Here is a 56525-nt window from a genome sequence, read left to right on the forward strand (position 1 = left end):
GACTTCGTGCACAGCGACCCGTGGCGGGTGCTGCGCATTCAGGCCGAGTTCGTCGAGGGCTTCGGCGCGCTCGCCGAGCTCGGCCCGACGGTCTGCGTGTTCGGCTCCGCGCGGATCCCCGTCGGCGACCCCTCGTACGTCGTGGGGGAGCAGGTCGGCCGCCGGCTGGTCGAGGAGGGCTTCGCGGTGATGACCGGGGGTGGGCCCGGTGCGATGGAGGCGGCCAACAAGGGCGCCTGCCAGGCCGGCGGCACGAGCGTCGGCCTCGGCATCGAGCTGCCCTTCGAGGCGGGCCTGAACGAGTGGGTCGACGTCGGCATCAACTTCCGCTACTTCTTCGTCCGCAAGACGATGTTCGTCAAGTACTCCCAGGGCTTCATCGTGCTGCCGGGCGGCCTCGGCACCCTCGACGAGATGTTCGAGGCGCTCACGTTGGCCCAGACCCAGAAGGTCACCGCGTTCCCCGTGGTCCTCATCGGGACCGAGTACTGGTCGGGGCTCCTGGCCTGGCTGCGCGGGACCGTGCTCGGCGGCGGCATGATCCTCGAGGCCGACCTGGACCGGCTCGTGCTCACCGACGACGTCGAGGAGGCGGTCGCCCTGATGAGCGCCGCGAGGTCGTCGCGATGATGTGGTTCTTCGCGATCCTGATCGTGCTCGCCATGGGCGGCGTCGCGATGCTGGCCGCCGGCAAGGGCACGCCGATGGCCGAGGCCGAGCACGACCGTCCCGGCGTGCTGCCTGCGGAGGGCCGCCCGGTCGGACCGCACGACCTGCGCACGGTGCGCTTCTCGCTGGCCTTCCGCGGCTACCGGATGTCCGAGGTCGACGCCCTGCTCGACCGCCTGGCCGCCGAGCAGGAGAGCCGCGCCGACCGCGAGGCTCGTGGCGGTGACCCGACGGAGTAGGGCACACTGCCCAGCGTGTCGACCGAGGTGAGCATCGTCTACGTCCTGACCGCCCTGGCGGCCCTGGTCGTGGTCCTGACGCGGCTGCGTCTCGGGCGCGACAAGGGCGCCGGACGCGTGTACGTCGGTCGCTCGCTGCTCAACGTCCATACCGGCTCCGGCGCACTGGCGCTCGTCGCGTGGCTGGTCTTCCTCCTCGCCGGCGACTCGCTCAGCGACAACACCGAGGGCCTCATCGGCATCGCCGCGCTCGCGCTCTGGTGGGTCGTCGTCGTCTCGGGACTGCTGATCCTGGTCCGCTGGCTGCCCAGCAGCGGCCGGCACGCCTCCGGGGGCAAGGAGGACACCTGGTCGGAGGGGCCGGGGCTCTCCGTCCTCGCCCACGTCGGCATGCTCGTCGGCGTCTGCGTCTTCACCTGGGCCTACGTCACCAGCGTCGTGTGACGTGAGCCGCCGTCTCGCCAGACTCCTTGCCAGCCTCGTCGCCGTCGTCGGCCTCACTGCCGGCCTCCTGACCGGGGTGTCGGCCACCTCGGCCACCTTCGCCGCGCCGGCCTCTTCGCCCGCTCCCGCCGCTGCCGTCGCGAAGGCGCGCCCGGCCGTGCTGGAGCGGCGGGTGATCGGCAGGTCGGTGCGCGGGCGCCCGATCGTCGCCTGGCACCTCGGCGAGCCCGACGCGCCCCGGGTGCAGACCGTCGTGCTGATCTCGACGATGCACGGCAACGAGCCGGCCACCCGTCGGATCCTGGAGTCCCTGCGTGACGGGGCTCCGGTGCACGGGGTCGACCTGTGGGTGCTGCCGACCTACAACCCCGACGGCCTGGCCCGGGGCACCCGCAAGAACGCCCGCGGGGTCGACCTCAACCGCAACTTCCCGCACGGCTGGGCCGACCTGGACGGCAACTACGAGTCCGGGCCGCGCCCACGCTCGGAGCCGGAGACCCGGGCGGTGATGCGCTTCCTGCGCGCCGTCCGGCCCGACCGGGTGCTCAGCTTCCACCAGCCGCTCAACGGCGTCGACACCGACACCAAGCTGCCCGGCTTCGCCCGCCGGGTCGCCCAGGCGCTGCACCTGCCGCGGCGCAGCCTCACCTGCGGCGGGGTCTGCCACGGCACGATGACCGGCTGGTTCAACCACGAGCTCCCCGGCGCCGCCCTCACGGTGGAGTACGGAGCCCGCCCGTCACGGCGCCGGATGACCACGATCGCCCCGGTGCAGGTGCTGTCGGTCTTCGAAGCGTTCCGCGGCCCTCGCAGCCTCGAGCCCGAGGGTCCCTAGCGCCCTTCGAAGAGCGGCTTCTGCTTCGCCACGAACGCCGCGACGGCGGCCTCGTGGTCGGCGGTGGCGCCGGTCTTCTGCATCATCGCGCTCTCGAACGCCACGGACTCCTCGAACGTGTGGCCAAAGGCGTAGGCGACCGAGCGCCGCATCGCCCCGAGCGCGACGGTCGGGCCGGCGGCGAGGCGCGTGGCGAGAGCGGTCACCTCGGCGGTGAGGTCGTCGGCCGGCACCACCCGGGTCGCGAGGCCCAGCTCGAGCGCCTCGTCGGCCTTGAGCGTGCGCGGGAAGTAGAGGAGCTCGATGGCCTTGGCCTGGCCGACCAGTCGCGGCAGGTGGTAGCTCGCGCCGGTGTCGCAGGACAGGGCGACGTTGGCGAACGCGAGGTTGAAGCCGGCCGTGTCCGCGACGATCCGCAGGTCGCAGGCCAGCGCCAGGCTGGCGCCGGCGCCGGCGGCGACCCCGTTGACCGCGGCGATGACGGGCTTGGCCATCCCGGCCAGCGCGGTGACGATCGGGTTGTAGTGGTCGTCGACGGTGCTGAACAGCTGCGTGCTGCCGCCGTTGTGGAGCAGCTGGATGTGCTCCTTGAGGTCCTGACCGGTGCAGAACGCGCGGCCGGTGCCGGTGAGGACGACGCAGCGGGCGGCCGGGTCCTCGGCGACGGTGCGCACGGTCTCGAGCAGCAGCACCTTGGTGGCGACGTCGAGGCTGTTCATCGCATCTGGTCGGTCGAGGCTGATGGTCGCGACGCCGTCGACCAGGTCGAGGCGCACCGGCGCGGACGTGGGAGTGGTCATGGGCGGCAGTCTGTCAGCCCAGGGCGAGGCAGCGGGCGGCGAACCGGTCGGCCGCCGGCCACAGCCGCTCGGCCTCGGCGGCGAAGACCTCGGCCGCCTCACGCCCCGGCCAGTCCGCCGGGAGCAGCTCGTCGGGCAGACCCGGGTCGGCGAAGAGGAACTTGCGCCACTCGTGGACCAGGTGGAAGCGCGCCGCGAACGCCGCCTCCTCCGCGTCCGCGTGGGACGCCAGGTGCCGGCGCACCAGCTCGGGTGTGACGGCCAGCCACTCGTCGTACGCCGCCCGGAGTGAGACCAGGTCCCAGGCGGAGGTAGGGGGCGGGTCCACGTCGAGCGCGCGGGCCGTGCGGGCGGTGGCCCCGCCGCGCTCGAGCACGGCCGACAGCTCGCGGCGGGCGTAGGGACTCATCCACACCTGCTCGCCGACCTCCGCGTAGCCGAGGAAGCTGAGGTCTGCCCGGAGCCGGGTGCGCGCTGGGCGCCCGGCCGGTGCCGCGACGACCACGAGATGCCAGGAGCCGTCCCACGGGTCCTGCCCTCGGCGGTAGACCCGGGCGGAGGCCTCGTCCAGGCGCCGGCTGGCCTGCTCCGTCGCGCGGTAGCCCCGACCGCCGTCGAGGATGATCGGCTCCAGCCAGCCCTGGGCGACCATGCGCGAGATGGCGGTGCGCACGGCTGGGGCGGCGATCCCCACCGGGTCGAGGAGGCGTACGAGGGCCGCGACGCGCGCCTGCCCGTCCCGGGTGCGCAGGTGGCTGCCGTAGAGGTCGAAGAGGGCCGACCGGGCATGCATGACGCGAGTCTGCCAGGGCTGTGGTCCCGATCACGCGCGGGATAGGGGATAATGGTCCCTGTGCAGCGAGCACGGGGGTCCCCTACTGCTCTTGGATCGGGAACAGGAACGAGGTGCCGCATGGCGGCAATGAAGCCGCGGACGGGTGACGGTCCGCTCGAGGTGACCAAGGAAGGACGCGGCATCGTCATGCGCGTCCCCCTCGAAGGCGGAGGCCGGCTCGTCGTCGAGCTCAACGCCGAGGAGGCCGGAGCCTTGGGCGAGGCCCTCAAGAACGTCGTCGGGTGACCGGCACGTCCCCAGCACTGTCTTTTCCCGCTCAGGTGTCGCCTCCGGAGTTCGCGCTCAGCGGGCTGCGGCCGCACGTGATCCTCGGGGTCGACGTCGTCGCCCTGCCGGTGCTCCCGGCCGACGACGAGGGGCCGCTCGCGACGGTGCTGCTCGGACCCGGCGCCGCCGAGTTGGGTGATGCGCTGGAGCTCGACCTGGTCGGGATCCTGGAGGCGAGCCGGGCCACCGGCGCGGCGGGCGAGGTCGTCACGGTCCCGGTGCCCCAGGGCGCCCCCGACAACAGCGGCCTGCGCCTCGTGCTCCTGGTCGGCGTGGGCCAGCAGCGCCCCGTCGACTTCCGGCGGGCCGGCGCGGCCCTGGCGCGCGCCGCCCACGACCGGGACGCCGTCGCGACCACCGTCGCGGCGCTCGACCCCGAGGCGGGGCTGGAGGCGTTCGTGGTCGGGCTGATGCTCGGCTCGTTCGCGTTCCACTGGCGCTCGACGCCGCCGGAGTCCCTCCCGGTGCCGCGCGTGGTCCTCGCGGACCTCGACGACAGCGCCGAGCAGCGCGCCACCCTGCGCCGGGCGCTCGCCGCCGGCGGCGCAGGATGGCGCTCGCGGACGCTCGCGTCGGTGCCCTCGAACCTGAAGAACCCCGAGTGGCTCGCCGACCAGGCGCGCGAGATCGCCGGCTCGGCCGGCCTGGACATCCGGGTCTGGGACGAGCGCGAGCTCGAGGCCGACGGCTTCGGGGGCATCGTGGGCGTGGGCAAGGCATCGGCCACCCCGCCGCGCCTGATCCGCCTGGACTACGCGCCCCGCAAGAGCAACCGCCGCACCCCGACCGTCGTCCTCGTGGGCAAGGGGATCACCTTCGACACCGGCGGGCTCTCGATCAAGCCGGGCGAGGCCATGGTCAACATGAAGCGCGACATGACCGGCGGCGCCGTCGTGCTGGCCACGCTGGCCGCGCTCGCCGACGTCGGCTGCCCCGTGCGGGTCGTCGGCCTGGTGGCGGCGGCGGAGAACGCCGTCTCCGGCAACGCCATGCGTCCCGGCGACGTCGTGCGCCACTACGGTGGCCGCACCAGCGAGGTCACCAACACCGACGCCGAGGGTCGCCTCGTGCTCGCCGATGCCCTTGCCTACGCCGTCGAGCAGGTGAAGCCCGACGCCATCGTCGACGTCGCGACCCTCACCGGAGCGATGAAGGTGGCGCTGGGACAGACGGTCGGCGGCTACTTCGCCAACGACGAGGCCCTCGCCGCCACGCTGGCCGAGGCCGGTGACCAGGCGGGGGAGCCGCTGTGGCGCTTCCCCCTGTACGCCGGCTACGAGGACAAGCTGTCCTCGACGGTGGCCGACGCCGACAACGCCCCCGGCGGGGCGGGCGCGATCACCGCCGCGCTGTTCCTGCAGCACTTCGTGGGCGACGTGCCGTGGGCCCACCTCGACATCGCCTCGGTCGGGGACGCCCCGGAGGACCGCCACGAGTGGACCAAGGGCCCCACCGGCTTCGGGGCGCGGGCCCTGTTGGCCTGGCTGGGCCGCGAGGAGCCGCTGGCGGGCGTGCGGTGAACGGGCTGACCGTCCGCTGGTCGCTGGCCGACGCCCCCGAGGGCACCGTCGCGAGCCTGCGCGACTACATCGCCGAGACCTCCCACGCCCGCTTCACCGGCATGTCCGGCCTGCGGTTCAAGACCTGGCGCCTGCGCGAGGGCGAGTGGTTCGAGGGTATCTATGTGTTCGCCTCCGACCAGGCGCGTGCGGACTTCCAGGAGAGCTTCGCCGCCACCGCCGAGCAGGCCCCCGGCTCGCAGATCATCGGCAGCGCGCCGGTGCTGGTCGAGGAGTGCGACATCGTCGCGATCGCCGAGGGCTGGGACGGCTTCTCGGCCACCGCGCGCGGCTGATCGCTTCGCTGCTCGACCGTCATCAGACCCAGTGACCTCGTGCCTCGGTCACTGGGTCTCGACACGCTCCGTCGCGGGTTCGTCCCTCACCCGCGGTCGCTGCTCGACCACCGTCAGAGGGAGTGACCTCGTTCCTCGGTCACTCCCTCTCGCCCAGCCACTCCTTCTTGGCGACGAGCAGGCCGTCGCCGACGGGGAGCAGGACCGAGACCAGGCCCTCGTGCTCGATGACGGCACGGCCGAGGTCGCGGATGGTGACGGTCTCCTCGTCGCGGTGCGCCGGGTCGGCCACGCGGTCGTGCCACAGGGCGTTGTCGAAGACCACGACGCCGCCGGGGCGGAGCAGACGCAGTGCCTCGGTGAGGTAGGCGGCGTACTCGGTCTTGTCGCCGTCGCAGAACACCAGGTCGTAGTGGCCGTCGGTGAGGCGGGGGAGCACGTCGAGCGCGGCGCCGGCGATGGTTCGCACGCGTTGGCTGGGGATCTTGGCCTCGGCGAAGGACTCGCGGGCCAGCCGCTGGTGCTCGGCCTCGATGTCGACGGTGGTGAGGATGCCGTCGGAGCGCATGCCGCGGATCAGCCACAGGCCGGAGACGCCGGTGCCGGTGCCGATCTCGACGACGGCGCGGGCGTCGATCGCAGAGGCCAGGAAGCGCAGCGCGGCCCCGCCGCCGGAGCCGATCGGCGTCACGCCGACCTCCTCGGCGCGCGACCGGGCGGCGGCGAGGACCTCGTCCTCAGGGACGAACGACTCGGCGTAGGTCCAGCTCGCGGGCTTGATCGGGGTGGGAATGACAGCCTCCTGGTGGGCGGGTCTCGGAGGGCCCCACCGTATCGCCACCACGCCGCGACATGGGGAACGCGCCAGGAGGTCGCTCCCGCGGGAACACGAGGCGGACGCGGATCGTTGCGGGAGGTGATGGCACTTCACAGGGAACGTTCAGGCAGGACGTCTAGCGTGCTGCCAGGAGCACGAGTGCCGACGCGAGGAGCGACCATGTCACAGGCGCCGCAGCAGACCGAGGGCGTCCCGACGTGGGACGAGATCGTCGAGCGTCACTCCGACCGCGTCTACCGCCTGGCCTACCGCCTCACCGGCAACCGCCACGATGCCGAGGACCTCACGCAGGAGGTCTTCGTGCGGGTCTTCCGATCGCTGTCGACCTACACGCCCGGGACCTTCGAGGGCTGGCTGCACCGGATCACCACCAACCTCTTCCTCGACGGCGCGCGCCGCAAGCAGCGGATCCGCTTCGACGCCCTGTCCGACGAGCGCGCGGACCGGCTGACCAGCGCCTCGCCCGCCCCGGACACGGCCTACGCCGACCAGACCTTCGACGACGACGTCGAGCGTGCGCTGGCGACCCTGCCTCCGGACTTCCGCGCCGCGGTGGTCCTGTGCGACGTCGAGGGCCTGGCCTACGAGGAGATCGCGGAGATCCTCGGCGCCAAGCTGGGCACGGTCCGTTCGCGTATCCACCGCGGCCGCGCGATGCTGCGTACAGCGCTCGCCCACCGCGCCCCGGGCGTGGGGCGGGAGCGCTACTCCGGCCCGGCCGCGGACCAGCCGGTCGCCTGGAGCGCTTCGTGATCGGTCACCTCGGCAACCGCGTCAGCGCCCTCCTCGACGGCCAGCTCTCCGCGGAGGAGACCGAGCGCGCCTGGGCACACGTCCACACCTGTCACACCTGCCGCGACCGGGTCGAGCACGAGGGCTGGGTCAAGACCCGGCTGGCCGGACTCTCGTTCGACTCCGGCTCCGCGCCGGACCACCTCAAGGGATCGTTGCTCGAGGCGGCGCCCGGGGGGCTGTGCTTCTCGTTCGGACATGGCGAGGACGTCCACCGCACGAGACGCAACCTCGGGATCGCCGCGATCGGCGGCGGAGCCGTCGGTGCGGCGGTGATGGGCGTGCTGGCCCTGGGGGCCGCCCCCGCCGACGCGCCGACCATCGACCGCCGTGCGCCGTCGATGCAGGTGACCACCCCGTCCCCGTCGCCGGTCGGCGGACAGCCGCGTCGCCCCCTGCCGTGACCCGGGTTTCGGGCGCCGGGGGATGATGAACACGTGAACGAGCCGGAGCAGCCCTCGAACTCGGTCGAGGGGTCCCAGGACGACGAGCTGACCCAGCCGCTGTCCCTCGGCCCCGCCGAGCCCTCCGCCCACGCCTCCTGGCAGCCTCCGCCGCCGCCTCCTGGCGGCACCGGGCGCGAGCCGTGGTTCCCGCCGCCCGGGACCCAGCCCCTGCCGGCGGAGCAGCCGGCACGGCACGCTGTCACCCAGGGGCGGGTCGGCGGCTGGGTCTGGCCGGTCGTGGCCGCCGTCGCGCTGGTCGTCGGCGTCATCGGCGGGGTGGCCGGAAGCGTCGGCTATGAGGCGCTCGACAACGACACCCCCGACATCCCTGGCGCCGTCGGCGGGGGCCTGGACGAGGTCGACACCGCCTCGCTGCCGCCGCTCTCGGCGGATCAGGAGGGCTCGATCGCCGCGGTGGCCGAGGCGGTGCTGCCGAGCACCGTCCAGATCATCGCCCAGCTCGACGAGGAGAAGGGCGGTGCCACCGGCTCGGGGTTCGTGCTGGACAAGCAGGGCCACATCATCACCAACAACCACGTCGTCGAGTCGGCCGCGGAGGAGGACGGCGAGATCGAGATCGTCGACCAGGACGGCAACCGCTATGACGCCACCGTGGTCGGGCGCAGCCCGGTCTACGACCTGGCAGTGCTGTACGCCGAGGACGCCAGCGGTCTGCCACCCGCCTCGCTGGGCCGCTCGAAGCGACTGCGCGTCGGCGAGGGTGTCGTCGCGATCGGCTCCCCCCTCGGTCTCAGCTCGACCGTCACCGCCGGCATCGTGAGCTCGCTCAACCGTCCGGTCACCACCGGCGAGTCCTCCGACGACTCCTCCTACATCAACGCGGTGCAGACCGACGCCGCGATCAACCCCGGAAACTCGGGTGGTCCGCTGGTCGACCTGCGCGGCCAGGTCGTGGGCGTCAACTCCGCCATCGCCACCAACGGCGGCGGGACGTTCAGCGGCCAGGCCGGCAACATCGGGGTCGGCTTCGCGATCCCGGTCGAGCAGGTGGCCATCACCGCCGACCAGATCCTCAAGACCGGCGAGTCCAGCTACCCCGTGATCGGCGCCAAGGTGCAGACCGGCCTCAGCGACGGCAGGGGCGCGACGATCGACGACGTCGTCGGTGACAGCCCCGCCGAGGACGCCGGCCTCGAGAAGGGCGACGTCATCACCTCGGTCGAGGGAGACCGGGTCACCGACGGGATCGCGCTGATCGTGGCCATCCGGACGCACCAGCCCGGCGAGACGATCCGGTTCACCTACCTGCGCGAGGGTGACGAGCGCACCGCCGAGGTCACGCTCGACGGCGAGACCGGCTGAGCCCTACTCCGGCGCCTCGGCCTCCAGGAACGGGTGCTTGGCCACGTAGTCCTCGGCCTGCTGGTACATCCGGGCGATGTAGTCCTCCAGCTTGCTGGACTCCACGCGCCACTGGCCACGCCCGCCGATCTTGATCGCGGGCAGGTCGCCGCGGCGGACCAGCGCGTAGACCTGGGCGCTGGAGGTGTTGAGCACCTCGGCCACATCGGCCAGCGTCAGGAAGCGGGGCGTGTCGGGCATGGGCCCATGGTCGCACCTCGTGCCCCAGCCGTGACACCTGACCGCCGTACCCCTGTGGAGGAGCGGGTGACCCGGGCCGCCGACGGAGGCATGATGTCCTCGTGTCCAGGAACCTCGGGAGCCCGGGCGCGGCGCCACCACCGCCCGCGGTGCGTGCGGCCACGCCCGGCTGGCGCGACCCGCGCCTGTGGATCGGCATCGCGATCGTCGCGGCCTCGGTCGTCGGGGGCGCGCGCCTGCTCGCAGCCGCCGACGACACCGTCTCCGTGTGGGGCGTCGCGGCCGACATGGGCGCCGGCGACCTGGTCACCGAGGACGACCTGGTCGCCCACCGGGTGCGCTTCGCCGACGACGCGCAGCTGGACCGCTACTTCACCAGCGACGACGCCCTGCCCGCCGACCTGGAGCTGCTGCGCGGCATCGGGGAGGGCGAGCTGCTGCCGCGGGCCGCGGTCGGCCCGGCCGAGCAGACCGACACTCTCCAGGTGCCGATCTCGGTCGCCGCGGAGCGGGTGCCGGCCTCGGTCGGCGCCGGCTCGGTCGTCGACGTCTTCATCGTCGCGCGCTCGACCGACCCGCAGGCGCCGGGCCCCGGCGGGCCGGGGGAGCCGGCCCTCCAGGCGGTGACGGTGGTCGCCGCACCCGGGCTCGACGACACCTTCGGCGCCAGTGGGGAGCGCCAGCTCGACCTCGCGGTGCCGGAGCGGGACGCGCAGGGATTCTTCGAGCTGCTCAACTCCTTCGACAGCCCGGTGCTCACCGTGGTGCGGCGCGGCTGATGATCGTCGTCCTGGTCGTCGCCTCCGGCGCCGCCTGGGAGTCTCCCGCGCTGACCCTGCTCGGCGGCCACCGCGACGTCGTCGTCCTCAAGCGCTGCGTGGACGTCGACGACCTGCTCGCGTCCGCCTCCGCCGGGCAGGCCGACGTGGCGGTGCTCGGACTGGACACCCCCGGCCTGGACGTGGCGGCGGTCGACCACCTGCGCCGCTACGACGTTCGCCCGGTCGCGGTGGTCCCTGCCGAGGCGTGGGAGGGCGGCCGGGTCCGGGCCTCGCGCATCGGCATCGCGACGCTGGTCCCCGACGACGGTCTCGACACGCTGCCCGACGCGGTCCTCGGCGCCGACGAGCCCACGCCACCGATGCTGCCCGAGCCGCACGACGCCGGCGCGCCTCCCGGCCCCGGCGGGCGGGTCCTGGCCGTCTGGGGGCCCGCCGGGGCCCCCGGCCGTACGACGGTCGCCGCCGGGCTGGCGGCGGAGCTGGCGCGCCGCAGGCGGCGCACGATCCTCGTGGACGCCGACCCCTACGGCGGCAGCGTCGCCCAGCAGCTCGGCATCCTCGACGAGGTGTCCGGCCTGCTCTCCGCGGCGCGCCTCGCCACCAGCGGGCTGCTCACCGAGCGTCTCGCCTCGGTGCAGCGCGCGGTCGGACCGCACCTGTCGGTGGTGACCGGTCTGCCCCGCGCGGACCGCTGGGTCGAGGTCCGCGCCGGCACCGTGGAGTCCCTGCTGGAGGTGGCCCGCGAGCGCGGCGACGTCGTGGTCGACACCGGCTTCAGCCTCGAGGACGAGCCCGGCCAGGACTACGGCACCCGGCCGGGTCGCAACCAGCTGACGCGCGGTGCGCTGGAGGCGGCCGACGAGGTGCTCGTCGTGGGGACCGCCGACCCGGTCGGGCTCTCGCGGCTGGCCCGGGCCCTGGTCGACGTACGCGAGCACACCGGCGGTGCGGCCGTGCGCGTCGTCGTCAACCGGATGCGTCCCAGCCTGGGCTGGTCGGAGAAGGACATCTCCGAGATGGTGGGCGGCTTCACCCGGCTCTCCGGGCTGCACTTCCTGCCGGACGACCGCAGCGCCGTCGACCGGGCGCTCGTCACCGGTCGCACGCTGGTCGAGTCGGGCGACTCGCCCCTGCTGCGGGCGGTCTCGTCGCTGGCCGATGCGATCGCCTAGGTCTCGACCCGCGGCCACGCCCTCGCAGGCTCGGGCGTGCGCTCGCTCGACCTTCGCGGGGTCTGACCCGACCTCGTTCCTCGGTCGGCTCAGCCCGCGAACAGCAGGTAGAGGCCGCCGACGGTGAAGGCGATCATGGCGAACAGCAGGGGCAGCTGGCCGGTGAGCTGGTGGCGGCGGGGGAGCAGCTTGATGGCGCGATCGTGCGCGGCGATGACGCCGAGGACGTGGCCGATGACGACGGCCAGCACCTTGATGTTGGCGAGCAGGGTGGGGTGGTAGGAGAGCCAGTAGTTCACCGACCAGTCGCCGGTGCCGAGAATGTCCGAGCCGTCGCCGAACGGGTCGCTGGCCTGGATGAGGGTGTTCTGCCCGGCGTGCACCAGGTAGCTCAGGTAGTGGGCCACGATGTAGCCGACGACGATCGGGACGACCGAGTGGGCGAACAGGGACGGCAGGGTACGGCGGTCGGTGCCGGGCGCGACGCCGGTGAGCATGCAGCCGGCGGCGAAGATCAGGCCGACGCCGACGCAGAAGGTCACGAGCGCCAGGTTGTTGAGCAGGTACGACGAGGTGTCGGTCGACTGGACGTAGCGCACCCAGACCGAGGACTCGCGGAAGGAGTCGAAGGCGGTGCTGCCGAACAGCACGGCCACGACGGCCACGAGACCGGGCTGCGCGCCGACCGTGGCCAGGTTGGCCAGCGGGCTGCGGACCAGGAGCCGACCGTCGCGGCTGCCCCAGACCGACATCTTGGAGACCAGCGTGGAGTAGACCTCGAACGGGTCGGCGCGCTCGTAGAAGGAGTTGCCGAACAGCGCACCGCCGATCAGCATGATCGCCACGTAGGCCGCGCACCACAGCCGCACCGGTCCCAGCTCGGTGCTGAACGGGTAGACCAGCTCCAGCCAGACGAACGCGAACAGGCCGAGGGCGGCGGGCCAGTAGCCCAGTCGCCGCGGGTACTCGAGCATGCCGACCTCGGGATCGCTGCCCGAGATCCTGGCGAAGGCGAGGTTGATGGTGCGGACCGGGCTGATCGCCCTCCACACCGGTCCGAACAGGAGCGAGAGCGGGACCAGCCCCACCCACCACCACACGTAGAAGATCCCGAAGAGCGGGTTGGTGAGCTGGTCCTCGCCGAGGACGGCGACCATGACCGCGTAGGCGAACACGACGAACCCGACCCCCCTGAGGCCGACCCGCCAGGGCAGTGAGTGCACCAGGCGGTCGAGCCACGGCCACGCCGGGCGTCCGCTGCTGCTCGACTCGTAGCGCGGGGTCCGCCAGGCGAGGGCCAGCACTGTGAAGGACACGACCAGGGCGGCGACGGCCCCGGCGATGGCCAGGGTGGGTGAGATCGGCAGGTCGGCGGATCCGCCGATGCCGTGGGCGAGCGGGTTGTCGGAGGCGGTCACGGCGTGGCGGTCAGCTGACCTCGAGCTGGACGATCACGACGTCGAGGTCGTGCGACTCGACCTCGACCACGCCCGGCCGGTCGATCGCGAGCTCGAAGGTGGTCTCGCCCGCGTCGTACGCGAACTCCTGCTCCGGGTCGGAGTGCACGTGGATCTCGCCGGGCTCGTCGGCGGTCACGACCAGGTCCACGGGCTGGTCCACGCCGACCTCCACGCGCTCGGCGTTGGGGGTCACGGTGTCGCCCTCGAAGGTGATCTCGATGGTCTCGGTCCCAGCCCCGTCGCCGTTCGAGGACTCGTCGTCGCCGCACGCGGTGACGGTGGCCAGGGTCGACACGAGCACGGCCATGCTCGCCAGGGTTCGGCGCATGGTGCGATTCCTTATCGTTGACGGAGGGGGTGGCGCGAGGGTGGCACACCTCTGCCAGAATCCCATGGGAGACAAGCGCGGATCAGCGGGGTCCACGTGGGATCCACCCACGGGGAGAGGAGCGCCACATGAGCGAGCGACTGCGGCCGCGAGACCTCGTGTTCCTGGCGGAGGAGACTCCTCAGACCCCGATGCACAACGCCACCATCGAGATCTTCGAGCCGGGTGACTCGGGCTTCGACCACGACCGGCTGCTCGAGCTGATCGAGGACCGCATCTCGTTCGTCCCCCGCTACCGGCAGCGGGTCCAGTCGGTCCCCGGGCGGCTGGCCAACCCGGTCTGGGTCGACGACGACCACTTCGACCTGGGCTACCACGTACGCCGCTCGGCCCTGCCGCGCCCGGGCACGATCGACCAGCTGCGCGACCTGGTGGCTCGCATCGTCTCGCGTCCCCTCGACCGCGCCCGACCGCTGTGGGAGGTCTACTTCGTCGAGGGGCTCGAGGAAGGGCGCATCGCCCTGCTGTCCAAGACCCACCAGGTCCTCGTCGACGGAGTGCACACCGTCGACCTGGGGCAGGTGCTGCTCGACGTCAGCGACACGCCCAAGCAGCTGGGCGGCGACGGCTGGACGCCGCGGCGGGGGCCGTCGCAGCTGGGGCTGATGACCGGTGCCGTCCGGGACTCGCTGGCCGAGCCCGACACCCTGGTCGACACCGTGCGAGGTCACTCCGGCGCGGCCATGCGCACGGCTTCGGCCACGGCTCAGCGCACCCGCGCGGTCGCCTACGCGCTCAGTGGGCGGCGCCCTCCCCGGGAGGCGCCCATCACCGGCCGGCTGTCCCAGCAGCGGCGCATCGTCACCCTGGACACTCCGCTGGAGGACTACCGCACCGTTCGCCAGGCCCACGGGGGCACGGTCAACGACGTCATCCTGGCCACCGTGGCCGGCGGGCTGCGCGCGTGGCTGATGACGCGGGCGGAGTCGCTCAAGGGGGTCCGCCAGATCCGCGCGGTGGTGCCGGTGTCGGTCATCGACTCCGAGCTCGAGGCCACCTCGCTCGGCAGCCAGATCGCGGCCCACTTCGTCGACCTGCCGGTCGGCGAGTCGAGCCCGCTCGTCCGGCTGCACCAGGTGAGCTACTCCTTCCAGGCGCACAAGGAGACCGGCCGCGGCGTGGCGGCCAACCGCCTGGCAGGGATCGCGGGCTTCGCGCCCACCACGTTCCACGCCATCGGCTCGCGCGTCGCGTCCGACGAGCGCCGCAGCTACCGGCTCAACGTCACCAACGTCCCGGGACCGCAGTCGCCCCTGTACGCCGCCGGCGCGCGCATGGTCAGCAGCTACCCCGTGCCGCCGCTGCTCACCGGGCACCCGCTGGCGATCGGCGTCACGTCGTACCACGGCCGGGTGTTCTACGGCCTCACCGCCGACCGGGTGCAGATTCCGGACGCCGACCTCCTCGGCACGTGCATCCAGGAGGCGCTCGACGAGCTGGTCGAGGTGTCGACCGGCTCCGGATCGCGGGCGCCGCGCGGGCGGCGGAAGAGTAGCCGCGCCGAGGCGAAGACGAAGAAGAAGGGCTGACGGTGCGCGTCTACGTGCCCGCCTCGCTGGAGCTGCTCGCGGAGTGGCTCTCGGCCGGCGAGGTCCCCTGGCCGGCCGAGCCGATCTCGCCCGCGGACGAGGACGAGGAGGCGGAGTACGCCGCCCTCATGACCGCCGCCGACGAGTCGGCCGAGCTGATCGGTGGTGCGGGGCGCCGGGTGGTCGTGGTCGCCGAGGTCGCCTCGGAGGGGCGGCCGATCCCCCTGCGACGGGTGGTGGCGGCGCACGCCGACGTCGAGGACTTCACCGACCCCGACGACGACCTGGCCTGGTTCGCCACCCAGGAGCTCCCGGAGCTGGTCGGCGGCGCCTGACGGCGGCTTCGACAACCCGACCGGCGGGTGACAACATCCGAAGCATGGACGCGATCTCCTTCCCGCCGACTCCGACCAACGAGCCCAACCTGACCTACGCCCCCGGCAGCACCGAGCGGGCCGAGTTGGTCGCGGAGCTGGAGCGGCAGGAGCGCCGTCAGGTCACGCTGCGCGCGCACGTCGGCGGCCGCAAGCGATCGGGCGGCGGTGCCGAGATCCAGGTCGTGCAGCCGCATGACCACCAACACGTCCTCGGGGTCATGAAGAACTCCACCCAGGCCGACGCCCAGGCGGCGGTGAAGGCGGCCGCGAAGGCCGCCCCCGACTGGGCCGCGATGAGCATGGACGATCGGTGCGCGGTGCTGCTGAAGGCCGCGGACCTGCTCGCCGGCCCGTGGCGCCAACGGATCAACGCCGCCACGATGCTGGGCCAGTCGAAGACGGCCTTCCAGGCCGAGATCGACTCGGCGTGCGAGCTGATCGACTTCTGGCGGTTCAACGTCCACTACGCCAAGCAGATCCTCACCGACCAGCCGATCGCCAACAGCCCGGGCATCTGGAACCGCACCGACCACCGCCCGCTCGAGGGGTTCGTCTATGCGATCACGCCGTTCAACTTCACCGCGATCGCGGGCAACCTGCCGACCGCGCCGGCGCTGATGGGCAACACGGTCATCTGGAAGCCCTCGCCGACCCAGCAGCTCGCCGCGTCCCTGACGATGGAGCTGCTCGAGGAGGCCGGCATGCCGCCGGGCGTGATCAACATGCTCCCCGGAGACGGCCTCGAGGTCTCGAAGGTCGCCCTCGCGCACCCCGACCTGGCCGGCATTCACTTCACCGGCTCGACCCCGACGTTCCAGGCGCTGTGGCGCACGGTGGGGGAGAACATCTCGGGCTACCGCGCCTACCCCCGCATCGTGGGCGAGACGGGCGGCAAGGACTTCATCGTCGCGCACCCCTCCGCCGACCCGGACGCGCTGCGGGTGGCGATGATCCGCGGTGCGTTCGAGTTCCAGGGGCAGAAGTGCTCCGCCGCCTCGCGTGCGTACGTCGCTCGGTCGGTGTGGAACAAGATGAAGGACGACCTCATCGCCGAGGTCGAGGCGATCTCGATGGGTGACGTCACCGATCTGTCGCACTTCATGGGCGCGGTCATCGACGACCGTGCGTTCGCCAAGCACAAGGCGGCGATCGCCCGGGCCACGCGCTCGCGGAGCCTGACTGTCCTCGCCGGCGGCCAGGTCGACGACTCGGTGGGCTACTTCGTCCGACCCACCGTCGTGGAGGGCGGCGACCCGACCGACGAGATGTTCTCGACCGAGTACTTCGGCCCGATCCTCGCGGTGCACGTCTACGAGGACGGCGACTTCGAGAAGGTCGTCGCCCAGATGGAGTCGTTCGCGCCGTACGCGCTCACCGGCGCGATCATCGCCCGCGACCGGGCCGCCGTCGCCTGGGCCACCGAGACCCTGCGCTTCGCCGCCGGCAACTTCTACGTCAACGACAAGCCCACCGGCGCCGTGGTCGGCCAGCAGCCCTTCGGCGGCGGCCGCGCCTCCGGCACCAACGACAAGGCCGGCGCCGCCCTCAACCTCCTGCGCTGGACCAGCCCGAGGTCGATCAAGGAGACCTTCGTGCCGCCCACGGACTACCGCTACCCGTACATGGGGTAGGGCACGCCGAGCCCGAGGAACGAGGGCGCGGCGTCGGCCTTCCCGGTCGAGCAAGCGTGGCGACCGAGGGACGGGGTCTCGAGGCTCAGGCGCTGGGCGCCTTCGCACCTCGACCACCGAGGGGGCTCGCCTGGGACCGGTAGGGGAGAATGGATCCGATGAACGTCGTCCCGCTGCACCTCGGCGCCCTCCACCCGGTGGAGCAGGCGCTGACGATCGCGCTGGCCTTCGGGCCGTTCGTGGTGCTGGGGATCGTGATCGCCGTACGGCGCCGCCACGAGGCCGCGGAGGACGCGGCCGCGGAGGACGGGACCGAGGCTCAGCGCGAGAGGTAGTCGCGCCCCAGGCGGTTCTCGGTCTTGAGGGCGTCCAGCAGCATGTCGCCGATCAGGGCCTCGATCTTGCCGCCCACCAGCGGGACCCCCACCGTGATCGTCAGCGCGACGGTCTCGGTGGTCACGCCGGCCTCCTCGGTGAGCACGGCCGTCCCGCTCATGTCGCCGGGCTTGCCCGGGATCGTGACCACGATGTCGCCCCGGGCGGCTCCTGCCCAGGACTCGGTCTGGACGATGTGGGTCTCCTCGCCGACGAGCTTCCTCGCGAACGCCGGCAGGCTGGCGGTGGGCTGCCACTGGTCGAGGACGATCTCGGCGGAGTCGCTGTCCTCCGGCACCGACACCGACACCTCGGCCCGGCTCATGCCGATGGCGGTGCAGACCTCACGCCGGAAGTCGGCGTCGCGCAGCATCGCGGCGACCCGCTCGGGCGGCGCGTCGTAGGTGAGCCGGTGGAGGACCTCGCGGCTCATCGCTCGCCCGCCAGCCAGGAAGTGCCGACCTGCTGCTCCTTGGCGTAGGCGGCCTGGAGGGTGTCGACGAGGAGCTGCTCGAGCTTGCCGCCGATGAGCGGCACCTTGACCTTGGCGTCCAGCTCGACGGTCTGCACCGTCCCGGTGCCGGCCTCGCGCAGCGTGACGCTGCCGGTGACCTTGGTCGGCTTGCCAGGAGCGCTGATGTCGACGGCGCCCCCGGAGCCGTCCTTCCAGGTCTCGGTCATGATCGCGGTCGTGGTCTCGCCCACGAACTTCTTCGCGATCGACGGCAGTCCCGAGGTGTTCTGCTCGGTCTCGACCCGGACCGTGAGGCCCGCGCCGGCGACGTCGACGCTCACGTCGTACGACGCCGCGTGCTGGGCCTCGCAGACCCGCTCCCGGAACGCCGGGTCGGAGAGCATCGCGAACACGTCGGCCGGGGGAGCGTCGTAGGAAAGCTCGGTGCGCATCAGCATGTGCGACATCATGCACCTTGTGAGCACCCAAGAGGAGCACCCCGGCGAGAGCTTCGTGTCCTTCGGCGAGCAGGGCGCGCAGCTGACCTACGGCAGCTACCTTCGGCTCTCGCAGCTGCTCGACTCCCAGCACCTGGAGTCCGATCCTCCCGCCCACGACGAGCTGCTGTTCATCACCATCCACCAGGTCTACGAGCTGTGGTTCAAGCAGCTCCTGCACGAGGTGACCGCGGCGCGCGACGCGATGACGTCCGGCGACCTCTGGTGGGCCCAGCACCTGCTCCAGCGGGTGCACGTGATCGAGCGGGTGCTCGTGCAGCAGGTCGACGTGCTCGAGACCATGACCCCGCAGGACTTCCTGCAGTTCCGCCAGCAGCTGGCGCCGGCCAGTGGGTTCCAGTCGGTGCAGTTCCGCGAGCTGGAGTTCGTCTCGGGCGCCAAGGACGCGGCGTACGTCGAGCGCTTCCGGGGTCTCACCGACGAGGAGCGGCAGCGGCTGGGGCGCCGCCTCGCGGAGCCGACGCTGTGGGACGCCTTCCTCGACGTCCTGCGCGCCCAGGGGCTCCCCGCCGCCTCCGAGGCGGAGGTGTCCGCGTCGATGCGGACGGTTGCGCACGACCGGTCCCGGTACGCCGCCGTGTGGGCGCTCGGCGAAGCGCTGCTGCAGCACGACGAGCTGGCCGCGAGCTGGCGGGCGCGCCACGTCGTGATGGTCGAGCGGATGATCGGGTCCAAGTCCGGGACGGGCGGCTCGAGCGGCTCGACGTACCTGCGCAGCCGGCTGCCCCTGCAGTACTTCCCGCTCCTGTGGGACCTGCGCAGCGAGCTGTAGGGACACCCCGGGGCCCCGTTGTGACACTGCGCACGCCACGACCTAGGGTCGGGAGGGTGTCAACGACGACGCAGGATGTGGACAAGGCGGAGCTCCTCGACCAGGCCATCGACCTGGCCCGGCAACGGAAGGGGAGCGGCGCACCGCCGCCCGACCGGGTGGACGCGCTGCTGCGGGCCTACTACCGCCACATCGCGGCGGAGGACCTGCTCGGGCGCTCCGCTGTCGACGTCTACGGCGCCCTGGCGTCGCACCACAAGCTGGCCGCCGAGCGCCCGCAGGGCACGGCCCGGGTCCGGGTCCTCACGCCGACGCTGAGCGAGTACGGCTGGTCGGCGGGCGGCCACTCGGTCGTCGAGGTCGTCGTCGACGACATGCCGTTCCTGGTCGACTCGCTGACGATGGAGCTCTCCCGCCAGCTGCGCGACGTGCACCTGGTCATCCACCCCAACTACGACGTCGTCCGCGACATCACCGGCGCGCTGCAGGAGGTCCGCCCGGTCGACGACGGCTCCAGCGCCCCGGACGGCGACGCCGTGCGCGAGTCGTGGATGCACGTCGAGATCGACCGGCTGCGCGAGGACGACGACCCGGCCGCGATCGTCGAGGACGTGCAGCGGGTGCTGCGCGACGTCCGTGAGTCGGTCGAGGACTGGGAGAAGATGCACGCTCAGATCCGCGCCATCGTCAGCGGCCTGGAGTCCGACCCGCCCCCGCTGGACCCCGAGGAGGTGCGCCAGGCCGCCGACCTGCTGGCCTGGCTCTCCGACGAGCACTTCACGTTCCTCGGCTACCGCGAGTACTCCCTGGAGCGTCAGGACGACGACGACTTCCTGCGGGCCGTGCCCGGCACCGGCCTCGGCATCCTGCGCGCCGACCAGGAGATGGCCGAGTCGTTCGGCCGGCTGCCCGAGAAGGTCAAGGCCAAGGCCCGCGAGAAGACGCTCCTGGTGCTGGCCAAGGCCAACTCCCGCGCGACGGTGCACCGTCCGGCGTACCTCGACTACGTGGGGGTCAAGACCTTCGACGCCAACGGCGAGGTGTCGGGCGAGCGTCGCTTCCTGGGGCTCTTCTCCAGCGCCGCCTACACCGAGTCGCTGCTGCGCATCCCGCTGCTGCGTGACAAGGCGGAGGCCGTCCTGCGCCGCAGCGGCTTCGACCCGCGCAGCCACGCCGGCAAGGCGCTGATGGACACCCTGGAGACCTACCCGCGCGACGAGCTGTTCCACACCCCCGTCGACGAGCTGGCGCCCATGGCGGAGGCCGCGATGGTGGCCCGCGAGCGCCGGGCCCTGCGGCTCTTCGTGCGCCGCGACACCTACGGGCGCTACGTTTCCGTGCTCGTGTACCTGCCGCGCGACCGCTACAACACCAGCGTCCGGGAGCGGTTCGCGCAGATCCTCAAGGACCGCTTCGGCGGCGACTCGGTGGAGTTCACGGTGCGCATCAACGAGTCGACCACCGCGCGCGTCCACTTCGTGGTCCGCCTGCCCAAGGGCGAGGAGATCCCCGAGGTCGACACCCAGGAGCTGGAGCGCCGCCTGGGCGACGCCTCCCGCTCGTGGCGCGACGACTTCATGGCCGCCGTGATGGCCGAGTACGGCGAGGAGGCCGGCGCGACCCTCGGCCGGCGCTACCTCGACTGCTTCCCGGAGGCCTACAAGGAGGACTTCCCGGCGCGCACGGCCGCGGTCGACCTGGGTCGGCTCGAGGAGATCCAGGGCGACGTCGGCATCGACCTGTCGCTCTACGAGGAGCTGGACGCAGGCCGCGGCGAGGCCCGGCTCAAGGTGTTCCGCATCGGCGAGCCCCTCTCGCTGTCGGAGATCCTGCCGATGCTGTCCTCGATGGGCGTCGAGGTCGTGGACGAGCGGCCCTACGCGCTGGCCGGACTGCCGCGCCCGTCGTACATCTACGAGTTCGGGCTGCGCTACGGCCGGTCCCTGCCCGCCGGCGCGCGCGAGCCGTTCCAGGACGCGCTGCGGGCGGTGTGGGAGGGGTTCAACGAGATCGACGGCTTCAACTCGCTGGTCCTCGGCGCCGGCCTCACCTGGCGCCAGGCCACCGTGCTGCGCGCCTACGCGAAGTACATGCGGCAGGGCGGCTCGCCGTTCGCCCTCGACTACATCGAGGACGCGCTGTCGGGCAACGTCGACATCACGCGGCTGCTGGTGCGCCTCTTCGAGGCGCGCTTCGATCCCGGCGAGGACGGCCTGACCGAGGACGCCGAGGCGCGCACCGTGCGGGTCGAGGAGCTGCGCCAGCGCATCCTGGGAGCGCTCGACGAGGTGGTCAGCCTCGACGATGACCGGATCCTGCGCTCCTATCTCACCCACGTCCTCGCGACCCTGCGCACCAACTACTTCCAGGGTGCCGAGGACGGCCGCCCGCACCCGTACATGTCGTTCAAGCTCGACCCGTCGGCGATCCCTGAGCTGCCGGAGCCCCGCCCGCGCTTCGAGATCTTCGTGTACTCGCCCCGCGTCGAGGGCGTCCACCTGCGCTTCGGCGCGGTGGCGCGCGGGGGCCTGCGCTGGTCGGATCGGCGCGACGACTTCCGCACCGAGGTCCTCGGTCTGGTGAAGGCCCAGATGGTGAAGAACGCCGTCATCGTGCCGGTGGGCGCGAAGGGCGGGTTCTTCTGCAAGCAGCTGCCCGACTCCTCCGACCGCGACGCCTGGATGGCCGAGGGGGTGGCCTGCTACCGGACCTTCATCTCGGGGCTGCTCGACGTCACCGACAACCTGGTCGACGGCGAGACGGTGCCCCCACGGCGGGTCGTGCGCCATGACGGCGACGACTCCTACCTGGTGGTCGCCGCGGACAAGGGCACCGCGACGTTCTCCGACATCGCCAACCAGGTGGCCAAGGACTACGGCTTCTGGCTCGGCGACGCCTTCGCCAGCGGCGGCTCGGTGGGCTACGACCACAAGGCCATGGGCATCACTGCCCGCGGCGCCTGGGTGTCCGTGCGTCGGCACTTCCGCGAGCTGGGCGTGGACTGCCAGAGCGAGGACCACACCTGCGTGGGCGTCGGCGACATGTCCGGCGACGTCTTCGGCAACGGGCTGCTGTGCTCGGAGCACACCCGCCTGGTGGCGGCCTTCGACCACCGCGACATCTTCCTCGACCCCGACCCCGACGCTGCCACGTCGTACGCCGAGCGGCGCCGGCTCTTCGAGGTCCCACGCTCGTCGTGGCAGGACTACGATGCCTCCCTGATCTCCGAGGGCGGCGGCGTGTTCTCCCGCTCGGCGAAGTCGATCAGGCTGAACGACCACATCCGGTCCGCCCTCGGCATCGACGGCGAGGTGGACTCCATGACGCCCACCGAGCTGATGCGCGCGATCCTGCTCGCGCCCGTGGACCTGCTGTGGAACGGCGGCATCGGCACCTACGTCAAGGGCGCGGAGGAGACCCACTCCGACGTCGGCGACAAGGCCAACGACGCCATCCGGGTCGACGGTGGGGACCTGCGCGCCCGCTGCGTCGGTGAGGGCGGCAACCTGGGCTTCACCCAGGCCGGCCGGATCGAGTACGCGATGGCCGGCGGCCGGATCAACACCGACTTCATCGACAACTCCGCGGGTGTCGACACCTCCGACCACGAGGTCAACCTCAAGATCCTGCTCGACCGGGTCGTGGCCGCCGGGGACCTGACCGAGAAGCAGCGCAACCGGCTCCTCGTCGAGATGACCGACGAGGTCGCCGACCTGGTGCTGCAGGACAACTACGAGCAGAACCTCGCCCTCGCCAACGCCGCGTTCAACGCCAGGCCGCTGCTGCACGTCCACGAGTTCTGGATGAAGCGGCTCGAGAGCGACGGGATTCTCAACCGCGAGATCGAGGGGCTGCCGTCGAGCCGCGAGGTACGCCGCCGGCTGGAGCGGCGTGAGGGCCTGACCGCGCCGGAGCTCTCGGTCCTGCTGGCCTGGACCAAGATCGTCCTCGCCGACGAGCTGCTGGAGTCCGCCCTGCCCGACGACCCCTATCTGGACCTGGACCTGCGCGCGTACTTCCCACGGCAGGTGCGCGAGGGCTTCGAGACGCCCGTCACCGAGCACCCGCTGCGCCGCGAGATCATCGTGACCCAGGTGGTCAACGACCTGGTCAACGGCGCCGGCATGACCTACTGGCCGCGCCTGGCAGGAGAGACCGGGGCCGACGCCGCCGACCTGGTGCGCGCCAACTTCGTGGCCCGCGAGATCTTCGCGTCGCTGCCGCTGCGCAACGACGTCAAGGCGCTCGACAACGAGCTGGACGCCGCCGTGCAGACCCGCATGCGGATCGAGATGCGCACGTTGGTCGAGCGCGCCTCGAGATGGCTGGTCACCAACCGCCGTCCGCCGCTGGACAGCCAGGCGACCGTGGACTTCTTCTCCGGGCCGGTGCAGGAGACGTTGGCTCACCTCCCGGACCTGATGACCGGCCGTGAGCTGACGGCGTACGAGGAGCGGCGCGACGCGCTCATGGCCAAGGACGTGCCCGAGGGGCTCGCGTCGCGCGTGGCGGTGCTGCCGCCGGCGTACATGCTGCTCAACATCATCGAGATCGCGCACCGCGAGTCCATCGACCCCGCCGACGTCGCGCGCGTGCACTTCGCCCTGGGCGAGCGGCTGGGGCTTCCCTCGCTGGTGCAGCGCATCCTCGGGCTGCCCCGCGACGACCGCTGGCAGACCATGGCCCGCGCGGCGCTGCGCGACGACCTGCACGCAGTCCACGCCTCGCTCACCCAGCAGGTGCTCACCACGACCTCGCCCGACGACCCCGCCCCCGCGCGCATCGCGCAGTGGGAGGAGTCCGACGCCGTCGTCGTCAACCGCGCCGCCGACACCCTCCAGGAGATCACCACCGACGACACCGCCGACCTGGCCCGCATGTCCGTCGGCCTCCGCGTCGTGCGGGGCCTCCTGTCCTAGCTCCCGGTGGTCGAGGTGCGACGAGCGCGCGGCGGCCATCTCGGTGGTCGAGGTGTGAGGAGCGCTAGCGACGAGCCTCGAGACCCGGTGAGCCGGCAGGCAGCCCAGGGGGTACGGCGGTCGGGTTGCGGGGGTCTTGAGGCTCAGGCGCGAGGGCGCCTTCGCACCTCGACCACCGAAGGGGGTCGAGAAAGTTCTCAGAGCCCTGTGGACAAAGGACATTCTCGGCCTTGGACTGTCGGTGGCGGGTGCTTGAGTAGTCCCATGACCAGCACCGGACCCGACCAGAGCAGACAGCTGCTCGACGGTGTCCGCGCGCACACCCAGGCCGCGATCGACGTCGAGCTCGGCCGCCTACACCTGACGCTTGACTGGTGCCAGATTCACGAGACCCACGACGAGGCCGACGCCGCGGTCTTCGCCGACCACGGCATCCCCCTCGCCGGGCCCGGCGCCCCCATGGTCAGCGAGTTCGCGGTCATGGAGCTAGGCGCCGCGCTGGGGATGTCCACCGACTCCGCCAAGCGCTACGTCGGCGCTGCGCTCGAGATCAAGTACCGGCTCCCCAGGATCTGGGCCCGCGTCGAGGCCGGGGAGCTGGGGTTCTGGAAGGCGCGGTGGATCGCGGAGCACACCATGTGTCTACCCGCGGCGGGTGCGGCGTTCGTGGACCAGCAGGTGGCCTACTGCGCGCACAAGGTCTCCTACGCCGAGGTCGAGCGCCAGATCGCCACCGCGATGGCCAGGTTCGACCCCGAGCAGGCCGAGAAGCTACGCCGCCAGGCCGCCGACGCCCGCAAGCTCGACATCCACACCGACCACATGTCCCTCGAAGGCACCATCGACGTGTCCGGGACCCTGGACGCCCAAGACGCCCTCGACCTCGACACCGCGATCAACCGCCTCGCCGCGCACCGGAAGGCGGCCGGGTCCACCGAGTCGTTGGACGTACGACGCGCCCAGGCCGCCGGTGACCTCGCCCGCGGCCAAGACACGCTGCCCTTCGACCAGGACACCCAGGACAGCGAGGGTGGTTTCGAGACCGGACTTCGTCCTTCCTCAACCACCGAGAGCATCAAGATCACCCGGGTCATCGACCTGCACGTCCACCAGGCCGGCGTGTTCGGGGACCCGAACGCCACCGTCGGACGAGCCGGGCGCAAACCGGTGCTCGTCGAGACCATCCGCGAGTGGTGCGGGGCACCCGACACCGTCATCAACCTCAAGCCCGTCAGAGACCTCGCCGAGCACCTCCACGTCGCCGGATACGAGCACCCAGCCCGGCTGGTCGAGCAGGACGACCTCATCGACCACCACTGCGTGTTCCCCTGGTGCACCAGAGCAGCCGAGAGGTGCGACCACGACCACGTCACCCCGTACGACAAGGGTGGACCGACCTGCTCGTGCAACTCCGCACCCCTGTGCCGAGGACACCATCGCTTGAAGACCCACGGCCGCTGGACCTACGACGTTCTCGACCGGGGCACCTATGTCTGGCACTCACCCCACGGTCACATCTACCGCCGCGATCACACCGGCACCGAGCCGGTCCTGCGCCAGAGACCCTGAGCGCCCCACACCCCGCCACCGGCGGGGCAAGCGGCACGTCCGGAGCAGGCTGTGCTGGTTGAGTGCCGGGCGGCGCTGACGGTGCTGCGGTACTTCCCGGACGACCGCCGAGCGTGGTGGCGTTCAACGACATGTCGCACCTGCCCCACGACCTGCGGCGGACGGGCTTCCCGCCCCACCAGCGGCTCTGACGCCCGGGGGCTCTCAGCGCTCCTCGACCTTGAGCCCCTTCTCGCGCGCCAGCAACGGCGCGAGGAGGTCGAGCTGAGCGGGGCTGATGGTGGCGCCGCGCAGGCCGTCCAGGCCGTCCACGGCCTCGAGCTCGCACCCGCGCAGGTCGACGTGCTCCAGCCGGGCCTGCTGGGCGTTGAGACGACCGAGCCGGGTGCCGCGGAAGGCGACCCGGCGGGCGGTGGTGCTCAGCAGGTCGAGCTCCTCGATGACGCAGTCGGTGAAGGCGACGTCGAGCAGCTCGGCGCCGCGCAGGTTGACGAAGCTCAGCTTGCAGCCGACGAAGTGCACCGAGTGCCAGTTGGTCTCGTAGGCCTCGACGGAGCCCAGCCGCGCGCCGGTGAAGAGGACGTCGCGCCACACCCCGCGCGGTGCGCGTACGACGGGCACGTCGAGCCGCTCGAAGGTCGTCTCGCGCAGCCGCGTGGAGCACCAGTCCGCCTCCCGGGCCTCGACGCCGGCGAACCGGCAGCCGTCGACCGACGCACCGCCGAGCGCGAGCTCGGGCACGGCGAGGTCGTCGAACGACAGGCCGTGCAGGTCGGCGTCGGCGACGAGCAGGTCGGAGGACCCCGCCGCGAGCGCGCGGTGGACCACCGGGTCGAGGTGGGGAGGGTGGGTGGAGGGACGAGCGGTCTTCGCCATGGGGAGCCGTCAGACCCCGATCGGGTGCCAGACGGTCTTGGTCTCCACGAAGGCGGTCATGGCGTCCAGCCCGGGATCGGCGCCGAAGTCGGGCTCGGCGGCCGGCGCGCGGCGTACCCGCTTGAGGTTGTCGGCCGCCGCGACCTCGAGCGAGGTCGCGAGCTCGGGATCGCCGGCGACGCCCAGCAGGTCGATGCCGTTGACGTCCATGTGCGCGGCCAGCCACGGCGCGACCGTCGCGGCCTCGCCGGTGAGGATGTTGACCACGCCTCCGGGGACGTCGGAGGTGGCCAGGCACTCGGCGAAGGTGACGGCCGGCAGCGGCCGCTCGTACGACGACACCACGACCGCGGTGTTGCCGGTGACGATGACCGGCGCGACGGCGCTGACCAGACCGAGGAGCGAGGACTCCTGGGGTGCGAGCACGGCGATGACCCCGCTCGGCTCGGGTGTGGACAGGTTGAAGAACGGTCCGGCGACCGGGTTGGCGTTGCCGATCACCTGGGTCAGCTTGTCGGCCCACCCGGCGTACCAGACCAGGCGGTCGATCGACTCGTCGAGCACCTTCTCGGCGCGCGAGCCGGTCAGGCCCTCGGACTGACGCACGGCCTGCACGAGCTGGGGCCGGCGGTCCTCCATGATCTCGGCGATCCGGTAGAGGATCTGCGCGCGGTTGTACGCAGTCTTGCTCGACCACCCGCCGAAGGCCTTGCGTGCGGCCACGACGGCGTCGCGGGCGTCCTTGCGCGAGGCGAGCGCGGCGTTGGCCACGAAGGCTCCCTTCGAGTCGTGCACGACGTAGGAGTAGCCCGACTCCGAGCGCGGGAACTGCCCGCCGATGAAGAGCTTGTAGGTCTTGCGGACGTCGACGCGCGACATGTCACTCGCCACCCTTCAGATAACCCGCGAGGCCGTGCCGGCCGCCCTCGCGGCCGTAGCCCGACTCCTTGTAGCCACCGAACGGGCTGGTCGGGTCGAACTTGTTGAACGTGTTGGCCCAGACCACCCCGGCGCGCAGCGCGCTCGCCATCTTCAGGATCAGAGACCCCTTGTCGGTCCACACCCCGGCCGAGAGGCCGTACGGCGTGTTGTTGGCCTTCTCGATGGCCTCCGACGGCGTGCGGAAGGTCAGCACCGACAACACCGGGCCGAAGATCTCCTCGCGAGCGATCCGGTGGGCCTGGGTGACGCCGGTGAAGATCGTCGGCGGGAACCAGAAGCCGTTGCTCGGCAGCTCGCACTCCGGCGACCAGCGCCCGGCGCCCTCGGACTCGCCGATGTCGGACAGCTCGCGGATGCGCGCCAGCTGCTCGGCGGAGTTGATGGCCCCGATGTCGGTGTTCTTGTCGAGCGGGTCGCCGAGCCGCAGCGTGCCCATGCGGCGCTTGAGGCGGGCGAGCAGGTCGTCGGCGACCGACTCCTGGACGAGCAGGCGGGAGCCGGCGCAGCAGACGTGGCCCTGGTTGAAGAAGATGCCGTTGACGATGCCCTCGACGGCCTGGTCGAGCGGGGCGTCGTCGAAGACGATGTTGGCCGCCTTGCCGCCCAGCTCGAGGGTGACCTTCTTCTCGGTCCCGGCGACCGTGCGCGCGATCGCCTTGCCGACCTCGGTCGAGCCGGTGAAGGCGACCTTGTCGACGTCCGGGTGCGCGACGAGCGCCTGACCGGTGCCGCCGGCACCGGTGAGGATGTTGACGACGCCGGGCGGCAGGTCCGCCTGCTGGCAGATCTCCGCGAAGAGCAGCGCCGTCAGCGGCGTGGTCTCGGCCGGCTTGAGCACGACCGTGTTGCCGGCGGCCAGCGCGGGCGCGATCTTCCAAGCCAGCATCAGCAGTGGGAAGTTCCACGGGATGACCTGGGCGGCGACGCCGAGCGAGCGGGTGCCGTAGCCGGAGTACTCCAGCTTGTCGGCCCAGCCGGCGTAGTAGAAGAAGAAGGCGGCGGCGACCGGGACGTCGACGTCGCGGGACTCCTTGATCGGCTTGCCGTTGTCGATCGTCTCCAGGACGGCCAGCTCGCGGCCGCGCTCCTGGATGATCCGGGCGATCCGGTAGAGGTACTTGGCGCGCTCGCGTCCGGGCATCCGGCCCCAGACACGGGCGTGCGCCCGGCGGGCGGCGCGGACGGCGAGGTCGACGTCGGCCTCGGAGGCCTCGGCGACCTCGGAGAGGACCTCCTCGGTGGCCGGGCTGATGGTCTTGAACGGCGCGCCGTGGCCGTCGACGAACTCACCGTTGACGAACAGGCCGTACGACGGCTTGATGTCGACGATGGCGCGCGACTCGGGGGCGGGGGCGTACTCGAAGATCTGGGCCAATGTCCTCAGTCCAACGTGAAGTAGTCGGGACCGGAGTAGCGCCCGGTCGTCATCTTGGTGCGCTGCATGAGCAGCTCATTGAGCAGCGTGGAGGCGCCGAACCGGAACCAGTCCGGGTCGAGCCAGTCGGGACCCGCGACCTCGTTGACCATCACCAGGTACTTGATCGCGTCCTTGGCCGTGCGGATGCCGCCGGCCGGCTTGACCCCCACCATCTGCCCGGTGGTCTCGCGGAAGTCGCGGACCGCCTCGAGCATGATCATCGTCACCGGCAGCGTCGCGGCCGGCTGCACCTTGCCGGTGGAGGTCTTGATGAAGTGCGCGCCCGCCATCATCGCCAGCCAGGAGGCGCGGCGGACGTTGTCGTAGGTCTGCAGCTCGCCGGTCTCGAAGATCACCTTCAGGTGTGCGCTGCCGCAGGCCTCGCGCACGGCGACGATCTCCTCGAACACCTGCAGGTAGCGCCCGGAGAGGAACGCACCGCGGTCGATGACCATGTCGATCTCGTCGGCCCCGGCCTCGACGGCGTCGCGGGTGTCGGCGAGCTTGATGTCGAGGGCCGCGCGGCCGCTCGGGAAGGCCGTCGCGACCGCCGCGACGTTGACCCCGCTGTCGCCCAGGACCGCCTTCGCGGTGGCCACCATGTCGGGGTAGACGCAGACCGCGGCGGTGGCCGGACAGGTCGGGTCAGAGGGGTCCGGCCGCATCGCCTTGGCCGCGAGGGCGCGGACCTTGCCGTGGGTGTCCTGGCCCTCCAGCGTCGTCAGGTCGACCATGCGGATGGCCAGGTCCAGGGCGTAGGCCTTGGCGGTCGTCTTGATCGAACGCGTGCCGAGCGAGGCGGCCCGGGCGTCGGCGCCGACCTGGTCGACACCCGGCAGCCCGTGCAGAAAGCTCCGCAGCGAAGCGTCGGACCTCGCGACGTCCGAGAAGCGCGTGGCGGCACCCTCGTCGGTCGCGGTGCTGGGGGAGGAAGGCATCCCCCCAGCATAGGGTTGACGCGCAGACGGGCAGCAACCGGACGACAGCGCGAGGAGCGACGTGAGCGAGGACCAGCGGGAGCGATTCGCGCCGGCCGGCGGACGGATCATGGGGGGAGTCGGACTGGCGCTCGCCCTGCTCGTCGTCGGCATCGGCGTGCTCGACCGGGACGCCGACATCCCCACCTGGACCATCGTGCTCGCCGCCCTCGTCGGGCTGTTGTGCTGGGCGGCCATGCTGCGACCCCGGGTCTCGCTGGTCGGTGACCGGCTGGAGCTGCGCAACATGCTGGAGACGGTGAGCATCCCGCTCGCCGCGATCGAGGAGCTCGCGGTCCGCCAGCTGCTCGCCGTACGCGCGGGAGACCGTCGCTACGTCTCGCCCGCCGTCGGCAAGTCCCGCCGGCAGCTGCGCCGGCCGCCCTCGGGGCCTGCCACCGATGTGGACTACGCCGACTTCGTCGAAGGCCGGATCCGCCAGCGCATGGACGACGCCCGCGCGGTCGCGGGGATCCGCCTCGGGTCGGCCGAGCAGGTCGCCCTTGGCCGGGAGGTACGCCGCTCGCCCGCCTGGCCCGAGCTGGTCGGGGTGGTGCTGCTCTCGGTCGCGCTGGTCGTCTCCGTCGTGCTCTGACGCCCCCCGCGCTCCCGGCTCTCGATTAGATCCCGGCCACGGCCCGGATGTCGCGACCCAGCGCGTCGAGACGGCCGGCGGCCGAGATCCGCGCGGCCTCCACGCCGTCGGCAGGGTCGACCGGCACGACGACCTCGAGGTAGCACTTGATCTTGGGCTCGGTGCCGCTTGGGCGCACGATCACCCGCGCCCCCTCGGCCAGCCGGTAGCGCAGGCCGTCGGTGGGCGGCAGGGCGGGGGAGCCCAGCGACAGGTCGTCGACGCCGACGACGGCCAGGCCGCCCAGGCTCGCCGGCGCGGTCGAGCGCAGGCGTGCCATGGCGGCGCCGATCTCGGCCACGTCGTCGACGCGTGCGGAGACCTGGTCGGTGGCGTGCAGGCCGTGCTCGACCGCGATGTCGTCGAGCAGGTCGGTCAGGGAGCGGCCCTCGGCCTTGGCGCCGGCGGCGAGCTCGCACAGCAGCAGCAGCGCGGAGACGCCGTCCTTGTCGCGGACGTGCTCGGGGTCGACGCAGTAGCCCAGCGCCTCCTCGTAGCCGAACGCGAGCCCGTCGACCCGCCCGATCCACTTGAAGCCGGTGAGCGTCTCGACGTACGGCTGGCCCGCGGCCCCAGCCATCTTCCCCAGCAGCGACGAGGAGACGATCGAGGTGGCGTAGGTGCCCTGCTTGCCCGACGACAGCAGGTGCGAGGCCAGCAGGGCGCCGACCTCGTCGCCGCGCAGCATCCGCCAGCCGTGCAGGCCCGGCACCGCGGCGGCGCAGCGATCGGCATCCGGGTCGTTGGCCACGACCAGGTCGGCGCCGTGGCGCGCGGCCAAGGCCATGGCCAGGTCCATCGCGCCCGGCTCCTCGGGGTTGGGGAACGCGACGGTCGGGAAGTCCGCATCGGGCTCCTCCTGCTCTGCGACCACACGCGGCTGGGCGAAGCCGGCGGTCTCGAGCACCTGGACGACCGAGGTGGCGCCCACGCCGTGCAGCGGCGTGTAGACCACGTTGAGGTCGCGCGGCCCGTCGTCGGCGAGGCCGGCCACGGTATCGAGGTAGCGGTCGACCACGTCCTCGGTCAGCACCTTGCCCGGGCGGCCGCGCACGATCTCGGCCACCGGCCCTACGGCCGCGATGTGACGCGCGATCTCCACGTCGGCGGGCGGCACGATCTGGGAGCCGTCACCGAGGTAGACCTTGTAGCCGTTGTCCTGGGGCGGGTTGTGACTGGCGGTGACCATCACTCCCGCGACGCAGCCCAGCTCGCGGATCGCGAACGCGAGGATCGGCGTGGGCAGGGGCCGGGGCAGGATCCAGGCGGTCAGGCCGGCGCCGTTCATCACCTCGGCGGTGTCGCGGGCGAAGACCTCGGAGTTGTGCCGGGCGTCGTAGCCGATCACGACCGGGCCGATCGTCCCCTGCTCGCGCAGGTACGCCGCCAGCCCGGCCGCGGCGCGGAGCACGACGACCCGGTTCATCCGGTTGGGCCCGGCCCCGAGCGCGCCACGCAGCCCGGCGGTGCCGAACTCCAGCGTCCCGTCGAAGCGGTCCTGGAGGTCGGCCGGGTCGGCGCCGCCCTCGACCTCGGCGACCGCGCCCTCGAGCTCGGCGCGGGTCACGTCGTCGGGGTCCTGCCTCGCCCACTCGCGCGCACGGTCCAGAAGCTGAGAGAGGTCGGGCGTCATGACGGCACCGTAGCGTCGGCCCCGTAGCGTTCCCACCGTGAGCCCCCCTGCCCTCGCCATGGACGAGCCGCGGTGAGAGCGACCTACGAGTTCCGCGCCGAGTGGACCGTGGGCGCGCCGGTCGAGGCGGTGCGCGAGGTGGTCGTCGACCTGGAGCACTACCCCGAGTGGTGGCCGCAGGTCCTGGCGGTCGCCAAGCTCGGTCCGGACGACGCCCGGGTGATCTGCCGCTCCGTGCTGCCCTACCGGCTCGACCTGCTCCTGCACGCGGTCTCCCGGTCGGCCCCGGTCGTCGAGGTGGCCGTGGCCGGCGACCTCGACGGGACCGTCCGCTGGCGGCTGGATCCGGTCGGGGACGGCACCCGGATGCTCTTCGAGCAGTCGGTCGCCGTCTCGGGGGCGCTCGCGCTGGCGTCGTACGTCGCGCGGCCGGTGCTGCGCTGGAACCACGACCGGATGCTGGCCGGCTGTCTCGAGGGCCTGCGCAGGCGGCTCGGAGTCGACTGAGCCCTCGTCCCGGTCAAGGGCCCAGACGGTCGAGCGCCGGCCGGTAGCACGCCTCGCCGGCGAACGGGCCGCCGACGTAGGCGCTCTCGGCCTCGTCGGCGGCGCCCTCGGCGATGGTGGCGGCGAACTCCTCGGCGTCGTCCAGGGGCTCGTAGCCCAGGGCGCGACCCGGCTCCAGGTCCCACCAGCCTCGGGTGTTAGCCGAGACCCCGTAGAGGACGGCGAAGCCCGGGGCGGGTGCGGTGAGACACGCGTGCACCATCCGCACGCAGTCGTCGGGGGACAGCCAGGTGGCGAGCTGGCGCACCGACTCGGGTCGCAGGTGGAAGGACCCGATCCGGCACGAGATCGCGTCGATCCCGTGCCGGTCCACGTAGAGCGACAGCAGCGCCTCCGCGCCCACCTTCGCCACGCCGTAGAACGTGTCCGGTCGGGGGCGGGCGTCGGTCCCGAGCGTCGGTGCCTCGGCGCGGGGAGTGCGGCCGACCGCGTGGTTGGAGCCGGCGTAGACGAAGCGGCGTACGTCGTGGGTGACGGCGGCGTCGAGCAGGGCGGCCGTGGTGATCACGTGGGAGGTCAGCGAGTCGGGCAGTGAGGCCTCGTCGGGGAGCCCTGCGGCGTGGACCACCGCGTCGAGCGGCTGCTCCTCGAACACCGCGTGCACGGCGTCGGGGTCGGCGCAGTCGGCGACGTGCCAGGGGACGTCGGCGGCGTCGGGCCGCGGCACCCGGTCCAGGCCGACGACCTCGTGACCGCGGTCGGCCAGCCCGACGGTGACGACCTGGCCGATCGAGCCGGCGGCGCCGGTGACCAGGACCCTCACCGGTGCCCCTGTCGGGTGCCGGGGGCGGGGAGCGACCTCAGGTCAGCGGCGGTACCCATCGATGTTCTGTCCCAACTCGGTGAAGAGGGCCTGGTTGAGCCGGAAGGCTACCTTCACCTCGTCGACCACGCGTCGTACCTCCTCGGGCGACAGGCCGAGCCCGTCGAGCCGGGCGCGGTAGCCGTCCTTGTAGGTCTTGGGCTTGGGGATCTCGGGGAAGGCGTAGAACGCCGTGCCGACGCCCTCCAGCTCGAAGGTCCGGTCGATGATGCGGCCGATCGCCTGACCGCCGGACAGGTCGCCGAGGTAGCGCGTGTAGTGGTGGGCCACCAGCAGGCCGCCCCACTCGCCCGCAGCGCTGACGCGCTCGCGGTAGGCGGCCGCCGCGGGGGAGTCGACGGTGCGCGCGCCACCGGGCGCCCAGTGCGCGAGGTCGGCGTCGATGGCGTCCAGCCGCTCAAGGGCGGAGTCGTGGACCGCGGCCACCATCGGGTCGTCGAGCCGGGCGCGCAGCGTCGTCTCCATGACCTCGTAGACCCCGCGCAGCCTGAGCAGGTACTCGGCGTACCCGGTCTCGTTGACCCGGCCGCCGAGGAGCTCGGACATGAAGCGCGAGTCCTCCGCCTCCTGGTGCTCGGCCATGGAGCCCTCGCGCATCGCGGCCGACAGGCTCACGGTCGGGGTGGCGGGCAGGTCGGTGACGGTCATGGGATCCCCAGCGCTGGTGGTGGACGTACTTTCTCGACACATTGTCGACAAGTATCTGACGACTTGTCAAGAAGTTTCGGCCACAAAGTTAGGTTTGCCTAAAAGTAGGCCTTCGGGGACTCGTTCAGCCGACGGTGACGAGCGCGCGCAGGATGAAGCGCTCGACCTGCTCGGCAGGGACGTCGCGGGGCGCCAGGCAGGCGTGGATCAGGGACATGGCGGCCGGGATGTCCGGGATGTCGAAGGCGCCCGACTCCACGCCGGAGACCAGCAGGTCGCGCAGCACGTCCTCCACCGCGACCACGTGCTCGCGGATCTCCTGGCCGGCCTGGCGGGAGAGCACACCGACGAGCTGCATGCCCAGTCCCATGTGGAACTGCTCGCCTGCGGTGAGCTGGTGGCGCACGTAGACCCGCATCCGCGCGATCGGGTCGGTCACGGAGTCCAGCTCGGCGCGCAGGCCGGCGAGGTAGCGGTCGGTCTCGTGCGACGCGAACGCGACCACCACGGCCTCCTTGTCGGGGAAGTGGTGGTAGATCGCGGTGCGCCCCAGGCCGGCGGCGGCCGCGATCTGCGCCATCGAGATGGCGTCGAAGCTGCGCTCGACCATCAGCGCCGCGAACGCGTCGAAGACCCGGCGCTGCACCAGGTCACGGTGCTCGGCGAGGGTCTCGGCACTGATCTTCGGCACGTCCGGCACTGTAGTACCGACCCGGTTCCGCCCCCGGATCCGGCAGGACGCCCCTCCCCGGGTGGGGAGGAGCGTCCTGGTGTGTTGCGCTGTGCTGCGGGAGAGGGTCAGGCGACCCGGAAGGTGATCCTCTTGGAGGATGCCTTCACGTTGCCGTTGCCGGCGTAGGTCACGACCACCTTGTAGGAGCCCTTGGCGAGCCTCGGCACGGTGACCCGCGCGATGCCCCGAGCGTTGAGCGCGACCCGCGCCCGCTTGACGAGCTTGCCCTTGGCGGTCCGCACGACCACGGTCACCTTGCCCGTGGCGGAGCCGGCCGTGGTCGTCGTGACGCGGGCCTGGACCTTGCCGGCCTTCGTGCGGGTCGGCTTCTTGGCCACCTTCACGGTGGCCTTGCTGACGGCCTTCGAGACCGTCGCCGTCGCGGTGGCGGTGGATCCTGCGACGTCGGCGTCGCCCTCGTACGTCGCCGTGAGCGCGTGACGGCCGGCCTTCAGCTTGCCGAGCGTGAAGCTCGCCTTGCCGGCCACGAGGTTCGTGGTGCCCACCACGGTGGTGCCTCGCCTCAGTGTGACCGCGCCGTCGGCACCCTTGCCGGTGACCTTGACCGTGGCGGTGGTGACCTGCCCGTAGGTGCGAGACGGGATCGAGAGCGAGAGCGAGGAGGTCGACTTCTCGACCACCAGGGTGGCGGTGGCGGTGCCGGCCTCGGTGTTGGCGTTGCCCGCGAAGGTCGCGGTCAGCGCGTGCTCGCCCTCGGTGAGCGCGTCACCGAGGTCGAAGGTGGCGGTGCCGTCGGTGAGGTCCGCGGTGCCGAGGACGGTCTCGCCCTCGGTGAGGGTGACCGAGCCGTCGGTGCCGCCTTCGCTGGCGACGGTGACGGTGGCGCTTGCCGGTGCGCCGGGCGTCACCGTGGGCGCGGTGAGCGTGACCGCCGGGGTGGCCTTGGCGAACGTGATCGGCGTGTAGGTCTCGTACTTCGCGCTGGTGGCTCCGCTGCCGGCGTAGGTGTAGATGCCGTAGTTGGTCGCGGCGGCCACCGCGGCGGCGGCGGTGTCGGCCGCGGCCCTGTCGACGGTCAGCGTGGCGGTGAAGGTGCCGTCGGGACGCAGCTCGATGGCGCCGGCCCGGGCGCCTCCGATCGTGGCCATGTCCTCGGCAAGGACCGCCCACTGCTGCGGCGAGGTGGGCTTGCGGTTGCTGGACGGAGCGCCGAGCGAGGGCCTCCACACCTCGGGGAACTTGCCGAACACGACGTAGGCGCCGGCCGGCTTGCCGGCCAGCGGCGGGCGGGCGCCGGTCGCGAGCGCCGGGTCGAAGCCGCTGCCCTCGACGGTGACCTGATGGGCGCCGTGGGGCAGGAGCGTGGTCTTGCTGACCACCACCGAGGCGTGGTCGGTGTAGGCGACCGAGAGCGGGTTCGCGACCTTGCGGACGTCGGCGCTGCCGCCGGTGGAGTACCAGTACGGCCCCTGGCCCAGCGTCTGCTGCAGGTCGACGAAGGCCGGCGGGAACGTGCCCCAGCTGGCTCCGGTCCGGATCTGTGGGCTGGTGTCGGCGGGAGCCTCGTAGGCGACCTCGCGGTACTGCGGCGTGGCCGCGATCCCCGTGGGGGTCACGTCGACGCCGGACAGCGTGGCGAGCGCGACCTTGGTGTCGGGGACGGGGGTCCACTCGTCGGTGTCCTCCATGGACGCGGCGTAGCCGCCGACCGTCGCGCTCAGCGTGCCGGTGCCGTTGGCGATCACCAGCTCGGGGTCGGAGAGATGGAAGTAGGTCATGCCCGAGTAGAAGAGGACGGTCGCGTCGCCGTCCCAGGTGATCGTGGCGCTCTCCGTCTCGGGGTCGAGCGTGCCGGCGCCGTTGCGGACCACCAGCCGGTTCTCGGACAGGATCGTGGTGGAGGAGCCCGAGGTCGCCTGCCCCGCGCTGTTGCGGTGAGTGCCGTCGAAGGTCGTCGGCGCGTAGCTGCCGTCGGCGGCCTTGTCCTCGATCGTCACGTTGCCGGCGGTGTTGGCCCACCCCGCCGTAGCGCCGTTGCTCCAGGTGGCGCCGTTGTCGGCGGCCCGCAGCATCTGACCACCGGCGCCCGGGTTGCCGATCTTGCCGGCCGACATCAGGTTCCAGGTGCCCGGAGCGAAAGCGCCGGCCTGGACCTCGTTGTTGATGTCCCACGCGAACGTGGCGTTCCTGACCGAGATCGGGGCGGCTACGGCCGGGGTCGCGGTCGCGACGCCCAGGGCGACGATGCCGGCGGACGCTAGGGCGCCCGCGACCGCGGCCGCGACTCCGCGCCTGGCCGCGCGAGCGCGCGGCCGGGCTGTGGTGGTGGGGTTCATGACGATGCCTTTCGTTGGTGGGTGAGCACGCTGAGGCCGGCGGTGCCGAGCAACAGCAGGGACCCGAGCCACCACGTCCAGCGGTGGTCGGCAGTGGCCTCGTGCGAGGCGGGCTCCGAGGATGTGAGGGCGTAGACGGTCGGCGCCGCGGGCAGCGGCGCGGAGGCCACGCCGACCTCGCCCGGGGCGGGGACGGCGGGAGCCGATGGGACGGCCGGGGCGGGCGCGGCCGGCGGCGCGGGCAGCGCCGGCGGGGCGGACTGGACGGGCGGTCGGGTGGGATTGACCGGCGTCGACGGCTTGGGTCCCTCCGGATCGGTGGGGCCGGGTCCGGTGGTCGGCTCGACGGGGGGCTCGATGGGGTCGTCGGCCACGTAGCTGACCGTCACGGGCGAGGGGACCTTGTGCGCGTCGGCGGCGCCGCCGCTGGAGTACCAGAACGCCGCGGAGCCGACCTTGTCCATGTAGGCGAGGAACGAGGAGGGGAAGGCGCCCCACGCGCTGCCGGTGCGGACCTGGGCCGCGCCCGAGGGGGGCGCCTGGTAGCGGACGTTCAGGTAGCGGGGCTGGACGGCGAAGCCGCCCGCGGCCGTCAGGTCGGGGACCGGCAGGTCGGCGATGGTCACGACCTCGGGCGCGACGGGCGACCACAGGCTCTGGTCGTCCACCGAGCTGGCGTAGCCGCTCAAGGTCGCGCGCAGCGTGGCCGAGGACCGGGTGATCGTCAGCACCGGGTCGGAGACGGTGAAGAACGACATGCCGGAGTAGTAGACGACCGAGAACGAGCCGCGCCACCGGATCGTCGCGGTGCGGGCGTCGGTGTCGACCTCGCCGGTGCCGCCGTCGAGGACGACCTGGTGGCCCGAGAACGGGCCGTTGGTGCTGGTGAGCGGGTTGCCGTCGACGTCGGTCGACAGCCCCGCGAAGGTGGCCGCCCCGTAGCTGCCGTCGGGACGGCGCTTCTCGATCCGCACGGCGCCGCGCTCGGCCCACCAGGCCCGGGTCCCGGTCCCGCGCCAGGTGGCGTTGGTGATCGTCTGGCCGCCCGCGCCGGGGTTGGGCACCGTGCCGGCCGAGAGGAAGTTGAAGGTGCCCGGCGCGAACGCCTTGTTGTTGGTCTCGCTGTTGATGCCCCAGCGCAGCTGGGCGTCGGAGATGGTGAAGGCGCCCGACTCGGGCTCCCCCGTCTCGGTGCCCGTCTCGGTGCCCGTCTCGGTAGCCGTCTCGGTGGGCGTCTCGGTGGGCGTCTCGCTCGGGGACTCCGTGGGCGTGGCGGAGGCGGTGGCGGTGGGCTCGGTCTCCTCGGCGGAGACGCCGGCGAGGCGCCCGACCGAGGCGCTCGCGGTCGTCGCGGAGAGGACGGCGCCGGTCAGACCCAGGCCCAGCAGCACGACCAGGACGGCGGCGAGAGCGCCGTGGGTGCGCGCGCTCACGGGGTCTCCACCGTGGTGCGAGGACGGCGCCGGCGCAGCGTCGTGACGGCGTACGCGAAGAGCGCGACCAGGAAGAGGCCGGCGGCGACGGCCAGGAAGATCGGGCCGGCCTGACCCCCGGTGTCCTCGGACGCCTCGGCGTCGTCGGCCGCGGGAGCGGGCTCGTCTCCCCGCGAGACGGGGAACCGCTCGAGCACCTCGGTGCCGGAGGCAGCGCCGCGCAGCCGCAGCTCGTGGGTGCCGGGCGTCAGGTCCAGCGGCAGCTGGAGGATCCCGGCGACCTCCCCGGACGACCCGGCGGGCAGGGGGCCGAGCCCGGCCACGCCGTTGTCCAGGACCGCCACGACCTGCTCGCCGGGCCGGAAGCCCTGGGCGGAGAAGGCCAGGGCGTGGCCGGCGACGGCGGTGGTGCGGTCGACGGTGAGCACGCGTCTGCCACGGGCGGCCGGAGGCGCCGCGGGGGCCGGGGTCCCGGCGGAGGGAGCGTCGGCTGGCCCGGCCGAGGGGGAGGCGGTGCCGGTCGGGGTCGGCTCGGCGGGCGACTGCGGGGCCGCGTCGGGGAGGTGGGCGAAGGTGACCGGGGTGAACGTCTCGTTGTTGGCGTTCTTCACGCCGTGGGCGCCGACGGTGATCACGCCACAGGTCACCTTGCGGCAGTCGACGTCGACCACGTCCCCGTCGCGGTCGGTGGCCTGGAACACCGGGCCCGGCACCGTCAGCCTCAGCTGGAAGGAGCCGGAGCGCGACAGCACGGCGGCGGCCTCGGAGGAGGTCGAGCTGCCGGGGAACGCGATGAACTTGAGGTAGCCGCGGTTGGCGGCGGCGTTCTCGGCGTCCGGGATGTAGCTGTAGTCCTTGCCGCTCATGCCGCCCTGCGAGGGGCGCCACGTGCCGCCGGACGGGTCGCGCACCCACCCGAACATGAGGTAGACCCCGCCGAAGCCGCCTCGGACGACCTGGAAGCCGGAGCCGTCGATGGTGAGCTCGGTCTGGTAGCGCAGGTCGGCCTGCGCCGTCCCACGGTCGTTGGTGACGGTGACTCGGCCCTGGGCCGAGGCGGGTGCGGCCGGCAGGGCGAGGAGGGCCGCGGCGAGCAGGGCGGCGACGACGGTGGCACGGGCGCGGACGGTCATGGGGTCTCCTGGGCGCCGGGCGAGCCGACGGGCCGTCGGTCGGCGAGCACCAGGGGCTCGCCGGTGGTGGGGTGCGGCACGACCTCGATGGGGTGTCCGTAGACCTCGCTGAGCAGACCGGCCCGCATGACGTCGGCGGGCGCGCCCTCGCCGGCGATCCGGCCGGCCTGGAGCAGCACCACCCGGTCGGACCAGGCGGCGGCGAGGGTGAGGTCGTGGAGCACGACGACGACGGCGGCCCCGGCGTCCGCCTCGACGCGGGCGCGTCCGAGCACCGTCTCCTGGTGGCCGATGTCGAGGGCGGCGGTCGGCTCGTCGAGCATCAGGATCCCCGCTCGCTGCGCCAGGATGCGGGCGAACGAGGTCCGCCCCTTCTCGCCCCCGGACAGGATCCCGAACGACCGGTCGGCGAGGTGGGTGACGTCGGTGGCGGCCATCGAGTCGGCGACCACGCGGTCGTCGTCGTCCTCCTCGGGCCGGTTGCGCCACGGGGCGCGGCCCATGCGGACCACCTCGGCCACGGGGAACGGGAAGGAGATGCGGTGCTCCTGGGTGAGGACGGCGCGCTCCCGGGCGAGCTCGCGCAGCCGCCAGTCCTCGAGCGGGCGGCCGAGCACCTCGACCTTGCCCTCCTGCGGGGCGAGGTCGCCGGCGAGCACGCCCAGGAGCGTCGACTTCCCGGCCCCGTTCGGACCGACCAGCGCGAGCACCTCGCCGTGGCGGACGTCGAGATCGACGCCGTCGAGGACGGTCGTGGATCCGAAGCGGACCACGACGCCGCGGGCGCCGAGGGCGATCACGACCAGCCCCCTGCCGTACGGCGCGTGCGGCGCAGCAGCCAGAAGAAGAAGGGCCCGCCCACCAGCGAGGTCAGCATGCCGAGCGGCAGGTCGGCGTGCGCGACGAGCGTCCGGGCGCCCATGTCGGCGACGACGAGCACCAGCGCGCCGGCCAGCATCGAGGCCGGCAGCAGCACGCGGTGACCGGGGCCGGTCACCATGCGCAGGAGATGAGGCACGACCAGGCCGACGAACGCGACGATCCCGCAGAAGCTCACGGCCGCGGCGGTCAGCAGGGCGACGACCACGATCATCATGACCCGCAGTCGCTCCACGTGGACGCCGAGGTGGCGGGCCTGTCGCTCCCCGAGCGCGAGCAGGTCGAGGCTGCGGGCGCCCACGAACGAGGCGAGGATGCCGATCGCGGCGATCGGGCCGACCACCCAGATGTAGGACCAGCGGCTGCCGTTGAGACTGCCGAGCTGCCAGAAGACGATCTGCTCGCGCGCCTGGGTGTCGCCCAGGAACATCAGCAGCGCGAGGCCGGCTCCGGCCACCGCGTTGACGGCGATTCCGGTGAGCACGAGGGTGACCACCTCGGTGCGCCCGTCGGCGCGCGAGAGGGCGTAGACGGTGAGCGTCGTGAGCAGGCCGCCGGCGAAGGCGCACACGGCGATCGTCCAGGTGCCGGCGAAGGTGAGGCCGAAGACGATCGAGATCGCCGCGGCGACCGCGGCACCGGAGGAGACGCCGACCACGCTCGGCTCGGCGAGGGGGTTGCCGAACACGCCCTGCATCACCGTGCCCGCCACGGCCAGGGCGGCGCCGACGACCATCGCCATCGCCACACGCGGGAACCGGACGGTCCACAGGGTGTCGTCGCCGCGCGGGTGGGTCGGCATCGGCCCGAGGTCGAGGCCGAGGCGGTGCAGGAAGGAGCCCGCCACCTCGTCGAACGGGATCGCCAGCTGACCCGAGCCCGCGGCGGCTACCCCCGAGACCGCCAGCGCGAGCAGCAGCGCGACACACAGCAGCGTGCCGCGCGTCCTACCACGGTCCCTGCGGGCGGTGGGCGAGTCGAAGGCCGCGACGTCGGACGCGGGCCGGGCCTGGCGGAGGGTCACCCGCGGCTCACAGGTCGTCCGGTGCGTAGAACGCCACGGCGAGCGCGTTGATGACGTCGGCGGCGCGCGGGCCGAAGCTGAGCACCTGGTCGTCGTCCATGGCGATGATCCGGCGGTTCTCGCCGGCCGGCGTGCTCGTCAGCGCCGGGAACTGCTTCAGCAGCCCGTCCACGCCGCCGACGGACTCCAGGCCCTCGTTCATCATCAGGATCGCGTCGGGGGCGGCGGCGATCAGGCCCTCGTCGTTGACCGGCTTCATGCCGCTCCAGCCGATCTCGGCGGCCACGTTGTAGCCGCCGGCCGCGGTGATCAGGGAGTCGGCCCCGGATCCCTCGCCGAACATGTAGTAGACGCCCGCCTGGCCCCGCACGTAGAGGAAGATCGTGCGCAGCTGTCCGGTGATGTCCTGCGGGGCCACCTCGGCGACCTGCCGGGTGATCCGGTCCGCGTCGCGCTCGAGCCGCTGGCCGAGCTCGCGCCCCGCCGCGGGGACGCCCAGGGCGTCGGCCACCTCCTGGGTCAGCGAGGACAGGTTGTCCAGACTGCGGTCCGCGTCGGTGATGACGACGGGGATCCCGGCGTCGCGCAGCTGCAGCAGCACGTCGAACGGTCCGAGGGAGGTGTCGGAGAGGACCACGGTCGGGTCCAGGTCGAGGATCGCCTCGGCGCTGAGCTCATGGCCGTTCTGGGTGACCACCGGACGGTCGGCGATCTCCGGGAACGACGACGAGACGTCCCGCCCGACGACGCGGTCGCCGAGGCCGAGCTCGAAGACGGTGTGGGCCAGGGTCCCGTACACGTCGAGGGCGAGGATCCGGCTGGTGTCGGTCACGGTGACCTTGGTGCCCTGGGCGTCGGTCACGGTCACGGGCAGCCGCGGCTCGGGGTCGGCCTGGGCCGGCGAGATGACCGGGTCGGGCAGGTTGATCGAGACCTCGCCCTGCCACGCGCGCGGGTCGTCGACCGGGGTGACGTCGCTCAGCCGCGGCGCCGGGGCCGCCGCGGTCGTGGCGTCGCCCTCGTCGCCGGGCGAGTCGAGGACGGGGCCGCAGGCGCTCAGGGTGAAGGCGGCGAGCAGGGCCGCGATCTGGGGGCGGGACATGGCGAGAGGTCGATTCTGCGAGAGAAGGTCCGAGACGGCGGACGAAGCATAACCTTACTAAGGTCTGCCTAACCTCAAATCCCGCCAAATGACCGGTCCGGCCGGGCCGACCAGACGCTCAGAGGGTGGGGACGATGCGCCCCAGCAGCTCGCCCATGCGCGACGCGGCCGCCCGGCCCGCCTCGAGGACCTCCTCGTGGTTGAGCGGCTGCCCGGTGATGCCCGCGGCGAGGTTGGTGACCAGGCTGATCCCGAGCACCTCCATCCCGGCCTCGCGGGCGGCGATGGCCTCGAGCGTCGTGCTCATGCCGACCAGATCGCCCCCGATCGCGCGCACCATGGCGATCTCGGCCGGGGTCTCGTAGTGGGGGCCGGGGAACTGCACGTAGACGCCCTCGTCGAGGCTCGGGTCCACCTCCCGGCAGAGCCCGCGCAGCCGGGGGGAGTAGAGGTCGGTGAGGTCGACGAAGCGGGGGCCGACGATGGGGGAGCGGCCGGTGAGGTTCACGTGGTCGCTGATGAGGACCGGGGTGCCCGGCGCCCAGGTCTCCTTGAGGCCGCCGCAGCCGTTGGTGAGCACGACGGTGCGGCACCCGGCGGCCGCCGCCGTACGCACGCCGTGCACGACCGCCGCGACGCCCTTGCCCTCGTAGTAGTGGGTGCGGCTCAGGAAGACGAGCAGGTTGCGCTCGCCGGCGCGGATCGAGCGGATCCTCCCCGAGTGCCCGGCCACCGCCGCGGCCGAGAAGCCGGGCAGGTCGGTGGCCGCGATCTCGGCCGTCGCCTCGCCCAGCGCGTCGACCGCGGGCAGCCAACCCGAGCCCAGCACCAGCGCCACGTCGTGCGACGCGACCCCGGTCAGCTCGGCCAAGCGGGCGGCGGCCTCGTCGGCCAGGTCGTACGGCGAGTGGTCCGGCAGCTCAGGCGTCGTCGACATCACGGGCAGCACTCTAGGCGGGCCAATCCACGACCCCGGCTTCGGCTGACCCGTCACAAACCCACGCCAGCGGTGGGTCAGCTCCCGTTGGTGCGGCAGGGGCGGCGGCGGAGGGCCGCGACGTAGTCGTCGGGCGCGGAGGCGGCCTCGGCCGCGTCGGCGAGCATGCCGAGGTAGGACGCGGAGGGCAGCCCGCCCTCGTAGGCGTCCAGGACGTAGGTCCACACCACGATCTCGCCGCTCAGGGTGGACACCCGCACCTTGGTCTTGCGGTAGAGACCGGAGTCGGCCGCCTCCCACCCGTCCAGGTCGGCCTCGTCGGCCTCGGTGATGTCGTAGACCGCGACGAAGACCTGCTCGAAGGGGTCCTGCACGATCGTGGAGAGCGAGCCGTCCCAGCCGTGCTCCTCACCGCCGAACGTGAGGCGCCACCCCTGCAGCCAGCCGGTGGTGTGCAGCGGCGAGTGAGGACAGCGCTCGCCCATGCGGGCGGGGTCCAGGTTGGTCCCGTAGGCGGCGTACAGGGTCACGGCTGAAGGTTATCGGGCGCGGCACTAGGCTGAGCGTGTGACTCACTTCGACGTTCTCGTCCTCGGCGCGGGCCCCGGTGGCTACGTCGCCGCCATCCGTGCGGCCCAGCTCGGCAAGTCCGTGGCGGTCATCGAGGAGAAGTACTGGGGCGGGGTGTGCCTCAACGTGGGCTGCATCCCCTCCAAGGCGCTCCTCAAGAACGCCGAGCTCGCCCACGTGCTCACGCACGAGAAGGACAAGTTCGGCATCGAGGGCGATGCCACGATGTCCTACGGGCCGACCCACAAGCGCTCCCGTCAGGTGAGCGCCGGGATCGTCAAGGGCGTCCACTTCCTGATGAAGAAGAACAAGATCACCGAGATCGACGGCTGGGGCACCCTGACCGGCCCCAAGGCCGTCGACGTCAAGGACAAGGACGGCAACGTCACGTCCTACACGTGCGACGACCTGATCATCGCGACCGGCGCCAAGACGCGGTTGATCCCGGGCACGTCGCTGAGCGAGCGCGTCGTGACCTACGAGGAGCAGATCCTCGACTCCGAGCTGCCCGGCTCGGTCATCATCGCCGGCTCCGGCGCGATCGGCGTCGAGTTCGCCTACGTGATGAAGAACTTCGGCGTCGACGTCACGATCGTGGAGTTCCTGGACCGCATGGTGCCGACCGAGGACGCCGATGTGTCCAAGGAGCTGGCCAAGCACTACAAGAAGCTCGGCGTGAAGGTGCTGCTCGGCACCAAGGTGGAGGGCATCGACGACTCCGGCGACAAGGTCAAGGTCACCGTCTCCAAGGACGGCAACAGCGAGGTGCTCGAGGCCGACAAGGTGCTCCAGGCCATCGGCTTCCAGCCGCGCGTCGAGGGCTACGGCCTTGAGGCCGCCGGCGTCGAGCTGACCGAGCGCGGCGCGATCGCGGTCGACGCGCGCGGGCGCACCAACGTCGACGGCGTCTACGCCATCGGCGACGTCACCGGCAAGATGATGCTGGCCCACGCCGCGGAGGCGATGGGCATCGTCGCCGCCGAGACGATCGCTGGGGCGGAGACGCAGGAGATCAACTTCGACATGATCCCGCGGGCGACGTACTGCCAGCCCCAGATCGGCTCGTTCGGCTACTCCGAGGAGCAGGCCAGGGAGTTGGGGTACGACGTCAAGACCGCGACGTTCCCGTTCTCCGCCAACGGCAAGGCCCAGGGGCTCGGCGACACCGCGGGCTTCGTCAAGATCGTGGCCGACGCCGAGCACAACGAGATCATCGGTGGGCACCTGATCGGCCCCGACGTCACCGAGCTGCTGCCCGTGCTGACCCTGGCCCAGACCTGGGACCTGACCGCCGACGAGGTGGCTCGCAACATCTTCGCCCACCCGACGCTCGGCGAGGCCGTCAAGGAGGCCATCCACGGCATCGCCGGCCACATGATCAACTTTTAGCCGACTCTCCGGCCGCGAGGGACGAGCGGCCGGAGAGTGCTCGGCAAGGTCGAGCAGCCGCGCGGCTGAGGAACGAAGCCGCGACCGGCGTGTCGAGACCCGGTGAGACGAAAGGAAACCTCATGGCGGACAAGGTCGTCATCATCGGCGGCGGACCCGGCGGCTACGAGGCGGCGCTGGTCGCGGCCCAGCTCGGTGCCCAGGTGACGGTGGTCGACACCGACGGCATCGGCGGCTCGGCGGTGCTCACCGACTGCGTGCCCAGCAAGACCCTGATCGCGACCGCGGAGCTGATGACCGACGTGGCGGGGGCGGCCGAGCTCGGCGTCAACTTCCGCGACCACGAGGGCGACGCGGCGACCGCGATCACCGTCGACCTCGCCCGGGTCAACCAGCGCGTCATGCAGCTCGCGGCCGACCAGTCCGCCGACATCACGCGCCGCCTCGCCAAGGAGGACGTCACCGTCGTGCAGGGGCGCGGGCGCCTCGACGGTCCCGGTCGGGTCGTCGTCGACGGCGACCGCACGCTGAAGGCCGACGCCGTCCTTGTCGCCACCGGGGCCGCGCCACGCACCCTGCCGACGGCGCGGCCCGACGGCGAGCGGATCCTCACGTGGGAGCAGGTCTACGACCTGACCGAGGTGCCGACCGAGCTGATCGTGGTCGGCTCCGGGGTCACCGGCGCGGAGTTCGCCAGCGCCTACCTGGCGCTGGGGATCCCGGTCACGCTGGTGTCCTCGCGCGACCGCGTGCTTCCCGGCGAGGACGCCGACGCGTCCCTGGTCCTGGAGGAGGTCTCCAAGCGCCGCGGCATGAAGGTGCTCTCGCAGTCCCGCATGGAGTCGGTCACGCGCGACGGCGACGTCGTCACGGTCGCTCTCACCGACGGGCGTCGCATCCAGGGCTCGCACTGCATCCTCGCGCTGGGCTCGGTGCCCAACACCGGCGACCTCGGTCTCGAGGAGGCCGGCGTCGTCCTCACCGACGGCGGCTTCGTCAACGTCGACCGGGTCTCGCGTACGTCGGCCCGCGGCGTCTACGCCGCCGGCGACTGCACCGGGGTGCTCATGCTCGCCTCGGTCGCGGCGATGCAGGGGCGCATCGCGATGTGGCACTTCCTCGGCGACAAGGTCAGCCCCCTGGACCTCAAGCAGGTCTCCTCGAACGTGTTCACGGCGCCCGAGATCGCCACCGTCGGCTGGAGCCAGAAGGCCGTCGACGCGGGAGAGATCGCCGCCGAGGTCGTCATGCTGCCGCTGTCGGGCAACGCCCGCGCCAAGATGCAGGGCGTCCACGACGGCTTCGTCAAGCTGTTCTGCCGTCCGGGCACGGGCATCATCGTCGGTGGGGTGGTGGTCGGTCCGCGCGCCAGCGAGCTGATCCACCCGGTGTCGGTCGCGGTGGCCGAGTCGCTGACCGCCGACCAGCTCGCCCAGGCGTTCACCGTCTATCCCTCGATGAGCGGCTCCGTGGCGGAGGCCGCCCGACGTCTGCACCGAGTCTGACCGGCGTCTAGGGGAACGGCGAGCCGTAGATCCCCACGCCGGAGTTCTGCGTCTGCCCGACGTACAGGGCCCACTGGCCCTGCGCGGCCCGCTTGCCGTCGAGCACCGCCTTGACGTCGATCGTGCCGGCGAGAGCCTCGTAGGCGCTGCCGGCGGCGAACCAGGGCAGGTATTGATCGGCGACCCGCACGACGCGCATGACCGGGAGCTGGGAGTGCTCGATCCGGTTCAGGTCCTCGCGGCACATCGGGACGGCGCGCTTCACACCGCCCGGCGGCGCCCACGCCAGCTCGGCCACCGAGGGGCCGTGCTGGGGGTTGAAGAAGCAGGGCGGGAGCCGCTCGGGCAGCGGCGTGCCGTCGCGCCGCGCCAGGACGCAGGCGCGGTGGTAGCGGCCCTCCTCCAGCACGGCGCCGATCTCGATGAGGTCGTCGTCGGTGGACTCGCGGGTGAACCGCTGCGTGGCCGACTCGTAGCGGTCGAGCGCCTTCTGGTAGTCGGCGCGCATGTCGTCGTCGAGCTCCGTGGTCATCGTGTCCACGTGCAGCTCGGCGAGCTGCTCGCCGAACAGCGTGATGTCCTCGTCGACGATCCGCCACCGCACCCGGGCGAGCTCGCGCGCCACGAGGGTGTCGGTGTCGGTGCCGCGGCGACGTCGCCACCACTGGAGGAGGCCCATGGGGCATGGTCGCACGGCCGGGAGGCAGATGCCGGGAATGTGTACCGTGGACCGGTGCTCTCTCGGACCTCGCTCCTCGCCGCCCTGACCCTCCTGACGACCCTCCTGACGACCCTGCTGCCGGCCGGCAGCGCGTCGGCCGCCGTGCAGGACGTGCCCGACGGCGCGACGGTCCGGATCGTCGGTCACGGCTACGGGCACGGCCACGGACTCTCGCAGTACGGCGCTCAGCACGCGGCCACCAAGGGCGTGGGGTACCGCAAGATCCTGCGCTACTACTACCCCGGCACGCGGCCGGGGAAGGCCGGCGGGCCCGTGCGCGTGCTGATCAGCGCCGACACCTCCCGCGACGTCGTGGTGGCCGCCGGCCGCGGCCTGGTGGTCCGCTCCGTCGGAGGACGCCCCACGCGGCTGGACGCGGTCCGCCCGCGCGCGACGCGCTGGCGGATCGTCCCGGTGGCCGGCGGTCGCCGCAGCGCCGTGGACTTCAAGGTGCGGTCGTCCTGGCGCCGCCTCAAGACCCTGAAGGGGGAGGCCGAGTTCGTCGCCGGTGGCCGGCCCATCCGGCTCTTCGTGGGTGGCAGCAGCCGCTCCTACCGTGGAGCCCTGCGCTCGGCCGCACCCGGCCAGGGCCTCGACCGCGACACGGTCAACGTCGTGTCGCTCGACGCCTACCTCAAGGGAGTCGTGCCGCGTGAGGTGCCGTCGTACTGGCACCCGCAGGCGCTGCGCGCCCAGGCGGTCGCGGCGCGCACCTACGCCGCCTACGAGCGCAAGCACTCCACGCGACGGCACTACCAGCTCTGCGACACCGACCGGTGCCAGGTCTACGGCGGCGCCACCGACGAGCAGCGGGCCACGTCGAAGGCCATCGACGCCACGCGGGGCCAGGTGCTGACCCACGGCGGGGGGCCGATCTTCTCGCAGTTCTCCGCCAGCAGCGGCGGCTGGACCGCGCGCGGCGCGTTCTCCTACCTGCCCGCCAAGCCGGATCGCTACGACGACTTCCCGGGCAACGACTACCACGACTGGACCGTGTCGACGACGGACGCGAAGATCCAGCAGACCTGGCCCGCGGTCGGCGACCTGGCGTCGATCGAGACCACCCAGCGCGACGGCAACGGCGAGTGGGGCGGACGGGTCGGCACGGTCGTCCTGCGGGGCTCGGGCGGCACCGTCACCGTGTCGGGCGACGACTTCCGCTTCCTGCTCGGCCTGTACTCCACCTGGTTCACTCTCCGCGTCTCCTGAACTACGGCTCTGTAGTTCGCTCGAAGCCCTGGCGCCCCTCTGGGGCGCGTGGTGCCATATGGGGTCACACGGGGTCACACGAGTGCTCTCCCGTCCCAGTCGTCACCCCGGGAGCACGTCATGCGTACCCGTCTCGCCGGCCTGCTGGCGCTCGCGCTGCTCGCGTTCGCGACCCCCGCCGAGGCGGCCGCCGCGGACTCGTGGCGGGTCCCGACCCGGGCGTGGCTGACGGTGTCGGGCCACGGCTACGGCCACGGCCACGGGATGTCGCAGTACGGCGCCGAGGGCGCGGCCCGGCAGGGGCTGACCTACCGCCAGATCGCCGGCTTCTACTACCCGGGCACGGCGTGGGGGAGCGCCGCGGGCCGCATCCGGGTAGCCATCAGCGCAGACACCAGCGACGACCTCGTGGTGCTCAGCCGCCGCGGGCTGATGCTGCGCGACACCGCCGGGGGCGCGGCCGTCCTGCTGCCCGAGAACGGCGCGAGCCGCTGGCGCGTGACCGTGACGCCGCAGGGGCGCAACCGGGTCTCCTACAGGGCCGACCGGTGGCGGCGCTGGCGCGACCTGCGGGGCGAGGGCGAGTTCCTCGCCGGCGGGCGGCCCATCACGCTGGTCACCGCCTCGGGCAACCGTCCCTACCGGGGCCGCCTGCGTGCCGTCGCTCCGAGCCGGGGCTCGCTCGCCCGCGACACCGTCAACGACCTCGCCCTCGACCAGTACCTGCGGGGCGTGGTCCCTCTCGAGATCCCAGCCTCGTGGAGCCCCGAGGCGGTGCGCGCGCAGGCCGTCGCGGCGCGCACCTATGCGACGTACGAGCGGGCGCACCGGCCCGGCGGCCTGCTGTGCGACACCACCTCCTGCCAGGTGTACGGCGGTCAGGCGGCGGAGCACCCCGCGTCCGACGCCGCCATCAGGGCCACGGCCGGCCAGGTCCTCACGTACGCCGGGGCCCCGGCGTTCACGCAGTTCGCGTCGAGCAGCGGGGGCTGGACCTCCGCGGGGTCGGTGCCCTACCTCGCCGCCGTCGAGGACCCCTACGACGGCTGGGCCGGCAACCCCGTCCACGACTGGACCACGCGCCTGGCCGACACCCACATCGAGCGGGCCTGGCCCCGCATCGGCGACCTCACCGGCCTGACGGTGACCCGCCGCGACGGCAACGGCGAGTGGGGCGGGCGCGTCCGCTCGCTGACCCTCACCGGCACGAAGGGCTCGGTCGTGGTCTCCGGAGACACCTTCCGCTCCGCGCTCGGCCTGCGCTCGACGTGGCTGACCTTCGCGCTGTCGCCCCGCTGAGCGGGCGGGTGGCGCTCAGTCCAGGTAGAAGTTGACCTCGTCGAGGAGGATCCCCTCGCCGGCCGGCGACGGCTTGCCGCGGACGTCGTGTCCGATGCCGATCGTGTGCACCTGGCTCGTGCCATTGGCGTAGCTGAGCCGGATCCGGCCGCGGGACAGCACGCGGTAGGTGCCGCGCTCGTCGGCGGGCACGACGGCCCAGACCGTTCCGACACCCGGGGCACCGATCGAGCCGAGGGTCTGGCGGGAGCGGACGAAGCGGCCGCGCTTGTCCATCGTGAGCCACTCGGTCCACGTCGCGCAGTAGATGCCGCAGGTGCCCTCGAAGTTCTGGTGGATCAGCCGGAGGGCGAGCTTGGCGCCCGGCTTGGGGGTGCTCAGCGGGAAGTAGTCCTGCTTGCCGAGGCGGATGCCCTCGGTGGTGGCCCGGCCCTTGCCGAGGCCGGTGACGCGCACGAGCCCCGTGCGCGCGTTGTACTGGTAGGGGCGACAGGTCCGGCTGGCCTTCGCGCAGCGGGGAGCCCCCACCTTGTCGAAGCCCACGTGGGCGAAGCGGGGGCTCACGAACCGCACCGCCACGTTGTCCCAGCCCTGGTCGACCTGGACCGGCTTGTGGCCCCAGTAGTAGCGGCCGACCAGGGAGGGCAGCGTGCGGGGCCGGGGCTTCTCGACGATCCGCACGGTGGCGACGGCCCGGTGGCCGCCCTGCGCGGTCACGGTCATCCGCAGGGTCCGGGGCTTGCTGCCCTTGAGCCGCACCCGGAACCTCTCGAAGTACTCCGTGCTCCGCGCCCCCAGCGTCCCGTAGGAGCGCGTGGCGGGCTGGAACGCGAGTCCCGCTCCGCTGAGCCGCACGGTGGTGCCGCGCGCGTCGGCGCGGCCGGAGTTGAGCAGGTCCACCTCGACGGTCGTCCACCGGCCGCGATAGCTGCCCTGCACCGGTGCGCCGCGGGCGATCGCCAGCCGTGGGGTCCAGACGGTCTCGAGGTCGTCGGCGTAGAGGCCGGAGGTCTCGGTGCCACCGACGTCGGTGCTGAAGGCGAAGGCGCAGTCCCACTCCGCGGTGCGCACGGCCGACGCGGCGGCGGAGGTGAGGGTGAGCACGGCGCCGGTGCGGCTGCGGCTGACCGCCAGGCTCGCCGAGCCGATCGCGCCTCCGGTGTCGGCGGTGGTCGTGGCGCCGGCGACCGCCGCCCGCGACTGGCAGGTGTCACCGCTCCACTCGCCCAGGTGCACGTAGACGACGGAGTTGGCGCCGGGCGTCGCGCCGAGCGTCACGGTCGCGGTGATGCGGCTCGCCTGGAGATCCTGCACCACCGTGGCGCGCGCGATGTTGGTGGCCGGGTCGGCGCCGGCCGCGCGCACGTCGGTCAGCTGGGCCACGCGTCTGACGGCCCCGTCGGCGTAGTCGCTGCGGGCCGAGGTCGCCGCCCGACCGGCGCCGGGCGCACGACGCTCGGCGGCGTCGTCCGGTCCCACGCGGACCCGGGACGGGTCGGCCCCGGCCGGCGAGGCGGCCAGCAGCCCTCCCATCAGCACCAGGGTGGTCAGGGTCGTCAGCGGCACGCGCACACGTCCTCCAGACATCGATCGGGCCTGCAGGATAAGACATCTTTCATCCCCTGGGGGAGCGGCTGTCCAGCGCACCCGAGCTCGGATCAGCCCAGCTCCCCTGCGGGGAGCCGGTGTCGCTGCGCGTCTGAGCGCCGAGGGGCGCCGGGTGCCCGACGCGGAGCCCGCGGGTCAACGCCGACGGGAGGGCGGAGATCACCACGAGCGCGACGAAGCCGGTGATCATCTTGTCTCCGGCCGAGGTGAGGACGTTGGACAGCCCGACCGACACCGTCAGGGCGTCGGTGAGCTGGACGAAGGTGGCGGTGAGCGTGTCCTGGCCGTGGCCGTTGGAGCCGCCGTAGACCAGGACCAGGATCGGCACGGCGACCAGGGTGCAGGCCAGCGCCACCAGCAGGTTGAGCGAGAAGAAGCGCGGCAGCGAGGCGCCCATGCCCCACCGACGCACGCCGTAGCCCCAGACCAGCGCGCCCGCCACGTTGACCAGGGCGAAGGGCACCGAGACCAGTCCGCTGCTGACCACGCCCACGAGGTTGGTGGCCACGCCGACGGTGGCGCCGCGCCACGGGCCTAGCACGATCGCCGCGATCGCGGTCCCGGTCATGTCGAGGTAGACCGGGAGGTCCAGCACGTCCACGAGCGCCCGGCCGGCGAGGTTGACGACGACGCAGGCGAGCACCAGGAGCACCACCTGCTGCCGCGCCGTTCGCGCGGGCGGGGGCGGGGCCTCCGGAGAGGGAGGAAGCGCCGGCGCGACGTCACGGCAGCGCGCCACCCACGCGTCCACGTCCTGGTCGTCGCCCCCCAGTGCGGCGGCGACCTCGCGCACCAGGGCCAGGTTGACCCGGGTGCGACCCGGTCGGAAGACGTCGTAGACGGTGGTGCGGGCGACCCGGGACGCCTCCTCGCTCATGCCGTCGGCCCGCCGCCGCTGGGCGACCAGCCGCGCGATCTCGGCGTACGACGGGTCGCCGGCGCGCTGACGCAGCGCCCGCAGCTCGGCGGCCAGCCCGTCCCAGGCACCGGCGGAGCCGGGGCCGGGCTGGGGTGCCCCCGCCGTCACCGGCGGGCCCCACGTCCGGCCCCGGGTCGCCTCCGGGGCGTCAGACGCCGGAGTGCCTGAAGCTGATCTTCCGCTTGGTGCCGGTGCACTTGCCGCCCGTGAGGCGCAGCCAGCCGGCGGCCTTGCGCGCCTTGGTGAAGGTGACCCGCACCGCCAGCGTGTACTTCACCCCGCCGAGGCGGAAGGACTGGGTCTTGCTGGCCACGCCGTTGCGGATCGGGACCCGGCCCTTGGCCTTGTCCTTGCCGCTGAACTCGTTGAAGAGGATCCGGTCGCCGCGACACACACGGCGCAGCAGGGAGAAGTGCGCCTTGTCGCCCCTGACCTCGAAGTTGGCGGCCTCCTTGAGCCCTCCGCCTGAGTGCACGGTGTTCCACCAGTAGTAGCCGGGGGCCGGGGTGACCGGCGCGGCGGAGGAGGCGGCCGGCAGCAGAGCCGTGGTGACGAGGGCGAGCAGGAGCCCGATGAGAATGCGTTTCATGGCCAGGATCGTAGGGACGCGCGAGGGCGCGCTTGCGCCGTGCGAGCCCTTCCCGAACAAGCCCGAACACGCTCAGTCGAGGACCAGCACCAGGTCGCCGCCGTCGACGGACTGGGTGCCGGACAGGGCGACCCGCTCGACCGTGCCGTCCACGGGGGCGGTGATGGAGGCCTCCATCTTCATGGCCTCGATCGTCGCGACCGTGTCGCCGGCCTTGACGGCGTCGCCCTCGGAGACGGCGATCGTGACCGCGCCCTGGAACGGCGCCGCGACGTGACCAGGCTTGGCCGGGTCGGCCTTCTCGGCGGCGGCCACCTCGGAGGCGACCGACTTGTCGCGGATGCTGATCGGGCGCATCTGGCCGTTGATCGTGGCCATCACGCTGCGGTAGCCGCGCTCGTCGGGCTCGCCGATCGCCTGCAGCCCGAGCAGCAGGGTGACGCCCTCCTCGAGCTCGACCTCGTGCTCCTCGCCGCGCCGCAGCCCGTAGAGGTAGTCCAGCGTGGGCAGGACCGACACGTCGCCGTAGGTCTGGCGACCTTCGGCGAAGGTCTTCGTGGGGCCGGGGAAGAGCAGCTCGTTGAGCGTCTGGCGCCGGGTTGGCTGGGCGCCGGCCAGGCCGGCGGCCTGCTCCTCGCCGAGCTCCTCGGCCGGAGGCGTGTAGGAGCGGCCCTCCAGCGCCTTGGTGCGGAACGGCTCGGGCCAGCCGCCCGGCGGATCGCCGAGCTCGCCGTTGAGGAAGCCGATGACCGAGTCGGGGATGTCGAACCTCGCGGGGTCGTCGGCGAACTCCTGCGGGTCGGCGCCGAGGCCCACGAGCGCGAGCGCGAGGTCGCCGACCACCTTGGACGACGGCGTCACCTTCACGACGTTGCCGAGGATGTCGTTGGCCGCGGCGTACATGTCCTCGACCTGCTCGAACTTCTCGCCCAGGCCGAGCGCGATGGCCTGCTGACGCAGGTTGGAGAGCTGGCCACCGGGGATCTCGTGGCGGTAGACGCGCCCGGTCGGCGCGGGCAGGCCCGACTCGAACGGCGCGTAGACGCGGCGCATCGCCTCCCAGTAGGGCTCCAGCGCGTTGACGGCGGCCAGCGACAGCCCGGTCTCGCGCTCGGAGTGGTCGGTGGCCGAGACCAGCGCCGAGAGCGGCGGCTGCGAGGTCGTGCCGGCCATCGAGGCGCTGGCGGCGTCGACCGCGTCGACGCCGGAGTCGATGGCGGCCAGCAGCGTGCCGAGCTGGCCGCCCGGGGTGTCGTGGGTGTGCAGGTGCACCGGCAGGTCGAACTCGCGGCGCAGCGCGGTGACCAGCGTGCGCGCGGCCGGCGCACGGAGCAGTCCCGCCATGTCCTTGATCGCGAGCACGTGGGCGCCGGCGTCGACGATCCGCTCGGCCAGCTTGAGGTAGTAGTCCAGGGTGTAGAGCTTCTCGGCCGGGTCGGAGAGGTCGCCGGTGTAGCAGAGCGCGACCTCGGCGACGGTGGTGCCCGTGGCGCGCACCGCCTCGATCGCGGGGCGCATCTGCTCGACGTCGTTGAGCGCGTCGAAGATCCGGAAGACGTCGATGCCCGTGGCCGCGGCCTCCTGGACGAACGCGTCGGTGACGGCGGTGGGGTACGGCGTGTAGCCGACCGTGTTGCGCCCGCGCAGCAGCATCTGCAGGCAGATGTTGGGGATCGACTGCCGCAGCTTGTCGAGCCGCTCCCAGGGGTCCTCCTGCAGGAAGCGCAACGCCACGTCGTAGGTCGCGCCGCCCCAGGCCTCCACCGACCACAGCTGCGGCGTCGTGCGCGCCACGTGGCCGGCGACCGCGGTCAGGTCGCGGGTGCGCACGCGGGTGGCCAGCAGCGACTGGTGCGCGTCGCGGAAGGTCGTGTCGGTCACCGCGACCGTGCTCTGCTCGCGCAGCCGACGCGCGAACTCGTCCGGGCCGACCTCGAGCAGCAGCTGGCGGGTGCCGTCGGGAGCCGGGACCTCGAGGTTGACCTCGGGCAGCTTGCTGGCCGGGTCCAGGGTCACCGGCGCCGGCCCGTGCGGCTGGTTGACGGTGACGTCGGCGAGATAGGTGAGCAGCTTGGTGCCGCGGTCGCCGCTCGCGCGGGCCTGGAGCAGCTGCGGGTGGGTCTCGATGAACGAGGTGGTGATGTGGCCGCTGGAGAAGTCCGGGTCGGCCAGCACCGCCTGCAGGAACGCGATGTTGGTGGAGACGCCGCGGATGCGGAACTCCGCCACCGCACGGCGCGCCTTCTGCACGGCGATGTCGAAGGTCCGGCCGCGGCAGGTGAGCTTGGCCAGCATCGAGTCGAAGTGCGCGGAGACCTCCGCGCCGGTGTACGTCGTACCACCGTCGAGACGGACGCCGCCGCCGCCGGGGGAGCGGTAGGTGGTGATCACGCCGGTGTCGGGACGGAAGTTGTTGGCCGGGTCCTCCGTGGTGATCCGGCACTGCAGGGCGGCGCCGCGCAGCTGGATGGAGTCCTGCGACAGGCCGAGGTCGGCGAGGGTCTCGCCCGCGGCGATCCGCAGCTGCGACTGCACCAGGTCGACGTCGGTGACCTCCTCGGTGACCGTGTGCTCGACCTGGATGCGCGGGTTCATCTCGATGAAGACGTAGTTGCCGTGCGGGTCGAGCAGGAACTCGACGGTGCCGGCGTTGCGGTAGCCGATCTCGCGGGCGAAGCGGACCGCGTCGTCGCACATCCGCTGGCGCAGCTCGGGGTCCAGGTTGGGCGCGGGGGCGATCTCGACGACCTTCTGGTGGCGTCGCTGCACCGAGCAGTCGCGCTCGAAGAGGTGGATCACGTTCCCCTCCCCGTCCGCGAGGATCTGCACCTCGATGTGGCGCGGCTCGACCACGGCCTGCTCGATGAAGACGGTGGGATCGCCGAAGGCGCCCTCGCCCTCGCGCATGCAGGTCTCGACCGCCTCGCGCAGGTCCTTGGGGTCGTCGACGCGCCGCATGCCGCGCCCGCCGCCGCCGGCGACGGCCTTGACGAACAGCGGGTAGGGCAGCGCCTGGGCCGACTCGACCAGCGCGTCCACGTCGGTCGACGGCTCCACGCTGGCCAGCGTCGGCACCCCGGCGGCCTTGGCCGCCGCGATGGCGCGGGCCTT

54 protein-coding genes (2 of these 54 cut by a window edge) are annotated in these 56525 nt (G+C 72.4%); 25 read left to right on the plus strand and 29 right to left on the minus strand.

The window, feature by feature from the left end:
- The 4 genes in view from LRP67_RS07340 to LRP67_RS07355 are tightly spaced (at most 15 nt apart) and all read left to right on the plus strand, a layout consistent with a single transcriptional unit that may run on beyond the window.
- On the plus strand, window positions 1-630 hold the 3' portion of the coding sequence (locus tag LRP67_RS07340) for a TIGR00730 family Rossman fold protein (protein WP_231270004.1). It extends 84 nt beyond the left edge of the window; 630 of the gene's 714 nt are visible here — the last part of the coding sequence; its start codon lies off the left edge, out of view; its stop codon occupies window positions 628-630.
- The gene (locus LRP67_RS21800) at window positions 627-908 is read left to right on the plus strand and encodes a DivIVA domain-containing protein (protein WP_374107398.1); all 282 of its coding nucleotides are present in this window, start codon (window positions 627-629) and stop codon (window positions 906-908) included. The genes LRP67_RS07340 and LRP67_RS21800 overlap by 4 nt, the downstream gene beginning before the upstream one ends.
- A gap of 15 nt (window positions 909-923) precedes the next feature.
- Window positions 924-1352 carry a hypothetical protein gene (locus LRP67_RS07350; RefSeq protein WP_231269527.1) on the plus strand — a complete coding sequence of 143 codons (429 nt, stop codon included), beginning with the start codon at window positions 924-926 and terminating at the stop codon, window positions 1350-1352.
- Between the two features lies 1 nt (window position 1353).
- A complete protein-coding gene (locus LRP67_RS07355; protein WP_231269528.1) occupies window positions 1354-2187 on the plus strand; it encodes a M14 family zinc carboxypeptidase in 834 nt (277 codons plus the stop codon).
- On the opposite strand, the gene LRP67_RS07360 is transcribed toward LRP67_RS07355, so the two are convergent.
- Window positions 2184-2987 (minus strand): enoyl-CoA hydratase/isomerase family protein, encoded by an 804-nt coding sequence (locus LRP67_RS07360; protein ID WP_231270005.1) that lies wholly within the window; start codon window positions 2985-2987, stop codon window positions 2184-2186. The genes LRP67_RS07355 and LRP67_RS07360 overlap by 4 nt on opposite strands.
- 13 nt (window positions 2988-3000) lie before the next feature.
- Window positions 3001-3780 carry a PaaX family transcriptional regulator C-terminal domain-containing protein gene (locus tag LRP67_RS21360; RefSeq protein ID WP_269211208.1) on the minus strand — a complete coding sequence of 260 codons (780 nt, stop codon included), beginning with the start codon at window positions 3778-3780 and terminating at the stop codon, window positions 3001-3003.
- Between the two features lie 120 nt (window positions 3781-3900).
- Between LRP67_RS21360 and LRP67_RS07375 the strand changes: the two genes are divergently transcribed.
- From LRP67_RS07375 to LRP67_RS07385, 3 genes are read left to right on the plus strand one after another with little or no spacing between them, the layout of a single operon-like run.
- The gene (locus tag LRP67_RS07375) at window positions 3901-4068 is read left to right on the plus strand and encodes a DUF3117 domain-containing protein (RefSeq protein ID WP_136594384.1); all 168 of its coding nucleotides are present in this window, start codon (window positions 3901-3903) and stop codon (window positions 4066-4068) included.
- Window positions 4069-4103: 35 nt separating this feature from the next.
- Window positions 4104-5630 carry a leucyl aminopeptidase gene (locus tag LRP67_RS07380; RefSeq protein ID WP_231269529.1) on the plus strand — a complete coding sequence of 509 codons (1527 nt, stop codon included), beginning with the start codon at window positions 4104-4106 and terminating at the stop codon, window positions 5628-5630.
- Window positions 5627-5965 carry a hypothetical protein gene (locus tag LRP67_RS07385; RefSeq protein ID WP_231269530.1) on the plus strand — a complete coding sequence of 113 codons (339 nt, stop codon included), beginning with the start codon at window positions 5627-5629 and terminating at the stop codon, window positions 5963-5965. The genes LRP67_RS07380 and LRP67_RS07385 overlap by 4 nt, the downstream gene beginning before the upstream one ends.
- 139 nt (window positions 5966-6104) lie before the next feature.
- Here LRP67_RS07385 and LRP67_RS07390 read toward each other — a convergent pair whose 3' ends face one another.
- Window positions 6105-6800 carry an O-methyltransferase gene (locus tag LRP67_RS07390; protein WP_374107406.1) on the minus strand — a complete coding sequence of 232 codons (696 nt, stop codon included), beginning with the start codon at window positions 6798-6800 and terminating at the stop codon, window positions 6105-6107.
- 162 nt (window positions 6801-6962) lie between these two features.
- Between LRP67_RS07390 and sigE the strand changes: the two genes are divergently transcribed.
- From sigE to LRP67_RS07405, 3 genes are read left to right on the plus strand one after another with little or no spacing between them, the layout of a single operon-like run.
- Complete coding sequence (gene sigE / locus LRP67_RS07395; RefSeq protein WP_231269531.1) at window positions 6963-7556, plus strand: RNA polymerase sigma factor SigE; 594 nt, start codon at window positions 6963-6965, stop codon at window positions 7554-7556.
- Window positions 7553-7999, plus strand: a complete 447-nt coding sequence (locus LRP67_RS07400; RefSeq protein WP_231269532.1) for an anti-sigma factor — start codon at window positions 7553-7555, stop codon at window positions 7997-7999. Before sigE ends, LRP67_RS07400 begins: the two co-directional genes overlap by 4 nt.
- A gap of 33 nt (window positions 8000-8032) precedes the next feature.
- Window positions 8033-9364: a S1C family serine protease gene (locus LRP67_RS07405; RefSeq protein ID WP_231269533.1), complete on the plus strand. Its 1332-nt coding sequence runs from the start codon at window positions 8033-8035 to the stop codon at window positions 9362-9364.
- A 3-nt stretch (window positions 9365-9367) separates the two neighbouring features.
- On the opposite strand, the gene LRP67_RS07410 is transcribed toward LRP67_RS07405, so the two are convergent.
- Window positions 9368-9604, minus strand: a complete 237-nt coding sequence (locus LRP67_RS07410; RefSeq protein WP_231269534.1) for a helix-turn-helix domain-containing protein — start codon at window positions 9602-9604, stop codon at window positions 9368-9370.
- Window positions 9605-9705: 101 nt separating this feature from the next.
- Between LRP67_RS07410 and LRP67_RS07415 the strand changes: the two genes are divergently transcribed.
- Together LRP67_RS07415 and LRP67_RS07420 are read left to right on the plus strand one after the other, a co-directional pair.
- Window positions 9706-10383, plus strand: coding sequence for a hypothetical protein (locus LRP67_RS07415; protein WP_231269535.1), 678 nt, complete (start codon window positions 9706-9708; stop codon window positions 10381-10383).
- Window positions 10383-11558: a hypothetical protein gene (locus LRP67_RS07420; protein WP_231269536.1), complete on the plus strand. Its 1176-nt coding sequence runs from the start codon at window positions 10383-10385 to the stop codon at window positions 11556-11558. The genes LRP67_RS07415 and LRP67_RS07420 overlap by 1 nt, the downstream gene beginning before the upstream one ends.
- Before the next feature lie 89 nt (window positions 11559-11647).
- Here the strand turns inward: LRP67_RS07420 and LRP67_RS07425 are convergent, their stop codons facing one another.
- Window positions 11648-12976, minus strand: coding sequence for a hypothetical protein (locus tag LRP67_RS07425; RefSeq protein ID WP_231269537.1), 1329 nt, complete (start codon window positions 12974-12976; stop codon window positions 11648-11650).
- Window positions 12977-12986: 10 nt separating this feature from the next.
- Complete coding sequence (locus LRP67_RS07430; RefSeq protein ID WP_231244143.1) at window positions 12987-13346, minus strand: hypothetical protein; 360 nt, start codon at window positions 13344-13346, stop codon at window positions 12987-12989.
- A 128-nt stretch (window positions 13347-13474) separates the two neighbouring features.
- Between LRP67_RS07430 and LRP67_RS07435 the strand changes: the two genes are divergently transcribed.
- The 4 genes from LRP67_RS07435 to LRP67_RS07450 all read left to right on the plus strand — a co-directional run bounded on the left by LRP67_RS07435 (window position 13475) and on the right by LRP67_RS07450 (window position 17278).
- Window positions 13475-14935, plus strand: coding sequence for a wax ester/triacylglycerol synthase family O-acyltransferase (locus LRP67_RS07435; RefSeq protein ID WP_231269538.1), 1461 nt, complete (start codon window positions 13475-13477; stop codon window positions 14933-14935).
- Window positions 14936-14937: 2 nt separating this feature from the next.
- Entirely contained in the window at window positions 14938-15270 is a 333-nt protein-coding gene (locus LRP67_RS07440) for a hypothetical protein (protein WP_231269539.1), read from the plus strand.
- Window positions 15271-15314: 44 nt separating this feature from the next.
- The gene (gene pruA, locus LRP67_RS07445; RefSeq protein ID WP_231269540.1) at window positions 15315-16943 is read left to right on the plus strand and encodes an L-glutamate gamma-semialdehyde dehydrogenase; all 1629 of its coding nucleotides are present in this window, start codon (window positions 15315-15317) and stop codon (window positions 16941-16943) included.
- Between the two features lie 158 nt (window positions 16944-17101).
- Entirely contained in the window at window positions 17102-17278 is a 177-nt protein-coding gene (locus tag LRP67_RS07450; RefSeq protein WP_231269541.1) for a hypothetical protein, read from the plus strand.
- Here the strand turns inward: LRP67_RS07450 and LRP67_RS07455 are convergent.
- On the minus strand, window positions 17263-17751 hold the full coding sequence (locus LRP67_RS07455; protein ID WP_231269542.1) for a DUF2505 domain-containing protein: 489 nt from the start codon (window positions 17749-17751) through the stop codon (window positions 17263-17265). The genes LRP67_RS07450 and LRP67_RS07455 overlap by 16 nt on opposite strands.
- Window positions 17748-18230: a DUF2505 domain-containing protein gene (locus tag LRP67_RS07460; protein WP_231269543.1), complete on the minus strand. Its 483-nt coding sequence runs from the start codon at window positions 18228-18230 to the stop codon at window positions 17748-17750. The genes LRP67_RS07455 and LRP67_RS07460 overlap by 4 nt, the downstream gene beginning before the upstream one ends.
- A 19-nt stretch (window positions 18231-18249) precedes the next feature.
- Between LRP67_RS07460 and LRP67_RS07465 the strand changes: the two genes are divergently transcribed.
- From LRP67_RS07465 to LRP67_RS07475, 3 genes are all read left to right on the plus strand, one after another.
- Window positions 18250-19062, plus strand: a complete 813-nt coding sequence (locus LRP67_RS07465; RefSeq protein ID WP_231269544.1) for a tryptophan 2,3-dioxygenase — start codon at window positions 18250-18252, stop codon at window positions 19060-19062.
- Between the two features lie 56 nt (window positions 19063-19118).
- Complete coding sequence (locus tag LRP67_RS07470; protein ID WP_231269545.1) at window positions 19119-23981, plus strand: NAD-glutamate dehydrogenase; 4863 nt, start codon at window positions 19119-19121, stop codon at window positions 23979-23981.
- Between the two features lie 264 nt (window positions 23982-24245).
- Complete coding sequence (locus LRP67_RS07475; RefSeq protein ID WP_231269546.1) at window positions 24246-25550, plus strand: HNH endonuclease signature motif containing protein; 1305 nt, start codon at window positions 24246-24248, stop codon at window positions 25548-25550.
- A 204-nt stretch (window positions 25551-25754) separates the two neighbouring features.
- Here the strand turns inward: LRP67_RS07475 and LRP67_RS07480 are convergent, their stop codons facing one another.
- The 4 genes from LRP67_RS07480 to deoC are packed head-to-tail and all read right to left on the minus strand — an operon-like array spanning window position 25755 to window position 29723.
- Window positions 25755-26426: a pentapeptide repeat-containing protein gene (locus tag LRP67_RS07480; RefSeq protein WP_231269547.1), complete on the minus strand. Its 672-nt coding sequence runs from the start codon at window positions 26424-26426 to the stop codon at window positions 25755-25757.
- Window positions 26427-26435: 9 nt separating this feature from the next.
- Window positions 26436-27305, minus strand: a complete 870-nt coding sequence (locus tag LRP67_RS07485) for an aldehyde dehydrogenase family protein (RefSeq protein WP_231269548.1) — start codon at window positions 27303-27305, stop codon at window positions 26436-26438.
- Window position 27306: 1 nt separating this feature from the next.
- Entirely contained in the window at window positions 27307-28743 is a 1437-nt protein-coding gene (locus LRP67_RS07490; protein ID WP_231269549.1) for an aldehyde dehydrogenase family protein, read from the minus strand.
- 5 nt (window positions 28744-28748) lie between these two features.
- Window positions 28749-29723, minus strand: a complete 975-nt coding sequence (deoC, locus tag LRP67_RS07495) for a deoxyribose-phosphate aldolase (RefSeq protein ID WP_231269550.1) — start codon at window positions 29721-29723, stop codon at window positions 28749-28751.
- 61 nt (window positions 29724-29784) lie between these two features.
- Here deoC and LRP67_RS07500 point away from each other — a divergent pair, with 61 nt between their 5' ends.
- Entirely contained in the window at window positions 29785-30357 is a 573-nt protein-coding gene (locus LRP67_RS07500) for a hypothetical protein (protein WP_231269551.1), read from the plus strand.
- Between the two features lie 25 nt (window positions 30358-30382).
- Here the strand turns inward: LRP67_RS07500 and LRP67_RS07505 are convergent, their stop codons facing one another.
- Entirely contained in the window at window positions 30383-32029 is a 1647-nt protein-coding gene (locus LRP67_RS07505; protein ID WP_231269552.1) for a phospho-sugar mutase, read from the minus strand.
- Window positions 32030-32101: 72 nt separating this feature from the next.
- Here LRP67_RS07505 and LRP67_RS07510 point away from each other — a divergent pair, with 72 nt between their 5' ends.
- The gene (locus tag LRP67_RS07510; protein WP_231269553.1) at window positions 32102-32536 is read left to right on the plus strand and encodes an SRPBCC family protein; all 435 of its coding nucleotides are present in this window, start codon (window positions 32102-32104) and stop codon (window positions 32534-32536) included.
- Window positions 32537-32549: 13 nt separating this feature from the next.
- On the opposite strand, the gene LRP67_RS07515 is transcribed toward LRP67_RS07510, so the two are convergent.
- The 11 genes from LRP67_RS07515 to LRP67_RS07565 form a co-directional block, all read right to left on the minus strand.
- The gene (locus LRP67_RS07515; RefSeq protein WP_231269554.1) at window positions 32550-33359 is read right to left on the minus strand and encodes an NAD(P)-dependent oxidoreductase; all 810 of its coding nucleotides are present in this window, start codon (window positions 33357-33359) and stop codon (window positions 32550-32552) included.
- Between the two features lie 42 nt (window positions 33360-33401).
- Window positions 33402-34067: a heme oxygenase (biliverdin-producing) gene (locus LRP67_RS07520; protein WP_231269555.1), complete on the minus strand. Its 666-nt coding sequence runs from the start codon at window positions 34065-34067 to the stop codon at window positions 33402-33404.
- Between the two features lie 124 nt (window positions 34068-34191).
- The gene (locus LRP67_RS07525) at window positions 34192-34758 is read right to left on the minus strand and encodes a TetR/AcrR family transcriptional regulator (protein WP_231269556.1); all 567 of its coding nucleotides are present in this window, start codon (window positions 34756-34758) and stop codon (window positions 34192-34194) included.
- A gap of 107 nt (window positions 34759-34865) precedes the next feature.
- Window positions 34866-37097 carry an Ig-like domain repeat protein gene (locus tag LRP67_RS07530; RefSeq protein ID WP_231269557.1) on the minus strand — a complete coding sequence of 744 codons (2232 nt, stop codon included), beginning with the start codon at window positions 37095-37097 and terminating at the stop codon, window positions 34866-34868.
- Window positions 37094-38530 carry an HtaA domain-containing protein gene (locus LRP67_RS07535; protein WP_231269558.1) on the minus strand — a complete coding sequence of 479 codons (1437 nt, stop codon included), beginning with the start codon at window positions 38528-38530 and terminating at the stop codon, window positions 37094-37096. Before LRP67_RS07535 ends, LRP67_RS07530 begins: the two co-directional genes overlap by 4 nt.
- Window positions 38527-39663, minus strand: coding sequence for a hypothetical protein (locus LRP67_RS07540; RefSeq protein ID WP_231269559.1), 1137 nt, complete (start codon window positions 39661-39663; stop codon window positions 38527-38529). The genes LRP67_RS07535 and LRP67_RS07540 overlap by 4 nt, the downstream gene beginning before the upstream one ends.
- A complete protein-coding gene (locus tag LRP67_RS07545; RefSeq protein ID WP_231269560.1) occupies window positions 39660-40463 on the minus strand; it encodes a heme ABC transporter ATP-binding protein in 804 nt (267 codons plus the stop codon). Before LRP67_RS07545 ends, LRP67_RS07540 begins: the two co-directional genes overlap by 4 nt.
- On the minus strand, window positions 40460-41566 hold the full coding sequence (locus tag LRP67_RS07550) for an iron ABC transporter permease (protein ID WP_231269561.1): 1107 nt from the start codon (window positions 41564-41566) through the stop codon (window positions 40460-40462). Before LRP67_RS07550 ends, LRP67_RS07545 begins: the two co-directional genes overlap by 4 nt.
- Before the next feature lie 7 nt (window positions 41567-41573).
- Window positions 41574-42668 carry a hemin ABC transporter substrate-binding protein gene (locus tag LRP67_RS07555; protein WP_231269562.1) on the minus strand — a complete coding sequence of 365 codons (1095 nt, stop codon included), beginning with the start codon at window positions 42666-42668 and terminating at the stop codon, window positions 41574-41576.
- Window positions 42669-42786: 118 nt separating this feature from the next.
- Window positions 42787-43605 carry a purine-nucleoside phosphorylase gene (locus tag LRP67_RS07560; protein WP_231269563.1) on the minus strand — a complete coding sequence of 273 codons (819 nt, stop codon included), beginning with the start codon at window positions 43603-43605 and terminating at the stop codon, window positions 42787-42789.
- A gap of 77 nt (window positions 43606-43682) precedes the next feature.
- Entirely contained in the window at window positions 43683-44135 is a 453-nt protein-coding gene (locus LRP67_RS07565; protein WP_231269564.1) for a gamma-glutamylcyclotransferase, read from the minus strand.
- A gap of 37 nt (window positions 44136-44172) precedes the next feature.
- On the opposite strand from LRP67_RS07565, the gene lpdA reads away from it, so the two are divergent.
- The gene (gene lpdA / locus LRP67_RS07570) at window positions 44173-45564 is read left to right on the plus strand and encodes a dihydrolipoyl dehydrogenase (protein ID WP_231269565.1); all 1392 of its coding nucleotides are present in this window, start codon (window positions 44173-44175) and stop codon (window positions 45562-45564) included.
- A 122-nt stretch (window positions 45565-45686) separates the two neighbouring features.
- Window positions 45687-47069: an NAD(P)H-quinone dehydrogenase gene (locus tag LRP67_RS07575; protein ID WP_231269566.1), complete on the plus strand. Its 1383-nt coding sequence runs from the start codon at window positions 45687-45689 to the stop codon at window positions 47067-47069.
- Window positions 47070-47076: 7 nt separating this feature from the next.
- On the opposite strand, the gene LRP67_RS07580 is transcribed toward LRP67_RS07575, so the two are convergent.
- Window positions 47077-47748 (minus strand): hypothetical protein, encoded by a 672-nt coding sequence (locus LRP67_RS07580; RefSeq protein WP_231269567.1) that lies wholly within the window; start codon window positions 47746-47748, stop codon window positions 47077-47079.
- Window positions 47749-47802: 54 nt separating this feature from the next.
- On the opposite strand from LRP67_RS07580, the gene LRP67_RS21805 reads away from it, so the two are divergent.
- Both LRP67_RS21805 and LRP67_RS07590 read left to right on the plus strand, forming a co-directional pair.
- The gene (locus LRP67_RS21805; RefSeq protein ID WP_231269568.1) at window positions 47803-48999 is read left to right on the plus strand and encodes a SpoIID/LytB domain-containing protein; all 1197 of its coding nucleotides are present in this window, start codon (window positions 47803-47805) and stop codon (window positions 48997-48999) included.
- 120 nt (window positions 49000-49119) lie between these two features.
- The gene (locus LRP67_RS07590) at window positions 49120-50298 is read left to right on the plus strand and encodes a SpoIID/LytB domain-containing protein (RefSeq protein WP_231269569.1); all 1179 of its coding nucleotides are present in this window, start codon (window positions 49120-49122) and stop codon (window positions 50296-50298) included.
- 15 nt (window positions 50299-50313) lie between these two features.
- Here LRP67_RS07590 and LRP67_RS07595 read toward each other — a convergent pair whose 3' ends face one another.
- The 4 genes from LRP67_RS07595 to LRP67_RS07610 all read right to left on the minus strand — a co-directional run.
- A complete protein-coding gene (locus LRP67_RS07595) occupies window positions 50314-51864 on the minus strand; it encodes a hypothetical protein (protein ID WP_231269570.1) in 1551 nt (516 codons plus the stop codon).
- A gap of 49 nt (window positions 51865-51913) precedes the next feature.
- Window positions 51914-52933 (minus strand): hypothetical protein, encoded by a 1020-nt coding sequence (locus LRP67_RS07600; protein ID WP_231269571.1) that lies wholly within the window; start codon window positions 52931-52933, stop codon window positions 51914-51916.
- A gap of 40 nt (window positions 52934-52973) precedes the next feature.
- Window positions 52974-53414 carry a hypothetical protein gene (locus LRP67_RS07605; protein ID WP_231269572.1) on the minus strand — a complete coding sequence of 147 codons (441 nt, stop codon included), beginning with the start codon at window positions 53412-53414 and terminating at the stop codon, window positions 52974-52976.
- Between the two features lie 72 nt (window positions 53415-53486).
- A protein-coding gene (locus LRP67_RS07610) for a pyruvate carboxylase (RefSeq protein ID WP_231269573.1) crosses the window boundary here: on the minus strand, window positions 53487-56525 show its 3' portion. Its footprint extends 348 nt past the window's final position; 3039 of the gene's 3387 nt are visible here — the last part of the coding sequence; its start codon lies off the right edge, out of view; the stop codon is at window positions 53487-53489.

This window comes from Nocardioides sp. cx-169 (assembly GCF_021083605.1).
Lineage (GTDB): Bacteria > Actinomycetota > Actinomycetes > Propionibacteriales > Nocardioidaceae > Nocardioides.

Coding starts and splice junctions, on each gene's coding strand:
- LRP67_RS07505 (WP_231269552.1), bottom strand. CDS start 32,029: ATGACGCCCGACCTCTCTCAGCTTCTGGACCGTGCGCGCGAGTGGGCG.
- LRP67_RS07555 (WP_231269562.1), bottom strand. CDS start 42,668: ATGTCCCGCCCCCAGATCGCGGCCCTGCTCGCCGCCTTCACCCTGAGC.
- LRP67_RS07410 (WP_231269534.1), bottom strand. CDS start 9,604: ATGCCCGACACGCCCCGCTTCCTGACGCTGGCCGATGTGGCCGAGGTG.
- LRP67_RS07520 (WP_231269555.1), bottom strand. CDS start 34,067: ATGACCGTCACCGACCTGCCCGCCACCCCGACCGTGAGCCTGTCGGCC.
- LRP67_RS07475 (WP_231269546.1), top strand. CDS start 24,246: ATGACCAGCACCGGACCCGACCAGAGCAGACAGCTGCTCGACGGTGTC.
- LRP67_RS07435 (WP_231269538.1), top strand. CDS start 13,475: ATGAGCGAGCGACTGCGGCCGCGAGACCTCGTGTTCCTGGCGGAGGAG.
- LRP67_RS07360 (WP_231270005.1), bottom strand. CDS start 2,987: ATGACCACTCCCACGTCCGCGCCGGTGCGCCTCGACCTGGTCGACGGC.
- LRP67_RS07485 (WP_231269548.1), bottom strand. CDS start 27,305: ATGTCGCGCGTCGACGTCCGCAAGACCTACAAGCTCTTCATCGGCGGG.
- LRP67_RS21800 (WP_374107398.1), top strand. CDS start 627: ATGATGTGGTTCTTCGCGATCCTGATCGTGCTCGCCATGGGCGGCGTC.
- LRP67_RS07455 (WP_231269542.1), bottom strand. CDS start 17,751: ATGAGCCGCGAGGTCCTCCACCGGCTCACCTACGACGCGCCGCCCGAG.
- sigE (WP_231269531.1), top strand. CDS start 6,963: ATGTCACAGGCGCCGCAGCAGACCGAGGGCGTCCCGACGTGGGACGAG.
- LRP67_RS07460 (WP_231269543.1), bottom strand. CDS start 18,230: ATGCTGATGCGCACCGAGCTTTCCTACGACGCTCCCCCGGCCGACGTG.
- LRP67_RS07605 (WP_231269572.1), bottom strand. CDS start 53,414: ATGAAACGCATTCTCATCGGGCTCCTGCTCGCCCTCGTCACCACGGCT.
- LRP67_RS07480 (WP_231269547.1), bottom strand. CDS start 26,426: ATGGCGAAGACCGCTCGTCCCTCCACCCACCCTCCCCACCTCGACCCG.
- LRP67_RS07540 (WP_231269559.1), bottom strand. CDS start 39,663: ATGACCGTCCGCGCCCGTGCCACCGTCGTCGCCGCCCTGCTCGCCGCG.
- LRP67_RS07420 (WP_231269536.1), top strand. CDS start 10,383: ATGATCGTCGTCCTGGTCGTCGCCTCCGGCGCCGCCTGGGAGTCTCCC.
- LRP67_RS07530 (WP_231269557.1), bottom strand. CDS start 37,097: ATGAACCCCACCACCACAGCCCGGCCGCGCGCTCGCGCGGCCAGGCGC.
- LRP67_RS07580 (WP_231269567.1), bottom strand. CDS start 47,748: ATGGGCCTCCTCCAGTGGTGGCGACGTCGCCGCGGCACCGACACCGAC.
- deoC (WP_231269550.1), bottom strand. CDS start 29,723: ATGCCTTCCTCCCCCAGCACCGCGACCGACGAGGGTGCCGCCACGCGC.
- LRP67_RS07375 (WP_136594384.1), top strand. CDS start 3,901: ATGGCGGCAATGAAGCCGCGGACGGGTGACGGTCCGCTCGAGGTGACC.
- LRP67_RS21360 (WP_269211208.1), bottom strand. CDS start 3,780: ATGCATGCCCGGTCGGCCCTCTTCGACCTCTACGGCAGCCACCTGCGC.
- LRP67_RS07560 (WP_231269563.1), bottom strand. CDS start 43,605: ATGTCGACGACGCCTGAGCTGCCGGACCACTCGCCGTACGACCTGGCC.
- LRP67_RS07430 (WP_231244143.1), bottom strand. CDS start 13,346: ATGCGCCGAACCCTGGCGAGCATGGCCGTGCTCGTGTCGACCCTGGCC.
- LRP67_RS07575 (WP_231269566.1), top strand. CDS start 45,687: ATGGCGGACAAGGTCGTCATCATCGGCGGCGGACCCGGCGGCTACGAG.
- LRP67_RS07590 (WP_231269569.1), top strand. CDS start 49,120: ATGCGTACCCGTCTCGCCGGCCTGCTGGCGCTCGCGCTGCTCGCGTTC.
- LRP67_RS07450 (WP_231269541.1), top strand. CDS start 17,102: ATGAACGTCGTCCCGCTGCACCTCGGCGCCCTCCACCCGGTGGAGCAG.
- pruA (WP_231269540.1), top strand. CDS start 15,315: ATGGACGCGATCTCCTTCCCGCCGACTCCGACCAACGAGCCCAACCTG.